The following is a 54,735-nucleotide window of genomic DNA, read 5'->3' as shown; positions in this document are numbered from 1 at the left end:
CGCCGTGCAGGAGAAGCTGCTGCGCGCGGTCGAATATGGCGAGATCGAGCGGGTCGGCGGGCGAACGGCCACGGTGGACGTGCGGGTGGTCGGCGCCACCAACGCCGACCTGCCGGCGCTGGCCGCCGCCGGGCGTTTCCGTGCCGACCTGCTGGACCGGCTCGCCTTCGACGTGGTGACGCTGCCTCCCCTGCGCGCCCGGCCGGAGGACATCCCGCCGCTGGCCGAACATTTCGCGCTCGGCATGGTGCGGGAACTGGACCGACCGCTGTTTCCAGGCTTCACCGCAGCGGCGCTGGAACGCCTGCGCACCCACGACTGGCCCGGCAACGTGCGCGAGCTGCGCAACGCGGTCGAGCGTTCGGTCGCCGCCGCCGACCCGGAGGATCCGCTCGACCGCATCATCCTCGACCCCTTCGCGTCGCCCTGGCGCCCGGCAGCCATGGGGATGCCTTCCGCGATGTCCCCGCCATTCAAAGCGGTGACCCCGTCCTCTGCCCCGCCCGCCCCCGACGGCAGCCTCATCGACGCGGTGCGCGCCTTCGAAGCGGCAAGGCTGCGCGAGGCGCTGGAGCAGAACCGCTTCAACCAGCGCCAGACCGCCGAAGCCCTCGGTCTCGGCTATCATCAGCTCCGCGGCATGCTGAAGAAGCACAGGCTGCTCCCCTCATCGGCCCGGGAAGAGGGATAGGACGGACTGCCGCGACGATGTCCAGCCCTGCGGCCCGCTGCGACGTTCGGCCGTCCCCGGAGCCGGGGCGGACCGTGCTATACCGGTCCATTCACTGCCGCAGATCAACCGCCGCAGATCAACCGCCGAAGAGCGGTTCGCGCCAATATGGGAAGGGGAGCAGCGCAATGGCCACCGAGCTATCCGGCCTTCAGGTCCTTGGTCCGCTCAAGCCGGGCTTCGAGGAGATCCTGACGCCCGAGGCACTCGCCTTCCTGGCGGAACTGGAGGGGCGGTTCGGCGGCGAGCGGTTGCGGCTGCTGGACGTGCGGGCCAAGCGCCAGGCCCTGCTGGACCAGGGGCACAGGCCCGATTTCCTGCCGGAAACCCGCGCCATCCGCGAGGCGGACTGGACCATCGCGCCGCTGCCCGTCGACCTGATGGACCGCCGGGTGGAGATCACCGGGCCGGTGGACCGCAAGATGGTCATCAACGCGATGAACAGCGGCGCCAAGGTCTTCATGGCCGACTACGAGGACGCGACCTGCCCGACCTGGACCAACCTGATCGAGGGGCAGATCAACATCCGCGACGCCGTGCGCCGGACGATCTCCCATGAGGACCCGGCCAGCGGCCGCAAATACCGCCTGAGCGACCGGACCGCCGTGCTGAAGGTCCGCCCCCGCGGCTGGCACCTGGACGAGCGCCATGTGCTGCTGGACGGCGAGCCGATCTCCGGCGCCCTGTTCGACTTCGGGCTGCATGCCTTCCACAACGCCAAGGAACTGCTGGCGCGCGGCAGCGGGCCCTATTTCTACCTGCCGAAGCTGGAAAGCCATTTCGAGGCCCGGCTGTGGCGCGAGGTCTTCCTGGTGGCGGAGGAGTACCTGCACCTGCCCCACGGCTCGATCAAGGCGACGGTGCTGATCGAGACGATCCCCGCCGCCTTCGAGATGGACGAGATCCTCTATGAGCTGCGCGAGCACTCCGCCGGCCTGAACTGCGGGCGCTGGGACTATATCTTCAGCTTCATCAAGAAGTTCCGCAAGGATCCGGCCGCCGTCATGCCCGATCGGGCGGAGGTGACGATGGCCACGCCCTTCCTGTCGGCCTACAGCCAGCTTGCCGTCAGGACCTGCCACCGCCGCGGCGCGCCGGCCATCGGCGGCATGGCCGCCTTCATCCCGGTCAAGGACGACCCGGCGGCCAACGAAGCGGTCTTCTCCCGCGTGCGCGCCGACAAGGAGCGCGAGGCGTCCAACGGCCATGACGGCACCTGGGTCGCCCACCCCGGGCTGGTGCCGGTGGCACGCGAGGTGTTCGACGCCTACATGCCCGCCGCCAACCAGATCGCCCGCAAGCGCGCCGAGGTTGCCGTCACCGCCGCCGACCTGCTGGCGGTGCCGCCCGGCCCCAGGACCGAGGCGGGGTTGCGCAACAACACCGCCGTCGGCATCGGCTACATCGAGGCATGGCTGCGCGGGATCGGCTGCGTGCCGCTGTTCAACCTGATGGAGGACGCCGCCACCGCGGAGATCAGCCGCACCCAGGTCTGGCAGTGGCTTCACACCGGCACCGCGCTCGACGACGGCCGCCCGGTGACGATGGAACTCGTCGACCGGGTGATCGCCGAGGAGCTGGCGGCCTGGAAGGAGCGCGTCGGCGCCGATGCCTATGCCGCCGGCCGCTACCCCGACGCTGCCGCCCTGTTCCGCGACCTCGTGGCGCGCGAGGAGTTCACCGACTTCCTGACGCTTCCCGCCTATGAGCGGCTGGTGGCGGAGGGGGCGTAGGCAAGCCAATCGCCCCACCCACCCCAAGGCGCCATTTCCCTCCCCCGCCCAGCGGGGGAGGGTCAGGGTGGGGGAAAGGCCTGCACCGTCCGCCCCTCCTACCCCACCCGCCCGAGCCTGACCGTCAGCGGCCAGCGAATGGTGCGTTCGCGTTCGGGCGCCCCCCACAGCGGCGCGATTTCCGCGGCGAACGCCTCCAGCGGATTGCGGCCCAGCGCCTCTGTCGCCGCCTTCACCCCCGACCAGGTGCTCATGTAGCCGAGAAGGCGCGGCAGCGGCCACACCGCCTCCATCGCCAGCGGCGGCACCGGCAGCGCCGGGAAAGGGAAATCCAGGCCGCGGTAGCCGTCGACCACCTTCCAGCGGTCGGCCGGCCAGTAGGGACCGATCGTGCCGTTGTGGAAACGCTCCACCGCCGCGTCCAGGGCGGGCTCGCCCAGTTGCTGCAACCCGTAGCAGACCAGTGCTGCGGCCGCCCCCGGCCTCGCCACCCGCCGCACCTCGGCATAGAAGCGGGCGAGGTCGAACCAGTGGGCCGCCTGCGCCGCGACGACCAGGTCGCAGCAACCGTCGGGCAGGCCGCTGTCCTCGGCGGAAGCGGCGGCGTAGCGGACTCGGGGGTGCGGTTCCGCCCGCGCGATCTGCTCGGCGCTGGCGTCGGTGGCATGGACGGCGGCGAACCGGCCGGCCAGCATGGTGGAGAGCTGGCCGTTGCCGCAACCGGCGTCCCAGGCCAGCTCCGTCGCCGGGGATGCCCCGGCCAGCAGGTCGGCCAGTCCCTCGGGATAGCTAGGCCGGAAGGCGCGATAGTCGCCGGCATGGCCGGAGAAATGGTCCTTGAAGGGATGCATCGGGCGCGATTGGTTCTGGAATCCGGGGACGGTTGAGGATAAACCCTTCGAGTTCGTCGCGGAACCCCCGGCCCCGTCCGGGGGTATCCCGCATTCTTCCGCTGTGGCGTGAGCGCGCCGGGCGTGCTAACCAAGCCCGCGCCCAAATCCGTGCGCCTCGCCAACCACCCGTGTCCGGCATGCAGACCTTCCTGGAATTCGAAAAGCCGATCGCCGAGCTTGAAGGCAAGATCGAGGAATTGCGGCACCTGACCAACGCCGGCGACATCAACATCGCCGACGAGGTCGCAAAGCTGCAGGCCAAGGTCGACAAGCTCCTGCGGCAGACCTACGCCAAGCTCACGCCCGCGCAGAAGGTTCAGGTGGCCCGCCACCCCAATCGTCCGCACTGCCTGGACTATGTGAACGGCCTGATCGAGGACTTCACGCCGCTGGCCGGCGACCGCCATTTCGCGGAGGACCGTGCGGTCATCGGCGGGTTGGGGCGGTTCCGCGGCCGCTCGGTGGTGGTCATCGGCCAGGAGAAGGGCAACGACACCGAATCGCGCGTCCGCCACAATTTCGGCATGGCGAAGCCGGAAGGCTACCGCAAGGCCCAGCGCCTGATGGATCTGGCCGACCGCTTCAGCCTGCCCGTCGTCTCGCTGGTCGACACCGCCGGCGCCTTCCCCGGCGTCCAGGCGGAGGAGCGCGGCCAGGCCGAGGCCATCGCCAAGAGCATCGAGCGCTGCCTGCGGCTGAACGTGCCGATGGTCGCCTCGGTGATCGGCGAAGGCGGGTCCGGCGGCGCCATCGCCATCGCCACCGCCGACCGCGTCCTGATGCTGGAACACGCGATCTATTCGGTGATCTCGCCGGAAGGCTGCGCCTCGATCCTGTGGCGCAGCTCGGACATGGCCGGCGAGGCGGCGATCGCGCTGCGGCTGATCAGCCAGGACCTGAAGGAGCTGGGCGTCATCGACCGCGTGGTGAGCGAGCCGATCGGCGGCGCCCATCGCGATCCGGCCGAGACGATCAGGCAGCTCGGCGACTGCATCGAGGAATCGCTGGGCGAGATGGACGGCCTTGACGGCACCACGCTGCGCGCCAAGCGCCGCGAGAAGTTCCTGGAGATGGGGCAGAAGGGGCTGGGCTGACGCCTGCGCTTCCGTGCCGCGGCCTTTCCCGCAAGGGCTATGCCCTTGGCGGGCTTTGCATGATGCCCCGACTGTGATTCCCTCGTCCGGGGCCGATCCGGGTCCGACCACGAGGGAGCAGCCTTGCCTACGCTGAAACGCGGCCTGACGCTGGCGGCCACGGTGGCCGCCACCCTGCTGGGCCTGCTGCTGGTCACCTTCCTGATCGGGCGCGTCGTGCCGGTCGATCCGGTGCTCTCGGCGCTGGGCGACCGCGCCAGCGCCGAAAGCTATGCGCAGATGCGCAGCCAGCTCGGCCTCGACCTGCCGCTGTGGCAGCAGTTCCTGCGCTATGTCGGCGACGTCCTTCAGGGCGACCTCGGCACGTCGGTGCTCACTTCCCGCCCGGTGCTGGAGGATGTGCTCCGCGTCTTCCCGGCGACGCTGGAACTCGCCACCGTCGCCGTCGTCATCGGCACCATTCTCGGCGTGCCGGCCGGGGTCATCGCCGCCACCCATCGCGGACGCTGGCCCGACCATGCCATCCGCCTGCTCGGGCTGGTGGGCCATTCGGTGCCGATCTTCTGGCTCGGGCTGATGGCGCTGCTGCTGTTCTATGCCCGGCTGGACTGGGTGCCGGGGCCTGGCCGCGTCGACGTCTTCTACGAGGGGATGGTCGACGCGGTGACCGGCGTCGCCAGCATCGACGCGCTGCTCGCCGGCGAAACCGACATCTTCTGGAACGCCCTGCACCATCTCGTTCTGCCGGCCGCCATCCTCGGCCTCTACAGCGTCGCCTACATCGCGCGGATGACGCGCGGCTTCATGCTCGACCAGCTCCGCCAGGAATACATCACCACCGCCCGGGTGAAGGGGATGTCGGAGACCCGCGTCGTCTGGCGCCATGCGCTGGGCAACATCACGGTGCCGCTGGTCACCGTCATCGCCCTGTCCTATGCCGGGCTGCTGGAGGGATCGGTGCTGACCGAGACGGTGTTCGCCTGGCCCGGCCTCGGCCTCTACATCACCAATTCGCTGCTCAGCGCCGACATGAACGCCGTGCTGGGCGGGACGCTGGTGGTCGGCACGGTCTTCATCGCGCTGAACCTGCTGTCCGACCTGCTCTACCGACTGCTGGATCCGCGGGCCCGATGAGCGTGCGAACAGACCTTCCCTCTCCCGGCTGGCGCGGCTGGCTGACCACCGACACGCCGCGGTCGCGGACCCAGGCCCGGCTGGGGCGGGCCTGGGCCGGATGGACCACCTTCCGCCGCAACCGGCTGGCCGTGGCCGGGCTGCTGATCGTCGCGGCGCTGGTCGCGGTGGCGGCGTTCGCCCCGCTGCTGGCGCCCTACCACCCCTACGCCCAGGATCTCGGCAGCCGGCTGGAGGCGCCGGGCGCCGCCCACTGGCTGGGCACCGACGCCTTCGGGCGCGACATCCTCTCGCGCCTGATCTTCGGCACGCGGCTCACCCTGATGATCGTGGTGCTGGTGGCCGCGACGGCGCCGCTGGCCGGGCTGGTGATCGGCACGGTCGCCGGCTATTTCGGCGGCTGGGTCGACACCGTGCTGATGCGCCTCACCGACATCGCGCTCGCCTTCCCCAAGCTGATCCTGGCGCTGGCCTTCGTCGCCGCACTCGGTCCCGGCATCGAGAACGCGGTGATCGCCATCGCCGTGACCTCCTGGCCGCCCTACGCCCGCATCGCCCGGGCGGAGACGCTGACCGTGCGCCGCGCCGACTTCATCAGCGCCGCCCGCCTGCAGGGCGCCTCCAGCCTGCGCATCATCCTCGGCCACATCATGCCGCTGTGCGTCGCCTCGCTGATCGTGCGGACGACGCTGGACATGGCCGGGGTGATCCTGACCGCCGCCGGCCTCGGCTTCCTCGGGCTGGGCGCCCAGCCGCCCTTGCCGGAATGGGGGGCGATGATCGCCAGCGGCCGGCAGTATGTGCTGGAGCAATGGTGGGTCGCCGCCATGCCCGGCCTCGCCATCTTCATCGTCAGCCTGGGCTTCAACCTGCTGGGCGACGGGCTGCGCGACGTGCTCGACCCGAAGGGGGATTGAACCATGACGGACGGCGCTCCCCTGCTCGAGGTCGCCAACCTCCGCGTCGGCTTTCCCACCCGCACCGGCATGACCGAGGCGGTGCGCGGCGTCTCCTTCACGCTGGGCCGGGAGAAGCTGGGCATCGTCGGCGAATCGGGCTCCGGCAAGTCGATGACCGGCCGGTCGATCCTGCGCCTCGTCCCGCCGCCGGGCCGGGTCGCCGCCGACCGGCTGGCCTTCAATGGCGAGGATCTGCTGGCGGCGTCCGAGCGGCGGATGCGCGACATCCGCGGCCGCCGCATCGCCATGGTGATGCAGGACCCGAAATACTCGCTCAACCCGGTGATGACCGTCGGCCGCCAGATCGCCGAGGCCTACCGCGTCCACAGCAGGGCCGGTGCGGCGGAAGCGAGGCGCCGGGCGCTGGAGATGCTGGCCGCCGTGCGCATCCGCGATCCGGAGCGGGTCTACGACCGCTACCCGCACGAGGTGTCGGGCGGCATGGGCCAGCGCATCATGATCGCGATGATGCTGATCCCCGACCCGGACCTGCTGATCGCGGACGAGCCGACCTCGGCGCTCGACGTCACGGTGCAGATGCAGGTGCTGGCGATCCTCGACGACCTCTGCAGCCGGCGCGGCATGGGCATGATCTTCGTCAGCCACGACCTCAACCTCGTCGCCTCCTTCTGTGACCGCATCCTGATCATGTATGCCGGGCGGGTGGTGGAGAGCTGCCGCGCCTCGGAGCTGCACGCGGCAAGGCATCCCTATACCCGCGGCCTGCTCGCCAGCTTGCCGCGGCTCGACGGGACGGGGGGCGACCTGCCGGTCCTGTCCCGCGATCCCGCCTGGGCGGCGAGCGGGCCGATGGATGGGGTGGACGGATGACCGCGATGATCGACATCCGCGACCTGCGCGTCACCTTCGGCCGGGGCGCCGACGCGGTGGCGGCCGTGGACGGCGTCACCCTCTCGGTGCGCGGCGGCGAGAGCTTCGGTCTGGTCGGCGAGTCGGGATCCGGCAAATCCACCGTGCTGCGGGCGGTCAGCGGGCTGAACGACGAGTGGACCGGCCGCATCGAGGTCGCCGGCGCGGAACAGGGCACCAAGCGGCCGAAAGGCTTCTTCAAGCAGTGCCAGATGGTGTTCCAGGACCCCTATGGCTCGCTGCACCCGCGCCACACCGTGGACCGCATCCTCGCCGAACCCATCGCCATCCACGCCATGGGCGACGCCGACGCGCGGATCGACCGCGTGCTGCGCGACGTCGGGCTCGGACCGGCCTTCCGCTTCCGTTACCCGCACCAGCTCTCCGGCGGCCAGCGCCAGCGCGTCGCCATCGCCCGCGCCCTGGTGCTGGAGCCGCGGGTCCTGCTGCTGGACGAGCCGACCTCGGCGCTCGACGTCTCCGTCCAGGCGGAAATCCTGAACCTGCTGCGCCGCCTGCGGGCCGAGCATGGGCTGACCCTGGTGCTGGTCACCCACAACCTCGCGGTCGTCGCCAACCTGTGCGACCGGCTGGCGGTGATGAACCGCGGCCGGTTGGTGGAGGAGATGACGGTGGAGGAACTGCGCCGGGAAACGGCGCGCGAGCCCTATACCCGCCAGCTCCTGCGCGCCAGCCAGGGCTACGACCGCGCGGTGGCGGAGAGTTTCCGGGACTATGCCTGAGAGGCTCCCGGTCTCAAGTGCCCACCCTCACCCCAGCCGCACCACGCACAACTTGTCTTCCGCCCCCTTGGCAGCGGCCTTGTGGTCGGCGATGGCTGCGTTGATGGCGTCGGGCGTCAAGCCATGGCTGCCGGGCGGGATCACCACGGCGACGCCGCTGGCCGCCAGCAGGGGGAAGCGCCGCATCGCGCCATAGCGGTCCTTGGCCAGGAAGCCGCCGGACACCCGCGTCTCGGCGTCATAGAGGCTTTCGGCATCGGACCGGAAGCGCGCCAGCAGGTCGGCAAGCCGCGCCAGCACATCGCCCTCCTCGCCGCCGCTGACGCCCAGGAAGAAGTCGTCGCCACCGATATGGCCGGCGAAGGCTTCCGCGTCGATGGCCGCGCCGGCGCTGCCGGTCCAGGCCTTCAGCCGCTCGCTGAACATCAGGATGGCGCGGTCGCCCTGGCGGAAGCCGAAATTGTCGTTGAAGGGCTTGAAGTTGTCGAAGTCCAGATAGGCCAGCACATGGCCACGCGACGGCTCGGCCAGCGCCCCCTCGATATGGCGGAGGATGGCGGCGTTGCCCGGCAGCCGGGTCAGCGGGTTCTGGTCGGCCGCCATGGCGAGGTTGCGCTCATGGACCAGCCGCAGCAGGCCGCCGCCCGACAGCAGGCCGGCATAGCAGCCGCCCTCCACGATCACGATGCCGTCGGCGGCGCTGTCGGCGGAGAAGGCTTCGATCACCCGGTCGAGCGGGGTGGAGATGTCGCAGACCGGCGAGCGGATGACCAGGTCGTCCAGGCGGTCGCCCAGGCCACGGTTGCGCAGCAGTTCCCCGCCGAAGCGCGAATAGACGTAGCGCTTGAGGTCGCGCTCGCGGATCAGCCCGAGCGGCCGGTCATGCTCGTCGACGATGGGGGCGACGGGAGCGCTGCCGTCGCGGCGGAAATAGTCGAGCAGGTCGGTCTTGCGCGAGTCGACCCGCAGCGGCGGCAGCCGTTCGATCACCTCCGACAGACGGCGGTGCGCCTCGGTCGGCTGGCGGCGGTCGCGGCGGTTCAGCTCCTCGATGACCGGATAGCGGCCGGGCAGCGCCATCAGGTCCAGGCGTGGCCGGGCGATCAGGAAGCCCTGGGCCAGGTCGCAGCCGAGGTCGCGGCAGGTGTAGAACTCGGTCGCGGTCTCGATCCCCTCGGCGACGATCTGGATGCCCAGCGCATGGGCATGCCCGGCGAAAGCCGCCACCAGGGCCCGCTTGCGGGCGTCGCCGTCGATGCCGGCGATGAAGAAGCGGTCGATCTTCACATAGTCCGGGCGGGCCTCGTACAGCGTCCGCAGGCCGGAATAGCCGACGCCGAAATCGTCGATGGCGATCCCGGCCCCGCTCTGGCGGTAGCGGTCGACGGCCGCATCCAGCGCCACCCCGTCGCCGACCGGACGGCTTTCCGACAGCTCCAGCACGATGCCGGTCTTGCTCGGACCCGCCGGGCCTCGGGAGAGCCAGGGCGAGTCCGGCCGGCCGACCAGCCGGGCGTCCATGTTCAGGAACAGCTTGGCCTCGGTCCAGCCGGACAGGGCACGGTAGGCGGCCACCGCCTTGGCATGCAGAGCGTTCTCCACCGTCGCCAGCTCGCCGGCCGACTCGGCCGCGTCGAGCAGGGCGCCGGCATTGGCGAAGCCGGTGCGCTCGAACCCGCGCAGCAGCGCCTCGTACCCATGGCAGCGGCCGGTCCGCAACTGCACAATGGGCTGGAAGGCGTAAGACAGGGCGGCCACCACCGACGCCCAGTCGAAGGCCGTGGCATCACGTTCCGGCCGCCCGGCCATGGTCGTCGTCAGCACAGTCATCGGTCAGCCCGCCACGCACCGGTCCCGCAGGGGATCAGTCACAGATCCCGCAAGGGATCAGTCCTTGCTTGTAACAGAGCTTGTTTGCGGTTTCATGACCGCCCCGCCACAGCTTCGCGGAAAGCCCGCCGACCTCCCCGGCGGTTCGAGCGCGGGCGGTGCCGTCGCCGCGTGACCCTGTCGCTTGGCCGTGTCGCGAATCGAATCCTCGTATCGCCCTGCCCGCCTGCGCTATAGGAAGGCCCCGATTTTCGGGGCGGAGCGGGAGGCGAGCGGGATGAAGGTCGGCATCGACATGGGGGCGACGAACGCGGGCGGCTCCGCGACGCTGGACCTGGAGGAGCTGCTGGCGACCCGCCTCCTGGTGCAGGGCAATTCCGGTTCCGGCAAGTCGCACCTGTTGCGCCGGCTGATCGAGCAGAGCGCCCAATGGGTGCAGCAGGCGGTGATCGACCCGGAGGGCGATTTCGTAACCCTGGCCGAACGCTACGGCCATGTGGTGGTCGAGGCCGACGAGCACAGCGAGGCGGCCCTCCAGTCGGTCGCCGCCCGCGTGCGCCAGCACCGCGTCTCGGTCGTCCTGAACCTGGAGGGGCTGGACGCCGAGATGCAGATGCGCCACGCCGCCGCCTTCCTCGGCGGGCTGTTCGACGCCGACCGCGACTTCTGGTACCCGATGCTGGTGGTGGTCGACGAGGCGCAGCTCTTCGCGCCGTCGGCCGCCGGCGAGGTGTCGGACGAGGCGCGCAAGGTCTCGCTGGGGGCGATGACCAACCTGATGTGCCGCGGGCGCAAGCGCGGGCTGGCCGGGGTGATCGCCACCCAGCGCCTGGCCAAGCTGGCGAAGAACGTTGCCGCCGAAGCCTCCAACTTCCTGATGGGCCGCACCTTCCTCGACATCGACATGGCGCGCGCCGCCGACCTGCTGGGCATGGAGCGCCGCCAGGCGGAGATGTTCCGCGACCTGGAGCGCGGGCATTTCATCGCGCTCGGCCCCGCCCTTTCACGCCGGCCCCTGCCCTTGCGCATCGGCGCCGTCGAAACCCAGGGCCGCACCGGCAGCCCGACGCTGATGCCGCCGCCCGCCACCCCGGTGGAGGACGCCCGCGACCTGATCTTCACCACCACCGGGCCGGAGCCGCCGCGCTATCCGGTGCGCCGCCCCTCCACCTCGGCCAGCGCCGACCTGATGGCGCAGCTCGCCCGTGGCCGGCCTGCCGTCGCGCCGCCATCGGACCAGGAGCCGGCGGACGCGCCGGCGCTGCCGCCGGCCGAACCGGAGGAGACGCCGGAGCAGGCGGCCGAGCGCGAGGCGCAGTACGCCCAGGTCCTGGACGAGGTGCTGGCGGACCCGGAGGCGCCCTACCGTTCGCTGGCGGTGCTGTACCAGGATTTCCTGGTGCGCTGCCGCGGCCGCGGGGTGGACGGCGACAAGCTGGCCCTGCCCGCCTTCCGCCGCCGCCTGGCCACTGCCCGCGCCGGCGCGGGAAGCGGCGACGACCCCGCCTGGCAGCGCGCCACCGAGGTCGCCGCGACGCTGGCCGAGGACATCCAGCCGGTCTTCCTGCTGCTGGCCCGCGCGGCGCTCGACCACGCCCCCTGCCCATCGGACGCCGACGTGGCGCGGGCCTGCGGCAGCCGCTCGCGGGGACGCGGCCGCCGGCTGCTGACCTACATGGAACAGCGCGGCTTCATCACCAGCCGCAGCGGCCTCGGCAACACCCGCGCGATCGGCTTGCCGGCGCTGGGGTGGGAAACCGCGCTGGGCGACCCGAACGCGGACGACGCGGGTGACGCACCGGAGGACGGCGGGCTGTTCGCGGCGGGGTAACCGGTCAAGCCGCCAGCATCTTCTGCAGGAAAAGCAGGTCGAGCCAGCGGCCGAACTTGCGGCCGACCTGACGCAGGCGGCCGGCCTCCTCGAATCCGAAGGCGGCGTGCAGGCGGATCGACGCGGTGTTTTCGGCATCGATCCCGGCCACCATCACGTGCTTGCCGTTGCGCCCGGCGTCCTCCAGGAGGGCGGCCAGCAACGCGCGGCCGATTCCCCGCCCACGCATGCCGGCATCGACATAGATCGAATGCTCGACACTGTGCTTATACCCTTCCCACGGCCGAAACTCGCCGTAGGAGGCAAAGCCGCGGACGCAGCCGCCAAGGTCGGCGACCAGAACCGGCATGCCTTTCGCCTGCCTCTCCATCATCCAGGCCCGGCGTGCGTCGAGCGTCGTCGGCTCAAGGCTCCAAACCGCCGTGGTGTTGAGGATGGCCTCGTTGAGGATGGCGACGATGTCTGGAAGATCGACGTCGGTTGCCGCCCGGATGTGGAGGGTCATGGAGGATTGCTCCTGCTCTGGCGCCGCCGGTCAGCATCGCCGGCCGCCCATGAATCCACCATCATGGAAACAAGTCCAGGAAATTACCCTGGCACAGCGCGCGCTGTTCCGCACGTCGTGCGAAGGGCCGCCTGTCCGGCGGCTCCCCGGCGCGGCATGCGCCTCCCTGCACCCCTTTCCGCCGTTCAGCTCCCGGCCGTCGGCGCGCTGACCGGCTTGCCGGACTGTCCCCAACTCGCCACGAAGTCGCGCACGCCGGGGACCGCCATCATGTGGGAGTCCTTGACGTAGACGAAGCGCTTGGGACCGAGGGCATATTCGGTCAGCGTGATCCCCTTGTCCCGGCAGCGCTTGTACTCGGTGGCGGTGATCGCGCGGTCGGCGGCGACCATGTCGGGATGCTCCAGCCCCACCCCGGCGCAGAAGGCGCGGAAGCCCGGTGCGGTGCCGCCGGCCTCCAGATGCGGCCTGGCGTCGGGACCGCCGTCGAACTTGGCGGCGGCCTGCTCGATCGGGCCGCGCAGGGCCGGGCTGCCGACGATCCAGATGCCGCGGGCTGCGGGCGGCGGCTTGGGCACGGCCGGCGGCGGGAGCGAAGCGGTCTGGCTCGGCGGCGCTTCGAAGCCCGGCATCTGGCAGCCGGCAAGGAGAGCCGCGGCGGAAATCGCGATGGCCAGACTGCGGGCCGGCGCGTGGAAACGGATCATCGGGCGTCTCTCTCCAGAAAATCATCCAGTGTCCGGGCTACAGGTCCCGGAAGGCTGACAATGAGAACGCCACCGCTCCCATTCAATTGCCCGGCCGACGCTCATACCGCGCCCACGCTCGCCATCCATGACGGAGCAAGATAGGATGAAGCACACCGATCATCGTCTTGAATGGGTTGCCATGTCCCTACCCGACCTGGAGATCGACGCGCTGCGGGCCTTCGTCACCGTGGCGGAAGCCGGCGGCTTCACCGCGGCGGCCGACCGGCTGGGCCGTACCCAGTCGGCGGTCAGCGTCAAGATCAAGAAGCTGGAGGAGGTGCTGGGACGCCGCGTGTTCGAGCGGACCAGCCGCTCGCTGGCGCTGACCCATGACGGCGAACTGCTGCTGGGCTATGCCCGGCGCCTGCTCGACCTGAACGACGAGACGGTGCGCCGCTTCGCGGAGCCGGCCGCGGAGGGCGAACTGCGGCTCGGCGTCGCCGAATATTTCCTCTCCGACCATCTTCCCCATGTGCTCGGCCGCTTCGCCAAGCTGCATCCGCGCCTGCACATCGACGTCCGTGTCGGCATGTGCAGCGACCTGGTGACGGCGCTGGACACCGGGGACCTCGACCTCGTCATCTCGCGCCGCGACGTCGGCGACAGTCGCGGCCGTGGCATCTGGACCGAGCCGATGCGCTGGGTCGCCGCCCCCGGGCTGGAAATTCCGCAGGACGGCCCGTTGCCCTTCTGCGCCCTGCCGGCCCCGTGCGTCTTCCGCAACCGCGGGCTGGCGGCGCTGGGCGCTGCCGGACGGGCTTGGCGGGTGGTCTACACCAGCGGCAGCGTCATGGGGGTGCAGGCGGCGGTGCGCGCCGGGCTGGGGGTGGCGGTGCTCAGCGAATCGTCAATCCCCGACGGCGTGCGGCGGCTGGGGCCGGAGGACGGGCTGCCCGAGCTGGGCGAAGTCGAGATGGCGATCTTCGGCGAGACCCCGCGCAACCGGCGTCTCGCCGAACCGCTGGTCGGCTTCATCCTGGACAGCCTGGCGGCGCTGCGCCCGGCCCGTCCGCAATTGGCGCTGGCGAGCCGGGACGCCGCCTGAGGCGGATCAGAAGCCTTCCAGCGCGATCCGGCCGCGCGCCGTGCCCGCTTCGATCACTCCGCGGGCCTTGCGCAGGGTCGCGGCGTCGATGCGGCCGGGTTCGACGTCGAGCAGCGACTCGGGGCCGGTGACGGACAGGCTCTTGCGGTATCCGATGGCTTTCATGGCCGGAGCGCCTTCAAGCGGTGGTGAGGTGGTGCCGCAGGAGGACGATGCCTGGCCGGATTTTGGAATTCATCGTGGTTGTTTCATCCATCCGGAATCCCGGGGATGGCCCTGGCCATGGGCGCCAAAGGGCTATGGAATAGCCGGGTGGGCTGGGTTGTTCATCCAGATGACCGCTTCGGCAGTCCGCTGCCATCCTCCAGGGATCATCAGGCCATGAGCAAGTCGGGTTCCACGTGTCTTTCCGCGCTGCTGCTGGCAGCGGTCGGCGCCCTGGCCTCGGGCTGCGTCGCCTATGATCCCTATTATCCCGCCTATGGGGAAACCGTGGTGGTTCCTTCGCCGCCACCGGTCTACGCCGTCCCACCGCCGGTGGTGGTCCAGCCCGGCTATTGGCACCGGCCCGGTTGGGGCGGTCCCGGCGGCTGGGGCGGGTATCCCCGTCATTATGGCGGCCCGCACGGCTGGGGACGGCCGGGTGGCTGGGGACGGCCGGGCGGCTGGCGCTGACGGCTCGGAAGGACGGGCCGCAGCCGGAGGGGTGCGGTCAGGCGTCCGCCGCCGGTGCCGGCGACAGGTTGCGCAGCACCAGAACGGCATGGTCGTCGTCGCAGACCACGCCGTCGCGCAGCAGGACCAGCGCCGCCAGCGTCGGCTCGACCCCATGCAGGTCGCGCCGGAGGAACAGCGCCGGCAGGCGGGCGCAGCATCCCGTATGGAGGACGACATGGTCGCCCGGCCCCCACAGCAGGTGGACCGAGGCGGGCGCCAGCGGATTGAAGCCCACCATGTTCCAGCGGGCGCTGAGAGAGATGATCTCCTGTCGGCGCACCACGGCCCCGGCAACGGTGCCGAGCGCCGTGTAATCCACCGACCCGGCATCGAAGCGCAGCACCGCCACCGCGCTGCGGCCGCGCCCGACGAGCTCCCGGTCCGGTGCCAGCCCGAACCCGGCCCGGCCGGCGAGGTCACGGCGGATGGCATTGACGACCATGGGGGCGGGCAAGCCTGGAACCGTGGCTGCGGCCACCCGTTCGATCTGCCGGACCACCGCCGGCGTCACCCGGCAGGCGGCCTTCCGCTCCCCGCCGGCTGTCCTGCCATGCTGGCCGGCCTCCTGCGTGGTCGCGGTATCGCCGTCGATCACCACGGCAAGTCCGCAAGGCGGCTCCGGACCGGTTTGCGGATCGCAGCGCACGAACCAGTGATCGATGAAGGTCTCCTCACCGCCCCGTTCGTCCCGTGCGACCATCACCCCGCCGGCCTGTGCCACCGCGCCGGCCGGCGGCTGCTCCGTCGAACCGGACCGCATCACGCGGGCGAGCAGCGCCATGCCGATGCCCGGGGTGACGTGGGTATGCACGCGGTCCGCCCATGCCGCCACCTCATCGAGGTCCGGAACGGGCCTGTCCGGCGTTGCGGGATCGCGGTCGTAAGCCAAGCAGTCGATGCCGGTGCCATGAGACATGCGCCCGATCAGCAGCGTACCGCCGGGCCTGCCGCACAATCGCGCGCCCAGCGCCGCGACCAGACCGTCCAACCTTGCGGCCTCGTCCGCCCCGAGCAGACCGTCTGCGCGCTCCGCCGCGATCCGCCGCGCCGCGGCGATATCGCCGGCGGACGCCACGGCGATGCGGCGGTGACCATGGTCGGGGAACATCTGACCACTCCTGTTGGTGCTCTGGTTGCATCTTCCAGGAGATCTGCACCCCTGACCAGCGGAAGTCTCAAGAAAGAGGCAGGAACCGCCGGAAGTCGGCGAGCCCGCCGGGAACCCCGAACCGGCGGTCGCGAGCCGCCGCCGGGCGCGGATCAGGGGGCAGCAATCCCCATCATGGCGGCATGGGGCAGCGGCAGCGGCCGGGGCAGTTCGCGAGCCCGCAGCATCTCGGCCGATTCCCACAGGCGGCCGAGACCGACGATCGACCGGCTGCCGGTCTTCTCCATGATGCGGGCGCGGTGGACCTCGACCGTCTTGATGCTGATCCCGAGCTCCCAGGCGATGGTCTTGCTCTGCTTGCCGTCGACGATCAGCTCCAGCACCTCGGTTTCGCGGCGGCTCAGCAGGCCGAGCCGGCGGATCGCGTCGCGACCGCGGTCGCGCTGTTCGGCATGGGGGTTGCCGGTCGCCATGCAGGCGCGCAGCCGCTCCAGGAAAGCCGGAATTCCGAAGGTGCGGGCGATGCAGTCGGCCGCGCCGGCCTTCATCGCCGCCACCGCGGCGTCGACGTCGCCTTCCTCGGTGACGACCAGCACCGGCAGGTCATGCCCCTGAAGCGAGGCCTCGGCCATGAAGTCGCAGGCGGTCATGTCCGGCAGGTCGCTGCGCAGGACGATGCAGGAGGACGCCGTGCCGAGGACGCTGAGCGCGTCGGCACCGGAGCTGTGGACGCGGCAGGCGATCCCGACCGCGCCGAGCGCGCGGGCCAGGGTGCTGCGCGACAGGAGGTCACCATCGACGACATGGACGAGGCAGGCGGATTGCAGCGACACGGACATTTGTTGGGCCATCAGAGAACCTCCACCACAACGGACCGGCGAACAGCGCCGGCTTCCGGCGGCGCCCGATCCGCTTCGAGATCGATCCGCCTCATGACCCTCATTTTAGCGGCTTACCCCTATTGACCGCCGCTTGCGCGAAGGATAGTGGCCATGTCTAAAAGGATATCGGGGATAGTATCCACGCGAACGGCTGCGCGGATTTTCTAATCCACAGGGTACATCCGGACACCTCTCCGGACCAAACGGCGAGCCGGAGAAGTAAATACGCATAGTTGGCGCCGGTCGGTCCAATCGAGCCGAAGACACAAGGCGGTCTTGGCCGTTCATTCCGCGATGGGTTCGGCTCAGGACAATCCCATGCGATCGGGCAGCATGAAAACACTTGGCCGCCGAAATCTTGTTTCCGGATGGCTTCATCATTCCGCCGGCGGCATCCGACGCCGGGTCGCGAGCACGATGCCGGCGGCGATCAGGGCGATGCCGGCCCCATGATACAGGTGCGGCTGCTCGCCCAGGAACAGGATGGCCAGCAAGCTGCCGAACACCGGCACCAGATGGATGGCGAGGCCGGCGGTGTTGGGGCCGAGCAGCTCAACGGCCCGGTTGAAGCAGAGATAGGCGGCGATGGACGGGAACAGCACGGTGTAGCCGACCGCCAGGACGGTGATCCCGGTGGCGTGGACCGGCTGGCCGCTCAGCGTTTCCCAAACATAGAAGGGCAGCAGTTCCACCGCGCCGATGGCGAAGGTGACCACCACGAAGCTCAGTCCATGGATCGCCGGACGGCGACGCAGCAGCGTGGTGTAGGCGGCGTAGATCGCCACCGCGGCCAGCATCCACACGTCGCCGGCGTTCAGTTCGAGCCCCAGCAGCGATTCCGGATCGCCATGCGAGATCAGCGTCACCGCGCCGGCCAGCGATACGACGATGCCCACCCCCTGCAGCACGCCGACCCTGTCGCGGAACAGGATGACGCTCATCAGGACGATCATCACCGGCATCGACGACTGCAGCATCACGCAGTTCAAGGCGGTCGTGGTGTTGAGCGCGATGTACTGGAAGGTGTTGTAGATGCCGATTCCCAGCGTGCCGAGCAGCAGCACCGACTTCCAGCGGCCCAGGATCGGCATCAGGTCATGACGCAGGTGCGGCCATGCGAAGGGCAGAACGACCAGCACCCCCAGGCACCAGCGCCAGAAGGCAAGGCCGATGGGAGGCACGGCACCGGCGACCGCGCGCCCCATGACGGCGTTGCCCGCCCAGAACAAAGGCGGCAGCATCATCAGCAGCCATGCCTGATCGGCGAGGCGGTAGCCCTTGGCGGAAACGACGCGGTCGACCATGTCGCGCTTTTTCCTCAGCTACGTCGGCGCGGCGAGGAGAAGATACCGGCAGCGGCCGCACTGGCGCTGCGCTCGCCATCGTCGGCGCGGAAGACGCTGGGGCGGGATTCGCGGCGCGGCGGACGCGGGGAGTCCTCACGGTTCTCGCGAGGCGGCTTGGCCGGCTGGCGCAGTTCGGCATCGAGCTCGGCGATGCGCTTGACCAGAGCCTCACGGATGGCGGGGGCCGCGTGGGACTTCAGCATCGCCAGTTGCTCCTTGAGCTGCACCAACTGGCGCTGCTTCTGCTCGCGGGTGCGCTTGATGGCGACGTTGTCGGAATGCTGGCCCTCGAAGGAGCGCATGGAACAGGCCCTCGTCTGAAAACACGGAAGATGCAGCCGGCGCTCCGCGCTGGAGCGCCCGGCAAGAGGGGCGGATTATTGGGAGGCGTCCGCTGCAAAGCAAGGCGGAGTTCGGCTTGACATTTCGGGATGGCGCGCGCTCCGGCACCCGCACCGCCTCCGGGATGGAGGCCAAAAAAAGGGGGGCGCCCCCTTGCGGGAGCGCCCCCCTTTCCGAACCGTGAACCGACGGAACGGACGGGCTTATCAGAAGCCCATGTCGTCCATGCCGCCCATGCCGCCCGGCATGCCGGCCGGAGCAGCCTTCTTCTCCGGCTTCTCGGCGATCATCGCCTCGGTGGTGATCAGCAGGCCGGCGATCGAGGCCGCATCCTGCAGGGCGGTGCGGACCACCTTCACCGGATCGATGATGCCGGCGGCCACCAGGTTGGTGAACTCGCCCTTCTGGGCATCGTAGCCGTAGTTGGCGTCGTCCTGCTCCAGCAGCTTGCCGACGACGATGGAACCGTCGGTGCCCGCGTTGAAGGCGATCTGACGGACCGGGGCCTGCAGGGCGCGGCGGATGATGTCGATGCCGACGCGCTGCTCGTCGTTGACCGGGGTCAGCTTGTCGAGAGCCTTGGCGGCATACAGCAGGGCGGTGCCGCCGCCGGCGACGATGCCCTCTTCCACCGCGGCGCGGGTGGCGTGCATGGCGTCGTCAACGCGGTCCTTGCGCTCCTTCACCTCGACCTCGGTGGCGCCGCCGACGCGGATGACGGCAACGCCGCCAGCCAGCTTCGCCAGACGCTCCTGCAGCTTCTCGCGGTCGTAGTCCGAGGTGGTCTCCTCGACCTGCGCGCGGATCTGGCCGCAACGGGCCTCGATGTCGGCCTTCTCGCCGGCGCCGTCGACGATCGTGGTGGTCTCCTTGGAGATCACGACCTTCTTGGCGGTGCCCAGCATGTCGATGGTGACGTTCTCGAGCTTGATGCCGAGGTCTTCGGAGATGACCTGGCCGCCGGTCAGGATGGCCATGTCCTCCAGCATCGCCTTGCGGCGGTCGCCGAAGCCCGGGGCCTTGACGGCGGCGATCTTCAGGCCGCCGCGCAGCTTGTTGACGACGAGCGTGGCCAGGGCCTCGCCCTCGACGTCCTCGGCGACGATCAGCAGCGGACGGGAGGACTGGACGACGGCCTCCAGAACCGGCAGCAGCGACTGCAGGCCCGACAGCTTCTTCTCATGCAGCAGGATGTACGGATTCTCGAGATCCGCGATCATCTTGTCGGCATTGGTGATGAAGTACGGCGACAGGTAGCCGCGGTCGAACTGCATGCCCTCGACGACGTCCAGCTCGGTGTCCAGGCTCTTGGCCTCTTCCACCGTGATGACGCCTTCGTTGCCGACCTTCTCCATCGCCTGGGCGATCATCTTGCCGATCTCGGCTTCGCCGTTGGCGGAGATGGTGCCGACCTGGGCGATCTCGTCGTTGGTGGTGACCTTCTTGGCGCGGCTCTGGATGTCGGCGACGACGGCCTCGACGGCCACGTCGATGCCGCGCTTCAGATCCATCGGGTTCAGGCCGGCGGCGACCTTGGTCACGCCTTCGCGGACGATGGCCTGGGCCAGGACGGTGGCGGTGGTGGTGCCGTCACCGGCCAGATCGTTGGTCTTCGAGGCGACCTCGCGGACCATCTGGGCGCCCATGTTCTCGAACTTGTCCGACAGTTCGATTTCCTTGGCGACCGACACGCCGTCCTTGGTGATGCGCGGAGCGCCGAAGGACTTCTCGATCACGACGTTGCGGCCCTTCGGGCCCAGCGTGACCTTGACGGCGTCGGCCAGGATGTCGACGCCACGCAGCAGCTTCTCGCGCGCGGTGGGGCCGAACTTGACGTCTTTGGCAGCCATGTCTCGATTCCTTGTAATAGCGAAATGTAGAAGGAAAAGCCGGGCGGAGGACTTAGGCCTCGATCACGCCCATAATGTCGGATTCCTTCATGATCAGGAAATCCTGGCCTTCGATCTTCACTTCGGTGCCCGACCACTTGCCGAACAGGATGCGGTCGCCGGCCTTGACATCCAGCGCCACGATCTTGCCCGACTCGTCACGGGCGCCCGGGCCGACGGCGATGACTTCGCCTTCCTGCGGCTTTTCCTTGGCCGTGTCGGGGATGATGATCCCGCCCTTGGTCTTGGTGTCGGACTCCAGACGCTTGACGACGACGCGGTCGTGCAGCGGACGGAACTTCATGGGAATGCCTCCTTGGATCAAGGCTTGGTTCTGACAGATGAGGTTGGCACGGGTCGGCTGCTACTAGCACTCCCCCCCGGCGAGTGCCAGACAGCTAATCCAAGCCATTTTGGGATTCAAGAGCCTCGTTTCGGAATTTGTCGAAAATGTCCGCGGCAATCGGTGGGAGTGCCGGACAAGCCATTGGAACATTTATGACTTTTCACCTGGAGCGGATGGAACTCCCCGGCGAGATTTCTTCAAACGGTCACGAAGGCCAGACGGTTCGATGGCAGCCGCGCGGCAGGCTGTACGTGATCATTGCCCATCCGCCCCCCGGGGCCTCCGGCCTTCGCCGGCATCCGCCGCCCGACCGCCAAGGCGGCAGCGGAGCGGCGGGCGTCACATGGCTCCGGCCACCGTCGCGACGGCGAAGCCGCCAGCGGTTGATCCATGCCAAAAATTCCCGCAATGCGGGTCTTTCGTGTAAGCTCTGGCTGAGAAAGCAGAAAACTCTGACGCTGCGATCGCACGACGGGAGCCTTCTTCGATGACCACAAAGCCGGTCTGCCAAGCCGCGGTCGATCTCGTGAAGCATTTCGAAGGCTTGTACCTGCAAGCCTACCGCTGCCCCGCCGGGGTGGCGACCATCGGCTACGGCCACACAACGGGCGTGGAGATGGGGCAATCCATCATCCTGCAACAGGCCGACGCCTTCCTGGCCGACGATCTGACCGATGCCGCCGCCCATGTCGACGGACTGGTCAAGGTGCCGATGAACGACGACCAGCGGGGAGCGCTGGCCTCCTTCGTCTTCAATCTCGGTGCCGGCAGCTTGGCAAGCTCGACCCTGCTTCGGATGCTGAACGCCGGCGACGCCACGGGGGCCGCCGGCCAGTTCGGGCGCTGGGTCTATGCCGTCGTCGATGGCAGGAAGACGCAACTGCCGGGCCTGGTCGCCCGGCGGGCGGCGGAGGCCGCCCTGTTCGCCGGACAGACCGCCCAGGCCCATGGCGGCGTGACCACCGAGGACGGCAGCACCTGACCCCGGCGCGCCAGTCCGCCCGCCGCCACCGGCTGCCGTCGCCGGCGATGTTTGACGCGACAGGATGTCCGCCCCACATTGGCGGACATCCCGCCGCCGTACCCCGGCCGCCGTACCTCCGGAATGCCGCCGTGACCGCCTACGCGACCGACCGTCCCGCCATCCACCCCCGTTCCACCCCGAACCGGGCCATTGCCGCCTGGCTGCTGGTCTGCGCCGCGATGGTGCTGGCCATGGCCGTGATCGGCGCCATCACCCGGTTGACCGAGTCCGGCCTGTCGATGGTGGAATGGAAACCGCTGATCGGCATCCTGCCGCCCCTGTCGGAGGCGGAGTGGATCCGGGTGTTCGACCTCTACAAGGGCACGCCGGAGTTCCGCATCTATAACAGCCACATGGATCTGGCCGGCTTCCAGTCGATCTTCTGGTGGGAGTGGTTCCACCGGCTGTGGGGCCAGCTGATCGGCTTCGTCTTCCTGATCCCCTTCCTGCGCTTCTGGATGCAGGGACGCATCGCTCCCGATCTGTGGCCGAAGCTGGCCGGGCTGTTCCTGCTCGGCGGGCTTCAAGGCGGCATCGGCTGGTTCATGGTGAAGAGCGGGCTGGTTGACCGCCCCAGTGTCAGCCATTACCGGCTGGCCCTGCATCTCTGCACCGCCATCCTGATCTACGGTCTTCTGCTGCGCACGGCGCTGGGGCTGCTCGACCCCATCCCGCAGGCGGGCTGGCGCGCCGAGGCGGCATCGCTGCGGCGGCATGGACGCTGGGCGCTGGCGCTGGTCGGTGCCACCATCGTCTGGGGGGCCTTCGTCGCCGGATCGGATGCCGGCTTCGCCTACAACACCTTCCCGCTGATGGCCGGCCATTGGGTCCCGCCGGAGGTCGCCACCCTGACGCCGTGGTGGCTGAACCCGTTCGAGAACACCGCGGCGATCCAGCTGATCCACCGGGTGCTGGCGATCCTGTCCGGTCTCGTCGTGATGATCCTGTCGGCGCGCGTCCTGCAAGCGCGCCTGCCGGGCCGGGCCGGGCGCGCGGCCGTCGCCGCCGGCGCGATGGTGCTCCTGCAGATCGCGCTCGGCATCACGACGCTGCTGACGGTCGTCTGGATCCCGGTCGCCGCCGCCCATCAGGCGGGCGCCATCCTGGTGGTGTCGATGCTGGTCTGGCTGCTGTTCGAGCTGCGGCCGGTCGAGCGGGCGTAGAAATGCCGGAAGCCCCGGCCGTCATCGGCCGGGGCTTCGCGAAGACTGTGGTCGATGCCGGACCGGACCGCGCGTGTCCGATGCGGGGCCGGAAACGGGTGCCGCTTAGCGGCTCAGGCCCCCTCGGCCAGATCGTACATGGCGTCCAGGTCGGCGATCAGCACCTTGTTGCCTTCCTGGAGCGAGATCACGCCCGCCGTCTTCAATTGGGTAAAGGTGCGGCTGACGGTTTCGGTGGTCAGGCCGAGATAATCCGCGATGTCGGCGCGGCTCATCGGCACGAAGACCGGATTCTCCTTGTGGCCGCGCCGCGCCGCGCGCTGCGACAGCATCAGCAGGAAGGAACAGATCTTCTCCTTCGCCGTCTTGCGGCCGAGCAGAAGCATCTGGTCCTGCGCGGCGGCCAGCTCGTTCGACGCCATCGAGAAGAGGCGCCGCTGCATCTTGGGAAACTCTTCCAGCAGCGCATCGATCTTCTTGCGCGGGAATCGGCAGAGCGACGAGCTGGTGACGGTTTCCGCCGTATAGGCGTAGCTGTCGTTCACCGCCAGCCCAAGGAAGTCCCCGGTCACGAGGAAGCCCGTGATCTGGCGGCGCCCGTCGGGCAGAAGCTTGTAGAGCTTCACGGTGCCGGACGTGACGTTGTACAGCGCGTCGGCCGAATCGCCCTCCGCGAACAAGGTATGCCCGGAATCGACCCTGACATTCTGGAGAATGTCGGCCAAGCGGCGAAGCTCCTCCGGATCCAGCGCCGCACACACCGTCAGGCTGCGCACGGGACAGGCTCCGCAGGGATTCATCTCCGCCGAAGCGCTCTTCTCACGAGTCCGGGCCATATCAAAAGGTGGCATGGATGATCCCAGCCGTTCATTCCGCATAGGACCATATTGGTGGCAATCGCAGAGAATCGCAACCACACACGCGTACAACCTTTCCTTTGTCCATATTCCGATTGGCACTATTCTTGCTGCACGCCCTCCTTGGGCGCGGCGGAGCGCCGTGCGGACGCAGGGGACGGGGGCGGCAGGTCGTCGTCGAACAGCACGCGGTGGGCCGCGCCGTCCAGATCGTCAAACTGGCCGGATTTCAGCGCCCACAGAAAGGCTCCCAGCCCCAACCCGCCCAGGCTGAGGGCGATCGCGATCAGATAGAGAAGCTCGTCCATCACCTGTTTCCTTAAGCGGCAGATCCATGACCAGCGCGCCGCGGGCAAGCCGCAACGCATTCAGAATGACTACCAGCGACGACGACGACATGGCGAGCGCGGCCAGCAGCGGCGTCAGCATGCCGCCCATCGCCAACGGGACCGCGCAGAGATTGTAGACCAGCGCAATGGCGAAATTCTGCCTCACCAGCCGGCCGGAGCGGCGGGCGACCTCGATCGCCTCGACGATCGGACGCAGCAGCCGGCCCTGGAACACCACGTCGGCCACCGTCTGGCTGACGTCCACGGCGGTCGACGGCGACATCGACACCGCGGCGGCGGCCAGGGCGGGCGCATCGTTCAGCCCGTCGCCGACCATCAGGACCCTCCGGCCCTGCGCCGCCAGGTCCGCCAGGGCCGCGGTCTTGTCGGCCGGCGTCTGCTCGGCGCGCCAGTCGGCGATGCCCAGACGCTCGGCCACCGCCGCCACCGCGCCGCGCCGGTCGCCCGACAGCAGCCTGACCTGCAACCCCCGCGCCGTCAGGGCCGCCACCACGGCGGCGGCGTCGGGACGCGGCGCGTCGAGGAACAGGATGCGGCACGGCTCCTCTCCGGGACGGGCGAGCCACAGTTCCGGCCCGGCGGCATCGGCGGCATCGGCCGGAGCGCCGGTGAAGCGCCGGCTGCCCAGCCGCACCTCGCCGTCCGGCGTCTCCAGCAGCAGGCCTGCGCCGGGAACCTCGCGCACGCCGGCGGCCACCGGCACGCCCGGCGCCGCCGCGGCCAGCGCCCGGGCCAGCGGGTGGCGGCTGGCGCCGGCCAGCGAGGCGGCGAGCACCAGATCCTCCCCGGCAAGCCCGTCGAGCTGCGGCACCGGGCGGCCTTCGGTCAGGGTGCCGGTCTTGTCGAACACCACCGTGTCGATCTCGGCCAGGCGCTCCAGTGCGGTCGGGCTCTTCAACAGGGTGCCCTGGCGCATCAGGCGGCCGCTGGCGATGACCTGCACCACCGGCACCGCCAGCGCCAGCGCGCAGGGGCAGGTGATGATCAGCACGGCGATGGCGTTCATCAGCGCGTCCTGCCACACCGCCCCGCCGAGAAGCATCCAGGCGGCGAAGGTGGACAGCGCGGCCAGATGCACGACCGGGGCGTACAGCCGCGACACCCGGTCGGCGACGGCGACGTACCGGGCGCGGCCCTGTTCCGCCACCTCCATCAGCCGGACGATCTCGGCCAGCAGCGTTCCCTCTCCCACGGCGCCGACGGTCAGCCGCAGCGGGGCGGTCAGGTTGAGCATGCCGGCGAAGACCTGGTCGCCGGGCCGCGCGGTGCCCGGCACCGTCTCGCCGGTGATCAGGCCGGTGTCGAGGTCGGACACGCCGTCGGACACCCGGCCGTCGACCGGGATGCGCTCGCCGGCCGCGACCAGCACGGTCTGGCCCGGCACCACCTGCTCCGGTGCCAGGACCGCGCTGGTGCCGTCGTCGCGCAGGATGGTGACGGCGTTGGCGCGCAGGCCCAGAAGCTGTTCGGCCGCCGAGCGTGCCCGGCCGCGCGCCCGCTGGTCGAGGTAGCGCCCGACCAGCAGGAAGAACAGCAGCATCACCGCGCCGTCGAAATAGGCGTGCTCGCCGCTGTGGATCGTCTCGAACAGGCTCATCCCGGTGGCGAGCAGGACGCCGATGGTGATCGGCACGTCCATGTTGGTGCGGCCGTGCCGGAGCGCGCCGATCGCCGAACGCGCGAAGGGACGCAGCGCATAGGCGACGGCCGGCATGCAGATCAGGGCCGAGACCCAGTGCATCAGGTCGCGGGTGGCCACCCCCATGCCCTGGCTGTGGCCGGCCCAGACCGACACCGACAGCAGCATGACGTTGCCCATGGCGAAGCCGGCCACCGCCATGGCGCGCAGCAGCTCCTTCTCGCCCTTAGCCTGGGCGCCGCCCAGCCGCTCCGGGTCGAAGGGCACGGCGCGGTAGCCGAGCTGGGCGATGGTGCCGGCCACCGCGTTGGCATCGGTCGCCTGCGGGTCCCAGCGCACGGTCAGCCGGCGGGTGGTCATGTTCATCCGGGCCTGCGCCACGCCGGCCTGGCGGTTGAGGGCGGATTCGATCAGCCAGACGCAGGCGGCGCACTGCATGCCGTCCACCATCAGGTGCAGGCAGCGCGAGCCGTCCGCCTCCGCGCGCGCGTGCGGCTCGTAATCGACGGCCGGCCCGTCGTCGGGGCGCAGCGGACGGGCGGTGGGATCGACGCTGCGCCGCTCGTAATAGCGCTCCAGCCCAAGCCCGCGCACGAGGTCGTAGGCGGCGGCGCAGCCGGTGCAGCAGAAGGGGTCTGCCCCGTCGGTCGAGGCCAGGGCATGTGCGGCCTCGCCGCCGATGCCCGCGCCCAGCTCCTGCCCGCAATGGAGGCAGACGGTCATGTCACATCACCCGGAAAGTCTCGAACCAACCCGCCCTGCCCGTCACTGCACCCAGACGCGCTTCTGGTCCTGGTAGTCGCCGCTGGCGTGGGTCACGACCAGCCGCAGGTCCCACTGCCCTTCGAGGTCCAGTTCGACCGGGGCGGCATAGCGGCCTTCTCCGAGATAGGGCAGCGACAGCGTCTTGTCGTGCCCCTCGCTCGTCGGCCGGATCAGGGTGACGCTGACGGCGGCGTCCTTCAGGACCCCGCCGTCCTTGTCGTGGACGGTGATCGCCACCACCGCCTTGCGCGGCTCGGTGCTGGTGAAGTCGGTCTGCACCTTCCAGCCGCGCTCGGCCTGCGCACGGGCGCCGGCGAGATCCCGGTTGTAGCTGATTCCCTTGACGAAGTGGTCCTGGGTTTCCACCCCGGTCCAGGTCGACATCGCGAAATGGACCATGACCATGTTGACCGCCAGGACGACCATGAACAAGCCGACGAAGATCCAGGGAATGTACCAGCCCTTCTGCCGGGCCGTCTTGGCTCCGGACGAGCGGGGCGGGATGGTGGTGTTTCCGGTAACGCTGCTCGTGGTCATGGTCTGCGTCTGCCCTTTGGCTGGTCGGCACCGGAACGACCGCGGCCCGGTCGTGCGCCCCGGCACCGGGACGGGGGAACGGCAAGCGGATGCGGGGTGGCCTGCCAAGCGCTGGCGGGAGCGCTGGCGGGAGCATCCGCCGGTCTGTCAGCGGCGCCGATCATGGCGACCGATTGCCGCAGGCACATTGCGATGGATCAAATGACAGAAACTTCACGATCCACGCCGGCCGGGGGGCCGGCCGCGCAAAAAAGAAGGGCGCCGGGGATGGTCCCCGGCGCCCCTTACCAAGCGTCCGAATCCGGCCGGCTTACTTGCCGCCGCCCAGATTGTGGACGTAGACGGCCAGCGACTTCATCGTCGCGTCGTCCAGGCGCTTCGACCAGGCCGGCATGACGCCGGCGCGGCCGTTGGTCACCGTTTCGACCAGCGCGGCCTTGTCGCCGCCATACAGCCAGTTGGCCTGCTTCAGCGGCGGTGCGCCAACGCCGTCGACGCCGGCGGCAACCGCACCCTGTGCCTGGTCGCCGTGGCAGGCGGCGCAGTTCTCGTCATAGACGGTCTTGCCGGCCGCGACCTTGGTGGCGTCGGTCGACTTGCCGTTCAGCGACAGGACGTAGTCGGTCACCTGGTCGATCTGCTCGCGGGTGAGGATGCCGTCCTTGCCGAAGGCGGTCATGCCGACGTTGGGCGTGCCGCGGGTATCCCCGTCGTCCGACCGGATGCCGTGCTGGATCGTCCGGTAGATGTCGGAGGCCGAGCCGCCCCACAGCCACACGTCGTCGGCCAGCGTCGGGAAGCCCTTGGCCCCCTGGCCGCCGGCGCCGTGGCAGGCCGCGCAGTTCTCGTTGAAGTAGGAACGCCCGCCGGCCATCGCGAAGCCCAGCAGGTCCTTGTCCTTCTGGATCTCGTCGACCGACTTGGCGGCGATGGCGGTCAGGTACTTGGCCTGGCCGGCCTTGGCCGCCGCCATCTTGGTGTCCAGCTCCTCGCGCTGCGAATAGCCGAGGATGCCCTTCGTGTAGGTCTTGCCCAGCGGCCAGGCCGGGTAGAGCACGTAGTACACCAGCGACCAAGCGATGCAGACGTAGAAGAGATAGAGCCACCATTTGGGCAGCGGGTTGTTCAGCTCGCGCAGCCCATCCCACTCGTGGCCGGTGGTCTCGACGCCGGACAGCTCGTCCTTGTAATTCTGTGCCATGGTCTAAAGCTCCTGACCATCATCCTTGAGCGGGATCTGGGCGGCGTCGTCGAAGGTGCGGCGGTTGCCGGGCCACATGGCGTAAACCAGGATGCCCGTCAGCAGCAGCATCAACCAAACCGTCCAGAACGACCGAAGCATCACCGTGATCGAATCCAAGTCCATGGATTCCTCCCCCGATTACTGCTGGAGCTGCTTCGGCGACTGGTACTTGGTGAAGTCCACCATGGTGCCCAGCACCTGCAGGTAGGCCACGAGAGCGTCCATTTCGGTGACGGTCTTGTTGCCGGTGAAGTTCGCGACGACGGCCTTCGGGTAGCGCTTCGCCAGGCCGGCGGTGTCGCCGTCCGGGTTCTTCTGCGCTTCCAGGTCGGCCTTGGCGTTGGCGATCTGCTCGTCGGTGTAGGGAACGCCGACGACCCGCAGGGTCTTCAGATGGTCGGCGATGTCGCCATAGCTCAGCGGACGGTCCTTCATCCAGCCGTAGGTCGGCATGATCGATTCCGGAACGACCGCGCGCGGGTTCACCAGGTGGGCGACCTGCCAGTCGTTGGAGTACTTGCCGCCGACGCGGGCCAGATCCGGGCCGGTGCGCTTGGAGCCCCACTGGAACGGATGGTCGTACATCGACTCCGCGGCCAGCGAATAATGGCCGTAGCGCTCGACCTCGTCACGGAACGGACGGATCTGCTGGCTGTGGCAGTTGTAGCAGCCTTCGCGGTAGTAGATGTTCTGGCCGGCCAGTTCGAGCGGGGAGTAGGGACGCACCCCCTCCACCTTCTCGATGGTCGACTCGATGGTGAAGAGCGGAACGATCTGAACCAGACCGCCGATCGACACGGTGATCAGCACGAGCACGATGAGCAGAAGCGTGTTCCGCTCGATCAGGTCGTGGCTGAAGCCTTTCTTTTCCTGAGCCATTTCTCGCATCCTTCCCTAGCGTCAGGCCGCGCCGACCGCCGCTTTATGCGGGGTGGTGACATAGGGCTTCTCGATGCGGACATCGCCCCGCGCCGTGCGCCACAGGTTGTAGACCATGATGAGGGCACCGGCGACGAACAGGACGCCACCCATCGCACGGATCACGTAGAACGGGTGCATCGCCGCCACCGTCTCGACGAAGGAGTACTGGAGGAAGCCCAGGTTGTCGTAGGCGCGCCACATCAGGCCCTGCATGATGCCCGACACCCACATGGCGGTGATGTAGAGCACGATGCCGATGGTGGCGGTCCAGAAGTGGTAGCTGACCAGACGCAGGCTGTAGAGCTGCGAGCGCTTCCACAGCACCGGGACCAGGAAGTAGATCGCGCCGAAGGAGATGAAGGCGACCCAGCCGAGCGCGCCGGAGTGCACGTGGCCGACGGTCCAGTCGGTGTAGTGCGACAGGGCGTTGACCGGCTTGACCGACATCAGCGGCCCTTCGAAGGTCGACATGCCGTAGAAGGCGACCGAGGTGACCAGGAAGCGGAGCACGGGGTCGGTGCGCAGCTTATCCCAGGCCCCGGACAGGGTCATGATGCCGTTGATCATGCCGCCCCAGGAGGGCATCCACAGCATGACCGAGAAGGTCATGCCCAGCGTCTGCGCCCAGTCCGGCAGGGAGGTGTAGTGCAGGTGGTGCGGGCCGGCCCAGATGTAGAGGAAGATCAGGGTCCAGAAGTGGACGATCGACAGGCGGTAGGAATAGACCGGCCGCTCGGCGCGCTTGGGCACGAAGTAATACATGATGCCCAGGAAGCCGGCGGTCAGGAAGAAGCCCACCGCGTTGTGCCCGTACCACCACTGCACCATCGCGCTCTGCACGCCCGCCACGAAGCTGTAGGACTTCATGCCGGTCAGCGAAACCGGCAGGTTGACGTTGTTGCCGATGTGCAGGATGGCGACGGTCAGGATGAACGCCATGAAGAACCAGTTCGCCACGTAGATGTGCGACTCGCGCCGCGTCATCACCGTGCCGATGAACTGGACGGCGTACAGCACCCAGATGACGGTCAGGTAGAGATCGAGGATCCATTCGGGCTCGGCGTATTCCTTGCCCTGGGTGTAGCCCAGGACATAGCTCAGCGCCGCGAGCACGATGAAGACGTTGTAGTTCCAGAAGATGAACTTCGCCAGTCCTTCACCCCCGAAGAGGAACTGGCGGCAGGTCCGCTGCACGGTGTACAGCGAGGTGGCGAACAGCACGTTGCCGCCGAACGCGAAGATCACGGCCGAGGTGTGGACGGGGCGCAGGCGCCCGAAGCTCGTCCACTCCAGCCCGAGATTCAGCGCCGGAAAAGCCAACTGCAGAGCGATGAAGGTGCCGGCAAGGAAACCGACAACGCCCCAGAACACTGCAGCGATCACGAAGAGTCGGATGGCGTCTTCATTGTAACGCACTTCTTCCGACACCCGCTGGCTGCCCAGGGTGGCCCCTGAAGTCAGAGTCGCTGATGTCATACAATCTCTCCCGTTTGCCCCGGGCGGCCACCGGCCGCGCCTTCTGGGTCGCACCACCACTGGGTACTTGCTGTTAAGGAGCGGGACAGGTTGCACCCGGAAGCACCGGGATGGGGGGAATGCCAAAACGGACGCCGGGCGCGCCTGTCTCCAATGCGGCCACTATGTGTACGGGTGGCCGCAGCAACATTGATCTACGTCAACGACCCTTTCCCGCGCCCGCTGCCATCGTTCAGCGTCCTTGCAATCGGCCGGACTGAAATGGACGACGATTTTATCGTAAAACCCCTTGGTCGACGCCAGATCGACCAGGCCTATCCGCTGGTCTGCGCCATCCTGCCCGGATTGGCTGTGGATCAATGGCGCGCTTTTGCCGCAGTGCTGCTCGACGACACGAACGCCGCGGCGTCCCGCACCGGCATCATGACCGTGCAGACCGCGCACGGGTACCTGCACGGGCTGTTCACCTATGCGGTCGAACCGCAACTGCAACACGGCCGCGTGCTCAGCGTGGACAACTTCGTGGTGCTCGACCTGTTCGACGTGGCCGGGGTCGCGGGCACCCTGCTGCAGGCGATGGAGGGGCTGGCGCGCGGGCTCGGCTGCGCCGCCATCCACACCACGCTGCCGGAACGATACATCCCGGCGGACTCCCGCCGGAACCCGATTCCCGACTGCTTCCGCGTCGAAGGGCATCGCCAGGAAACAATCCGGTTCTGCAAGCATCTTCCCGTGGTGAACGACAACCACCCGGCGGAGCCGGCCGGACGGCGCGAGGCGGAATAGCCGCCCGCTCTCCCATTGCGCGGCGGCGATTTGCCGCTAGGATGCGGGTCCATGAGCGACACCGGCACCAAACCCGTCAAGAAATACCCGGCGATCCACCTGCAGGCCGGCCGCCAGCGGCGCGTCATGCATGGGCATCCCTGGGTCTATTCCAACGAAGTCCAGATGGACAACACCGCCAAGGCGGTGCCGCCCGGCAGCCCGGTGCGGTTGCTGGACCCCGGCGGGACGCCGCTGGGCATCTACACCTTCAATCCGCACACGCTGATCGCCGCCCGGCACCTGTCGGGCGATCCGGCGACCGTGGTGGACCATGCCTTCATCGCCGGCCGGCTTCGCCGCGCGGTGGAGCTGCGCGACCGCCTGTTCTCCCGTCCCTTCTACCGCGTCGTCCATGCCGAGGCCGACGGGCTGCCCGGCCTGATCGTCGACCGCTTCGACGACGTGGTGACGGTGCAGGCCAACTCCGTCTTCATGGACCGCCGGATCGACGACATCCTGGCGGCCATCGACGAGGTGATGGCGCCGCGCGCGGTCATCCTGCGCAACGACAGCACCCAGCGCGCGCTGGAAGGGCTGACGGAGGAAACCCGGCTGGCCAAGGGTGAGATCGACGGCCCGATCCGGCTGGAAGAGAACGGCGTGACCTTCTTCGCCAACCCGCTGGACGGCCAGAAGACCGGCTGGTTCTACGACCAGCGCGACAACCGCGCCTTCATCGCCTCGCTCGCCAAGGGTGGCCGGGCCATCGACTTCTTCAGCTACAATGGCGGCTTCGGCATCCAGTGCGCGGTGGCCGGCGCCACCCAGGTGATCGCCGTCGACCGTTCCGCCCTGGCCCTGGAGAACGCCACCCGCGCCGCCGAGGCGAACGGCGTCGCCGACCGCTTCGAGGCCCGCAAGGCCGACGCCTTCCAGGAGCTGGAGCGGCTGAACGCCGCCGGCGAAACCTTCCAGGTGGTGGTCGCCGACCCGCCGGCCTTCGTGAAGTCGAAGAAGGATCTCGCCGTCGGCTGCCGCGCGTACCGCAAGATGGCGCGTCTGGCGGCGAAGATCACCGCCCCCGGCGGCTATCTGCTCTGCGGCTCCTGCAGCCACAACGTCGACCCGCCGACCTTCGCCGAGCAGGTCGCCCGCGGCCTGACGGACGCCGGCCGCAGCGGGCGCATCCTGCGCAGCGCCGGCGCCGGCCCCGACCACCCGGTCCACCCGCACCTGCCGGAGTCCGCCTACCTGAAGGCCATCGTCCTGCAGCTCGACTGAGCGCCGGCCAACCTCATCCACCCGGCCTCATCCAGCTCGCCTCACCGCTCGAACAGGCCGACCAGTTCCACATGGGCCGACCATAGGAACTGGTCGACCGGCCAGACCTTCACGAGGCGGAAGCCGCCGTCGGCCAACACCCGCGCGTCGCGGGCGAAGCTGGCCGGGTTGCAGGAGACGCCGACCACCCGCGGCACCCTGCTGCCTGCCAGCGCGGCGGCCTGGGCGGCCGCACCGGCCCGCGGCGGGTCGAAGACCACGGCGTCGTACCGGTTGAGTTCCTTGACCGTCAGCGGGTTCTCGAACAGGTCGCGCCGTTCCACCGTCAGCCGCAAGCCCTGCACCGCGCGCGCCAGCGCCGTCACCGCGGCGTCGTCACCTTCCACGGCATGGACGGCGGCCCGTTGCGCAAGCGGAACGGAAAAGGTGCCGATGCCTGCGAACAGGTCGGCGATGCGGCCGGCCTCCCCCACCCCCTCGCGCACCGCAGCGACCAGGGCCGCCTCGCCGTCGGCACTGGCCTGAAGGAAGGCACCGGACGGCGGCTGGATCGGAACGCCTGCGAAACGAACAAAGGCGGGCCGTCGGTTGGCAACCGGTTCGGCCGTCGCGCGGTCGGTGGGCTGCCACGCGATGCGGGCGACACGCTCCGGCTCGAAGCTGACCAGGGCCTCGCGCGCCGCCAGGTCGAGGCTGCGCGGCCCGACCAGCAGCAGGTCGGCGCCTCCCTCCAGGTCCGTCAGCACCAGATCGGCGCCACCGCCGTCGGGCAGCAGCGCCGTCAGCAGGCGGCGCAAAGGGTCCACCAGGGCGAAGAGCCGCGGCGACAGGACCGGGCATTCCTCCAGGTCGACCAGCCGGTGGCTCTGCCGTTCATTGAAGCCGAACCAGACCCGCCCGCCACGCTTGAGGGCGGCGAAGCGGGCACGGCGCCGTGCCCCCGGCGGCGTCCGCGACAGCGGTTCCAACGGCACGCCGCTCAACCCGGCCCGCTCAAGCACACCGCGCACCAGCCCGACATTCCAGGCGGCGTACGTCGCCTCGTCCATGTGCTGGAGCGTACAGCCGCCGCACCGCCCGAAATGACGGCAGGGCGGGGTCCGGCGTCCGGGACCCGGCGCCAGGATTTCGACCACGTCGGCCCGTACGCCCCCCTCCCCCTTCTCCGCGCCGGCGGCCACGCGTACACGGACATGGTCGCCGGTGACGGTGTAGGGAACGAACAGACGCAGCCCGTCCGCCTGGGCGATGCCGTCGCCGCGGGCGCCGACATCGGTGACGACGACATCGACCTCCCGCGCCTCGGCGGATGCTCGGGACGGCTGGCGCCGGTTCGGGACGGAGCGCTTGGCGGGGCGCGTCATGGCAGGGGTCCGGTTGGTGCGTGGCGAAATCCGCGCTCCCTTTACGCCGCCGCGAGCCTGGCGCGCAACGGTTCCGGGATCGGGGTCGGCCGGTGGGCGACCTTGTCGACGATCACCACCACCGCCTCCTGCGTGGCGATGCAGCGATTGCCCAGGAAGATGGCGCAGCCGAGCGTCAGTGAACTGGTGCCCAGCCGCAGGACGCGCGTACCGATGCGCACGGTGTTGGGATAGAGCAGTTCCGCCTTGTAGTCGATCACGCTGCGGGCAAGCACGGCCGTCCATGCGCTGTCGTCGCGGAAGCCGCCGCAATCATGCAGCATGGCGACCCGCGCCTGTTCGAAATAGACGCCGATGGCGTTGTTGTTGACGTGCCCCACCGCGTCGAGATCGGCGAAGCGCACGCGCTCCTCCCACCAGATGCGATAGCCCTCGGGATTGGCGAGATCGGGTTGGTGCGGATCGGGCGTTCCGGTCATGTCGATCACCTGCCGTGTGGGTCGTCTGGGGCCCGTACTGTGGCGTACGGAAACCGGGGGCGCAAGTCCGCCCCAAATTGCTGCCTTCCTCGCGAATTCCCGCGCCAACCGCCGATGGAGCGTGTTATTGGAGTCGGACCAACCCTCCGCAACGGACCGGACGATGAGCAAGGACACCAACCAGACGGCCGAAGCGCTGTTCGAGAAGGCGCTGTCGGTCGCCGAGAAGCACCTGGACGAGGCGATCAAGGAAGGCGGCCCGCTCGGCCCCTACATCGCCGTCGCCATGATCGAGGCTGCCGTGAACGCCGCCGTGGACGAGACCAGCCACGAGGACGTCATCGACATGCTGCGTGATCTTGCCGCCCAGATCGAGGCGGATGCCGACGAGTCCGACGAGGACTAAACGGTCGCCGCTGCGGATCCTGCCTGCCGGCGCTCGTCGCGCCGGCGCAGGATCTCGTAGACGACCGCGCCGAGCACGGTCAGCACGATCAGCACCAGCGACAGCGCATTGACCGCCGGGGTCAGGCCGGTACGGACCTTGGTCGCGATGTAGATGGTCAAGGTGGTGTCCAGCCCGCGCACGAACAGCGTGGTGTTGTAGTTCTCGAAGCTCTGCAGGAAGGCCAGCAGGGCCGCCGACAGGATGGCCGGGCTCAGGTAGGGCAGCGTGATGCGCCGGAAGACCTGCCCATGCGTGGCGCCGAGGTCGAGCGCCGCCTCTTCCAGGGCGGGATCGAAGCGCTCCAGCCGCGCCGCGAACATCAGCATGGCATAGGCGGCGATGAAGCTGGACTGGGCGACGACCGTCAGGAACAGCCCGCCGGTCACCCCGAACCATTCCCGCCAGAACACCAGCGTGGAAATGCCGACGATCACCCCCGGCGTCAGCAGCGGCGATACCATCAGGGCGTAGAGGAAGGTCTTGGCCCGGCTGTGCAGCCGGTCGAGCAGCAACGCCGCCGCCAACCCCAGCGGCACTGCCACCAGGATCACCCCCGCCCCGACCAGCAGGCTGGTGCCGAGCGCCGACCACATGCGGTCGTCCTGCCACAAGGCCTGGAACCAGCCGAGCGTGAAGCCCATCCACGGGGTCACCGTCGGGAAGCGGCTGCTGTTGAAGGTCGCCGCCGCCATCACGGCCAGCGGCAGGAACAGATAGGCGAAGAACAGCACCAGATAGGCGCCGGTCACGGCACGGCGGAAGCGGTCGGCGCTCATGGTTCGCGGTCCGTCATGCGGCAATCCTCATTTCGCCCTCTCACTTCGCGATATCGGCCAGCCCGACCCGGAACAGCTTCATCGCGGCCAGGATGAAGGCGATGCACAGCACCAGCAGGATGAAGGCATAGGCCGCGCCCTGGTTCCAGTTCCCGCCCTCGAAGAACCAGTTGTAGATGATCTCGGTGAACCAGCGGCTGTTCGGCCCGCCCAGGAGCGCCGGCACGGCGTAGCTGCCGGCCGCCAGCATGAAGGTCATGATGCAGCCCACCGCGATGCCGGGCTTGGCATGGGGCAGCACGATGCGGCGGTGGATGCGCAGCCAGCCGGCCCCGAGGTCCCGCGCCGCCTCGATCTGGTTGCGGTCGAGCGATTCGATGGCATTGTAGAGCGGGAACACCATGAACAGGATGTAGACGTAGACCATGCCGACGATCACACCGCCGTCGCCGCCTAGGAAGCGCTGCGGTTCGTCGATGATCCCCAGCCCCAGCAGCAGCGCGTTCAGCGGCCCGTTGAAGGCGAGGATGATGTACCAGGCGAAGGTCCGCAGCAGTTCGTTGATCCAGAAGGGGATCACCAGCATCAGGACCAGGATCGGCAACCGCCGCTTCGACGCCACCTGCGCCAGGTAGAAGGCCACCGGATAGCACACCGCCAACGTCGCCAGGGTGACCAGCGCGCTGGCCCAGATCGTCTTCAGGAAGATCGTCAGATGGATCTGGTTGGTCCAAAGCGTCAGGTAGTTCCTGATCGTGAACACGTCCTCCGGCCCGCCGATCCTCGATGGCGGCAGCGACGGCCGGAAGGAAAAGCCGATCATCATCACCTGCGGCAGGACCACCAGCAGGGCCAGCCACACCGCGACCGCCAGCAGGATCAGCCCGGTCAGCACCGGGCCGTAGCGGCGAAGGACTTCCGTCATGCGGGCGCTGCTCCAGCCTGTTGACCGGCCCGACGCCTAACATGGCGCTTCCCGGCAGCGCAAGCGCGGCTATGTGACGATGACGTTCAGCCAAGCCTTGTCCGGCCGCACCCTTCTCAGCCGAGCCCGTCTCAGCCGAGATTATGCCTGGCCACCACGGCCGCGAAGTCGTCGCCGAAATGCCCGCCGACGCGGATGACGGAGACGCCGTGCGGAATTTCCTTCAGCGACGGATGGTCGAGGTCGAGCGAGGTCAGCAGGGCCATCGGCACATGGTGGGTGACGCTCATGGCGCGCAGGCCGCGGATCAGGTCGAGCCCGGACAACCCGTCCATCACCATCGACGCGATGACCATGTCCGGCGGCACGCGCACGGCAAGGCTGATCGATTCGATCGGATCGGTCACCGTCATGGTGCGGAAGCCGCAGGCCGCCAGCTCCGTGCCCAGCTTCTTGGCGACGACCTTGGACGGGGTCACCAGCATGATCTCGACGTTGCGGACCTCGACGTCGGTGACCTGGAACTCGTAACGGACCGGCAGCGCCCGGATGATCCGGTTGGTTTCGGCCAGCAGCGGCTGCTCGGCACGGTCGACCAGTTCGGAGATGCGGTCGATGAAAATCTGTGCGTCGGTGATCTGCCTCTCGTCCAGCCGCTTCAGCCCGCTGAGATAATCCTCCAGGCGGTGCGCGACGAGGCTGACGGTTGGATAGCCGAAGCTGGTGCCCATGCCCTTGAAGTTGTGGGCTTCCAGGCGCAGCACGCCGATGGCGTCGGCATCGGTGCGCAGGCCTTTGACCCGGTCGGCCAGGGTCACGTTCATCAGGTCGAGCCGGTCGCGCGCATCGTCCACGAACTCCATGCGCAGGCGGTCTTCGAGGTCGTCGGTCGACAGGTGCGAGGCCATGGAGCGGCATCCGGATGGTGAAGGGGTACCACGAAAGTACACCAGATCCGGTCATCAAGACAAATGCGGCGCACCCTGGGTCAGGAGCGCGCCGCATTGGGAAAAAGGAACCGCCGGACGCGTGACGCCGCGTGGACGCCACGTGGAGATCGATGTTCAGAGCCGCGACAGCAGCGCCTGGAACCAGTCGAGCCGCTCCTCGGCCTGGGCGATGTCCTGGTCGAGCCAGGCGTCGAAATGGCCGGTGCTGCCCGCGCTGGTGCGCTTCAGGTCGCCCAGGCGGGCCAGTTCGGTCTCGCAGAGCGCCACGAGATTGTCGATCTGCTCACGCTGCGAGTCGACGTCCAGCAGGTGCAGGAAGCGCAGCTTCAGTGCGATGACCAGCTTGTTCAGCCCGTCGGCCGAAGGTGCGCGGACATTGGCGCGCATCAGCGTCTCGAATTCGGTCCGGCCGGCGGCAGTCGGCCCGAGCAGGGCGTTGTCCTCCATGCCGCTGCCGTCGAGCGCCTCGATCAGCCCCTCGTAGCGCAGCATCTCCAGCGACGTGCCCATCAGGTCCAGCGACGGACCCATGATGCGGTCGAGGAAATGGCGCACGGTGCCCGCCAGATCGGCATAGCGCAGGGGACCGCCCTGGATCAGCGTCCCCAGAACGACGAGGCGCACCGCCTCTTTCGGCATCAGCGAGTTGTCACGGTACATGGCGGACCCCTTGGCGAACCCCCTGGTGAACCCCCGAGCGATTCCCTGGACAGGACGGGACGGACGGTGCGGTCGGGCCCGGTCCACAGCGATGACGCTGCGAACCGGTCGCAACCCTGCACTCAACGTAGGGGGCCGCACCCCATCTGTCCAGAGGGCAAAAAGCCCCCATCGCCAAAAGGGTTCCTCGGGGATCCGCAAGGGACCGGGCGGTGACGCCGTCCGCCGTCAGGCCGCGAGCCGCAGGTCGAGGCGTCCCCACACGTCCAGCAGCGCCTCGACCAGCATGGCCATCTGCGCGTCGGTGTGCAGAGGGGTGGGCGTGAAGCGCAGCCGCTCCGTCCCCCGCGGGACGGTGGGATAGTTGATGGGCTGGACGTAGATGTTGTGACGCTCCATCAGCTCGTCCGACGCACGCTTGCAACGGTGGGCATCGCCGACCATCAACGGCACGATGTGGCTCATCGACGGCATCACCGGCAGCCCCGCCTCGGCGAACAGGCGCTTCAGCGTCGCCGCCCGCTCCTGGTGGTGCGCGCGTTCGCTCTGGCTGTGCTTCAGATGGCGTATCGAGGCCAGTGCCCCCGCCGCCAGCACGGGCGACAAGGACGTGGAGAAGATGAAGCCGGCGGCGAAGCTGCGGACGCAGTCGACCAGCGCCGTCGATCCGGTGATGTAGCCGCCCTGTACGCCAAAGGCCTTGCCGAGGGTGCCTTCGACGATGGTCAGGCGGTCCTGGGCGCCGTCACGCTCGGCCACGCCGGCGCCACGGTCGCCATACATGCCGACCGCATGCACCTCGTCGAGGTAGGTCATGGCGCCGTGCTTCTCGGCGACATCGCAGAGGTCGTGGATGGGGGCGATGTCGCCGTCCATCGAGTAGACGCTCTCGAAGGCCACCACCTTCGGCCGGCCCGGCGCGATGCCGGACAGCAGTTCGTCCAGATGCTTGGGGTCGTTGTGACGGAAGATATGCTTTTCCGCACCCGAATTGCGGATGCCGGTGATCATCGAATTGTGGTTCAGCGCGTCCGACAGGATCACGCAGTTCGGCAGGATCTTGCCGAGCGTGGTCAGCGTCGCGTCGTTCGAGACGTAGCCCGACGTGAAGAGCAGCGCCGCTTCCTTGCGGTGCAGGTCCGACAGCTCGCGCTCCAGCAGCACATGGTAGTGGTTCGTGCCGGAGATGTTCCGGGTGCCGCCGGCGCCGGCGCCGACCTGGTCGAGCGCGTCGTGCATGGCCTTCAGCACGCTCGGATGCTGGCCCATGCCCAGATAGTCGTTGGAGCACCAGACCGTGACCGGCCGTTCGCGCCCGGAGGCATCGCGGAAGGTCGCCGTCGGGAAATTGCCCGCGTGCCGTTCCAGATTGGCGAAAACCCGGTAACGGCCATCCTGCTTGAGGGTGGCGATCTGGTTGCGGAAGAAGGTTTCGTAATCCATCGCGCAGTTCCGTTCGCGGTCATCCAGACGGTCGGTTGCGCCAGTCTAAGGACATAAGCAGTAGGCCAATGGGCGGCGCAACGTGAGGATGGCATGATACTTATCGGCATTCCAGCCGCCATTGATCGAAATCAAGCGGCCTTCTCCCGGACTTTTGCACAAGAGGCGAAATCCGGCCCATGCGCATCCGGCAGGTCGGCATCCCATGACGCCGAATGCCGGGAAGCGAGGATTTGCCGGTTTCCGGAATGACAATGCCATTGTTGCCGGCAAAACCATGATCTCGGCAGGGAAATACAGGAAGAGGACGCATGGCCGACATGCGGCTGCCTGCAAGACTGCTTTCTCGATTTCCGGACGGTCGCATGCCGGGGCGGTTCTTCCCGCGCCCGGCTGTCCTGCGGCCGTCCTTACTTGGTGCCGAACATGCGGTCGCCGGCATCTCCCAGCCCCGGGACGATGTAGGCATGTTCGTCCAGATGGCTGTCGAGCGCTGCGGTGAAGACCTTCACATCGGGGTGGGTCTGGTGGAAGCGGCGGACGCCTTCGGGTGCCGCGACCAGCGCCATGAACCGGATGTTCTGGTCGTCGACGCCATGGCGGTTCAGCACGTCGCAGGCATGGGACGCGGAGTTGCCGGTCGCCAGCATCGGGTCGACGACGATGAACAGCCGCCCGTCGGCCGGCGGCAGCTTGACCAGATATTCGTGGGGCTGCTTGGTCTCGTGGTCGCGGTAAAGCCCGATGTGCCCTTCGCGGGCGGACGGAACGAGCTCCAGCAGGCCGGCGGACATGCCGAGACCGGCGCGCAGCACCGGCACCACCGCCAGCTTCTTGCCCAGGATCACCGGCGCGTCCATCGGCTGCAGCGGCGTCTCGATCCGCTCGGTGGTCAGCGGGATGTCCCGCGTCAGCTCATACCCCATCAGCAGCGAGATCTCGCGCAGCAGGGTGCGGAACCCGCCGGTCGACCGCTCCTTGTTCCGCATGTGGGTCAGCTTGTGCTGGATCAGCGGGTGGTCGAGGATGAACAGGTTGGGAAATTCGGGCTGGGTGCGCATGGAATCCGGGTCGAGGCTGACGGTAAAGATGCCCGATCCTACCCCGCCCGGGGGGCCGGGGCCAAGCCGCGCATGCGCGGGATCGCCATGCGGCCGTCCAGCCGAAAATAGAAAGGCCCGGAAAGAGAAAGCCCCGAAAAGAGAAAGGCCGCATCCCAAGCGGGACGCGGCCTTTCTCTTACCCTTCCGGGAGATCGCCGGCTCCACCCCCACGCGCGGCGGACCGAAGTCCGTCCGGGGCGGGGGGAGAGCCGTCAGACGATCACTCGTCGTTCTGCTGCTTGCGCTTCAGAGCGGCGCCCAGGATGTCGCCCAGCGACGCACCCGAGTCGGACGAGCCGAACTCGGCCATCGCCTGCTTCTCTTCCTCCATCTCGCGAGCCTTGATGGACAGCGAGATGCGGCGGGAAGCGCGGTCGATCTGGGTGACCTTGGCGTCGACCTTCTCGCCGACGGCGAAGCGGTCCGGACGCTGCTCCGAACGGTCGCGGGACAGGTCCGACTTGCGGATGAAGCCGGTGTAGCCCTCGCCGACGGACACCTCGATGCCGCCGTCCGTCACCTGCGTCACGGTGCAGGTCACGACCTCGTTCTTCTTCAGGCCGGCAGTGGCGGCTTCGAACGGATCGTTCGCGAGCTGCTTGATGCCGAGGCTGATGCGCTCCTTCTCGACGTCGACGTCGAGGACCTTGACCTTGACGCGGTCGCCCTTCTTGTACTCGGCGATCGCCTCTTCACCCGACTTGTTCCAGTCGAGGTCGGACATGTGGACCATGCCGTCGATGTCGCCCGGCAGGCCGACGAACAGACCGAACTCGGTGATGTTCTTGACCTCGCCTTCCAGCTCGGTGCCCGGGCCGAACTTCTCCGTGAAGGTCTCCCACGGGTTGTCCAGGCACTGCTTCAGGCCGAGGCTGATGCGGCGCTTCTGCGGATCGACGTCCAGGACCATGACCTCGACTTCCTGCGAAGTCGACACGATCTTGCCCGGATGGACGTTCTTCTTGGTCCAGGACATTTCCGAGACGTGGACCAGGCCCTCGATCCCCGGCTCCAGCTCCACGAAGGCGCCGTAGTCGGTGATGTTGGTGACGCGGCCCTTGAACTTGGCGCCCACCGGATACTTCGCCTCGACGCCTTCCCACGGGTCGGCCTCGAGCTGCTTCATGCCCAGGCTGATGCGCTGGGTTTCCGGGTTGAAGCGGATGACCTGGACCGTGACGGTCTGGCCGATCTGCAGCGCTTCCGACGGATGGTTGATGCGGCGCCACGCGATGTCGGTGACGTGCAGCAGGCCGTCCACGCCGCCCAGGTCGACGAACGCACCGTAGTCGGTGATGTTCTTGACGACGCCCTGGAGGATCTGGCCTTCCTTGAGGTTGGCCACCAGCTCCGAACGGGCCTCCGCACGGCTCTCTTCGAGCACGGCGCGGCGCGACACGACGATGTTGCCGCGCGAGCGGTCCATCTTCAGGATCTGGAACGGCTGCGGGGTGCCCAGCAGCGGGGAGATGTCGCGGACCGGACGGATGTCGACCTGCGAGCCGGGCAGGAAGGCCACGGCGCCCGACAGGTCGACCGTGAAGCCGCCCTTGACGCGGCCGAAGATGACGCCGGTGACGCGGGTCTGGTCCTGGAAGGACTTCTCCAGCAGGGCCCAGGCCTCTTCGCGCTTCGCCTTCTCACGGCTCAGCATCGCCTCGCCGTTCTTGTCTTCCATCCGCTCGAGGTAGACCTCGACGGTGTCGCCCGCCTTCAGCTCGGGCGGCTGGCCGGCAACGGCGAATTCCTTCAGCGCGACGCGGCCTTCCGACTTCAGACCGACGTCGATGGTGACCATGTCGTTCTCGACGGCGACGACGCGTCCCTTGACGACGGTGCCTTCGAGCGACTCGGCCGCGCCCAGCGACTCTTCGAGCAGAGCCGCAAAGCTTTCCTTTTCGACCGTGCGGGCCATTGACTGTGCCATTGAAACTCCTAAAGGTGGCGCGAAAGCGGCCCCGTTCCGGACCCCGCCGCGGCAAAACGGCAGGGGCCTCGACCGAACCGCCGCGCCGGGCACCACGCCCGGCGACTTGGTTGATGGTTTTCCGTGGAGGGTGTCAGGCCCCGGGCTTGAGACCGGTCTTCGCACCGATGTGGTCGACCGCCATCGCAAACACCTGGTCGGCATCGAGAGCGGACGTATCAAGCACAAAAGCGTCGGCAGCCGGACGGAGCGGGGCTACCGCTCTCTGGCTGTCGCGCGCATCACGAGCCTTCATGTCCTCCAGGACATCGGAGGATATAGCCGGAATCCCCCGTCTCTGCAACTCCTTGAGTCGCCGTTCGGCCCGCACCTCCACCGAAGCGGTAACGAACAGCTTGGCGACGGCGTCGGGGCACACCACGGTGCCGATGTCGCGCCCGTCCAGCACGGCGCCCGGCGCCCCCTCGGGCGGGTGCGCGGCGAAGCGCCGCTGGAAATCGAGCAGCGCCGCCCGCACCTCCGGGACCGCCGCGACCTTGCTGGCCGCCTGCGCCGCCTCGTCGGTGCGCAGCGCCACCTCGCGCAGGATCGGGTGCTCGGGATGCAGCTCGTAGGCGGCCCGCGCCGCCGCCGCGTTGTCGGCGGGATCGCCGCCCGCCCGCAGCACCGCGACGCCGACCGCGCGGTACAGCACGCCGGTGTCGAGGTGGGCGAAGCCGAAGGCGTCGGCGATGCGCTGGGCGAGCGTGCCCTTACCGCTGGCGGCGGGGCCGTCGATGGCGACGACGACCGGAACGGAGTTCGACATGGCGGTTTCCTTACGCATCGGCGATCTTGGCGCCCAGCCCGTTCATCAACCCGGCGAAGCCGGGGAAGCTGGTTTCGATGAAGGCGCCGTCGTCGACCGACACCGGCTCCTCCGACGCCATGCCCAGCACCAGGAAGCTCATGGCGATGCGGTGGTCCATGGCGGTGGCGACGGTGGCGCCGCCCTTCGGCGGCCTGCCGGTGCCGTGCACGGTCAGGCTGTCGTCGGCGCCGACCTGCACGGACACGCCGCAGCGGGTCAGTCCCTCCGCCACCATGGCGAGGCGGTCGCTCTCCTTCACCCGCAGTTCCTTCAGGCCCAGCATCACGGTGTCGCCCTCGGCGCAGGCGGCGGCGGCGGCCAGCACCGGATATTCGTCGATCATGCTGGGGGCGCGGTCGGCCGGGACCACCACGCCCTTCAGCGGCCCATGCTTCACCCGCAGGTCGGCCACCGGCTCGCCCGCCTGGTCGCGGCGGTTCTCGAAGGCGATGTCGGCCCCCATTTCCACCAGCGTGTCGTAGAGACCGGTGCGGCGCGGGTTCATGCCGACGTCGTTCAGCAGCACCTCGGATCCCGGACGCAGCAGGGCGGCGACCGCCGGGAAGGCGGCGCTGCTGGGATCGGCCGGCACATGGATGGTCCGGCCGGTCAGCTCCGGCTGGCCGATGACGGTGACGGCCAGCGCGCCGTCCTCCAGCCGCTCGGTACGCACTTCGGCGCCGAAGTGGCGCAGCATCAGTTCGGTGTGGTCGCGCGTCGGCTCCGCCTCGATCACGGTGGTGGCACCGGCGGTGTTGAGGCCGGCCAGCAGGATCGCCGACTTCACCTGGGCCGAGGCCACCGGCAGGCGATAGGTGACCGGAACCAGCCCGTCGCTGCCGACCACGGTCAGCGGCAGCCGGCCGCCGGACCGGCCGACGAAGCGGGCGCCCATCTCCTCCAGCGGCTTGGTCACCCGCGCCATCGGCCGCTTGTTCAGCGAGGCGTCGCCGGTGAAGACGCAAGTGATTGGATGACCGGCGACCAGCCCGATCAGCAGCCGCGCCGCGGTGCCGCTGTTGCCCATGTCCAGCACCTGGGCCGGCTCGGCGAGGGCGCCGAGCCCGACGCCGCGCACATGCCAGACGCCGGCCTCGTCGCGCGTCGCCTGCGCGCCCAGCAGGCGCATCGCGGCGGCGGTGTGCAGCACGTCCTCGCCTTCTAGCAGGCCGTGGATCACCGTCTCGCCGATGGCGACGGCACCCAGCATCAGCGACCGGTGTGAGATCGACTTGTCGCCGGGCACGCGGATGGCGCCGGAAAGCGCACCGGTGGTGGAGGAGCGCAGCGGCTTGGCCTGCGGCATGGGACGGGTCCTCGGATCAGGGCGTGAAGCGGTTGTGGCCGCGTTCCTACCACAGCCCCCGCCGCGACGCGAGAGGCCCGGGCCGGGGTGCCCGCCCGCCCGTGCCGCATCGTCCGGACGCAAGCGCGGACATGGAAAAGGCCGCGCGAGGCCAGCCTCCGCCTAGGCATGAAAAAGGCCGCCCAAGGGCGGCCTGAGTTCAAGGAGGAAACCAAATGGAGGAGTTGCACGATGTGCATGCCCGTTCTAGCCAATTATGGTTAATGCGCGGTGAAGACAACCCCTCTTCGGATGGGATACCCCTTCCTTGCGGGACTGCCGGAGCTCCCCCTCCGCAATCTCCTCCGCCGCTTCGCATGTTTTTTTTGACAAGCGCCTCGGGGCATGGCAAAGGGCGCCTCTTGGGAACCCTTAGAGTTTTGTGACGGAGGACGTGGCGTGGCCAAACCCGAATGGGGCGTCAAGCGCATCTGCCCGAATTGTGGCGCTCGTTATTACGACATGCGCAAGGACCCGCCGGTCTGCCCGAGCTGCGGCGCACAGTTCGATCCCGAGGCCCTGCTGAAGTCGCGCAAGGCCCGCCCGGCCCCGGCCGACGACACCAAGAAGGCCGTCGTGACCGGGGACGAGGATCAGGAGAACGAGGCCGAGGAAAGCGAGACTCCGGAACTGGAGGACGCCGACGAGGACATGGCCGTCGAGGACATCGAGGAGACCGATGACGCCGGCGACGACGAGGACGATGTGCTGATCGAGGACACGTCCGAGCTGGGCGAGGACGATATGGACGAGGTCGTCGACGTCGAGGGCGAGGACGAGGAGGAGCGCTGACCCTCAGGCCGGAGGAGCGGGCCGGAGGAGCAGCCGGCGGCAGGCTCGGGCGGAGCAGAAAAAGCGCAAAACAGGTGATTTTCCGCTTGCAACGCTCCGCCACCTGACTATTATCCCGCTCCACCGAGGCCGGACGGAAACGGACGGCCACCCAGGGACAAAAGGGGCCATAGCTCAGCTGGGAGAGCGCTACAATGGCATTGTAGAGGTCAGGAGTTCGATCCTCCTTGGCTCCACCAAAAAACCGAAGGCCCGGCGATCGTTCGCCGGGCCTTCGGCGTTTCCAACACGGCCTTTTCCGGCGCGGTCGTCTCGTGTCCGGCCGTCTCGTGTCCGGCCGCTCCCCCGCCGCCGCGGGGGAGGCCGCATCGATCCCCTACTTCAGCCAGCGGTCGACCACCGCCTGATACTCGCCGGTGGCAACGGCGCGGTGCAGCCACTGGTCGACCCAGAGCTTCAGCACGATGTCGCGCGGCAGCAGGAACGCCTTCTCGGAGAAATCGAAGGGCTGGTCCGGATGGACGGCGCACAGTTCCGGGTGGAGCTTCTGCTGGAGCCGCGTCTCCACCGCATCCGTGATCATCAGGTCGGCCTTCCCGGCGATGATCTGGTCGAAGATGGTCACGTTGTCGGGATGCACCTCGATCTGCGCCGCGTGGATGTTGGCGCGGGCGAACTTCTCGTTGGTGCCGCCGGGATTGACGATCAGCCGGACACCGGCCTTGTCGATGTCGGCGACGGTCTGGAAGCGGTCCTTGTTCTGGCAGAGCGTGATCGGCGTCTTGCCGTCGCGCATCAACGGATCGGAGAACAGCGCCGCCTTCTGCCGTTCCAGCGTCACGGACACGCCACCCACCGCGATGTCGTACTTGCCGGCGAGCAGGTCGGGCAGCAGGGTGCCCCACGTCGTCTTCACGAACTCCACCTTCACGCCCAGCGCCTTGCCCATCGCCTGGGCCAGGTCGATGTCGATGCCCTCGAAAGCCTGCGTCTGCGGGTTCAGGTAGGTGAAGGGCTTGTAGTCGCCGGTGGTGCCGACGCGCAACGTGCCGGCGGACAGCACGGCATCCAGCCGCGACGCCCCGGTGGTCCCGGAGGAGGCGGCTGCGGAAGGGGCCGCTTCGGAAGAGGTTGCTGCGGACGGCGTGGCGGCTCCGCATGGAACGGCGCCGAAGAGGACCGTCCCCAGGAAGGCGGCGCCGAGGATGGAGGAAAGGCTCCGGCGGCTGCGGTGCCGGGTACGGAGGGACATCAGCTTTCTCCCGATTTATTGTTCATCGCGCGAACAGTATAGCCGCCGGCCTTTCCTGGCGAGAGGCTCCGTCCTCACACCGTCAGCTTGAGGCGGTAGGTGTAGGCGTCGCCACGGAACAGCCCCTCCACATATTCGATCATCCGATCGTCGGCGCTGTAGCTGCGCCGCTTGATCAGCAGGCAGGCCACCGGCTCCGAGAAGTCGAAGATCGCCGCCTCCTGCGGCAGCGGCAGGGTCGCCTCGATGGTCTGGTCGCAATGGGTCAGCGGCACCCCGCAGAGTTCGCCGAGACAGGCATAGACCGACCGCGACAGGTCGGCGGTGGCCAGAGCCGGCGCAGCGGCCAGGTTGTACCAGGCGGTCTCCCGCGACATCGGCACGCCGTCGCCACGGCGCACCCGCACCAGCTTCAGGAACTGCGCGGTCGACGGCAACCCGAAGATCGACGCGATGGAACGGTCGCAGACGACGCGCTGTTCCAGGATGTCGGAGGACGGCACCCGACCCAGTTCGCGCATTTCCTCGGTGAAGCCCTTCAGCCGGTCCATGCCCGGATGGATGCGCGGGCCGTCGCTGCGAACGATGAAGCCCAGCCGCCCCTGGGCGCTGACGAGCTTGCGGTGGCTCAGGCTCCGGTAGGCCCGCTGCACCGTCGCCCGGCTGACGCCGAGACTTTCGGCCAGTTGACGCTCCGCCGGCAGAGTCGTACCAGCAGGGACGCCCCCGCTCTCGATCAGCGCCGCAAGCTGGTCCTCGAGTTGCTGGTACAGGGGCTGCGCGGTGTCGCCGCTCAGCCGCAGGAGCGAGCGCAAGGGCGGGCGGACGGGCAGGCCCGCTCCCGGTTCTGGGGCTATGACGTCCCGTGGAGGCATGGTCCGGTTCAACACGGCGGAAAATCCTGACTGGAGGCCAGAATGATGGCGGCCGGCATGAATGAGAACATGTTTCTCTTCGTCCTGGGGAGCTTCGTGATCGCCTGCTCCGCCAAGGTCGACCGCTTCCCCCTGCCCGGCGAATCGCTGCGCGCCGGGGCATTCACGGTCGAGGCAGGCGGCAAGGGCCTGAATGTCGCCGTCGGTGCCCGGCGGCTGGGCGTCGCGGTCGACGGGCTGCTCGCCGTCGGCGACGACCTGTTCGGCGGTCTGGCCGAACCCACGCTCGACCGTGCCGGCCTCCCCCTCTCGATGATCCGCCGCCGCGCCGGCGGAACCGGCGCCGGAATCGGCTTCACCGATGCGCATGGCGAGAACTGCCTCGCGGTGTTTCCCGGTGCCAACCGCCTGCTGTCGGCAGCCGATGTCCGCACCGCCCCCGGCCTGACGCGCGCGGCCCTGGTGGCGGCCCAATTCGAGATCGACGACGCGCCGATCGCCGAAGCCTTCATGCTGGCCCGAGCCGCCGGCGTCCGCACCCTGCTGACCCCCTCCCCTTACCGCGAGCCGGCTGCCGGCCTGCTGTCGACTACCGACATCCTGGTGCTGAACGCCGTCGAGGCCGCCCAAATGGCCGGCTCGTCCCGTGCCGGCCAAGCCAGCTCCCCGGAGGACGCGGCGGCGCTCGGCGCCTCGCTGCTGGCGCGCGGCCCCGATCTGGTGGTCATCACGCTCGGCCCCCGGGGGGCCGTGGCCTGCCGGCGCGGCACCGCTCCCCTTCACCAGCCGGCTTTTCCCGTGACGGCCGTCGACAGCCTTGGCGCCGGCGACGCGTTCACCGCGGCCCTGGCCGCCGGCCTCGTCCAGGGCCGTCCGCTCACGGTCTGCCTGGAGCGTGCGGCCGCCTGCGGGGCGATCGTTGCCGGCAGGCTCGGCGTGTTCGATGCGCTCCCTTCCGCCGACCAACTGGACCGGTATCTCCGTCCCGCAGACTGAGGGCGGCGGATGGATCGCAGCAGGGCAAGCAGAGCGGAACGGCCCAACACGGCACTGCTCCGCTACCACCCTCGCCCATTTGGCTTTGGACTGTTTTTGGACCTACCATAAACATTCCAATTGTCCTGCTCCGCGACCGCAGCGGAAGGGAGGGGAGGTGCAGCATGACCGGTCCTGCCGCCCTTACGGCCGCGTCCCGGCCCCATCAGCCGACCGACCCGGGCGCTCCCGGAACGGCCACGGCGCTGGCCTGGCTGCTGGATCGGATCGGACAGGCGGTGCTGCTGGTCGATGCCGGTGCCTGCCTGCATTTCGCCAACCGGGTCGCCGTGGACATCCTGCATGCCGGCCACGGGCTGCGGCTGCGAAACGGGATCGTCGAGGCGACCAGCCTGGCGGAAACGCGGCTTCTGCACCAAGCGGTGGCATCCTGCGCCGCGGACGCCGTCCGCAAGGCTCCCGATCACGGCCTGCCGCTCGTCTGCGGCCGGGCAGGATCGGCCGAGCCGTCCCCCCTGCTGTCGGTCTGCGTGGTGCCCTTGCCGTCCGCCCTGCGCGGAACCGGTCACGGAGGGCCGGTTGCATCGCTGTTCATCGCCGATCCCGCGCGTACGGAACGGCCTTCGGTGGCGCAGTTGCAGGCTTCCTTCGGCTTGACGCTCGCCGAGTCGGCGTTGGCGCTGGAAATCCTGGCCGGTGACGGGCTGAGGGCCGTCGCCGGGCGGCTCGGCATCTCGCAGACGACGGCGCGCACCCATCTGGGGCATGTGTTCGAGAAGACCGGCACGAAGCGCCAAGCCGAACTGGTGCGCCTGCTGCTGGCCGTTCGCCTGCCCTGACGGTGCAGGCCCGCGCAACCGCGCCCGGCATACCGGACGGCGCGATGGAGGTAGGGCATCCTCCGGAAGGCCATGTCTCCTGCGTTCGCACGATGTCGGGCCGCCATTGCCCCGCGACCCTGGACCACAGCGGTGCCCCCGGCTGCTCCCCGGCGGGAGGCCGAGGGAGACGGGAGCGGCCACGGGCCGGCATTGACCATGGAGGCGGGTATGAACTGGAATGGCGCGGAGTTCCGGCGGCTGGCGGTGTCGATCACGGCGCCGTTGGCGGTGATGCTGTGGAACGCGGGACCGGCGGCGGGAGAGACGGTGACGGGAAGCATGGCGGCTCCGCAGACCGCAGCACTGCCAAACGCGGCGATGCCGGCCGGGGCGCCACGCGCCGTCGATCCGGAAAAGGATACGGTGGCGCTCGACACACGGCAGGGCGGCACTGCGGCTCAAGGTAGGGCCGCCAGCCCGGCCGGCGGCATGGTCCGCGTCGGCCAGGGGCTTCGGCCCGACGGCACGGAAATCGCCCCCAGCGAGGTGCCGCATCCCTGGCTGATCAGGCAATAGGATGGCCGCGCCGGGCACCGGGGCGGCTTGGCAAGGGACGCCGCCGGGCGAAGCCTCATCCCCAGAACGGGAGAAGGCCGCGAACCCGTTGAGGTTCGCGGCCTTCAGAATGGTGGGCGGTACTGGGATTGAACCAGTGACCCCTACGATGTCAACGTAGTGCTCTCCCGCTGAGCTAACCGCCCACTGTATCGGCCGGTGGAGGAGCGCTTGGCGTCGTTCCGTCCGGCGTGGGCGGGTGTATACCCACCCCCGGGCCGGCGCGCAAGCCCTTTGTTGAGGAATCTTCGCCGCCCCTGCTTTTTTCCGGCCGCCAGCGGCGGTTGGGCGGCCAGTCCAGTGACAGCGGGGCCTGCGTCCATTACATCATTGGCCTATGGATGCCTCCTTCGACGCGCAACGCGACGCCGGCGCCGGGTCCGATCCGGCAATCGACGCCCCGGCCTTCGAGATTCTGGCCCCGCCGTGCCGGAGGCTTCCGCTCGTGCTGGCCTCGCCGCACAGCGGAAACGCCTATTCCGCCGGCTTCCTGGCCTCCTCGCGGCTCGATGCGCAGGCACTGCGCAAGTCCGAGGATTGCTTCGTCGACCAAATCTTCGCCTTTTCCCCCGGGCTGGGCGCCCCGCTGATCCGCGCCCTGTTCCCGCGCGCCTATCTGGACGTCAACCGCGAGGCCTACGAACTGGATCCGGAAATGTTCGCCGATCCGCTCCCGGCCTACGTCAACAGCCGCTCCCCGCGCGTGGCGGCAGGGCTCGGCACCATCGCCCGGGTCGTCGCCAACGGCGAGGACATCTACAAGGGCAGGCTGCGTTTCGCCGAGGCGCTCGACCGCATCAACCGTTGCTACCTGCCCTACCATGCCGCCCTGCGCCGGCTGGTCGACGAGACGCGCGACGCCTTCGGCCACGCCCTGCTGGTCGACTGCCATTCCATGCCGTCGTCGGCGCCGAACACCGCCGCCGGCACCAAAGGCGGGCGCGGCGGCAGCCGCGGCAACCAGCCGGAGATCGTGCTCGGCGACTGCTTCGGCAACGCCTGCGCCCCGGCGATCATCGACGCCGCGGAGGATTTCCTGCGCGGGCTCGGCTACGCCGTCAGCCGCAACAATCCCTATGCCGGCGGCTACACCACGCGCCACTACGGCCGGCCACGCCAGGGCATCCACGCGCTGCAGATCGAGATCGCCCGCGACCTCTACATGGACGAGGCGACGTTGACCCGGCTGCCATACCTCGACGTGCTGTCACGCCACATGACCGCCCTGGTCGATACCCTGGGCCTGCTCCCCTCCGACGGGCTGGGTCCGCGCTGACCGGGTGGAGCCGCCGGGCCCCATGGCGGACTTGCGCCCCCGCCCGAGGATTGCCACGGGTCGCCGTCGCCGGAACCTGTGCCTTGGCTGTCCGCACGCCGCGGTTTGGACAAAAAAAGGGCCGCGGGCGAACCCGCGGCCTCAGTCTAGGGAGGAAACGCCCAAGAAGTGCGTTACGCCAACGACCATGCCGACAGCATGACCGTTGCCGCACTGCACAATATGAATGTGCCGCCGCCGGGCTTCAAGGAAAAAAGGATTTCTCAAAGGTTTCATTGAGTTAAGGCGAACCCACCTATCGCCAACCGGATAGTTCGCTCGGGAATCATGCTGCGCCGCACCATTACCTTTCATGGAGAACCCTGACCCAATGGTCATGAGGGCATGGTGCTTTGGACTGTATGGCCGGTCTTCGGAACCAAGCTCGCCGACGCTCGTTTCGCACTTGGCCCGCAGGCTGGAGCGATACCGGGGCACCCCCCGCCGCCCTGCCGATCCGAGGGCTGCGGAACGCCCTGCCGGCGGCCAATAAGGAGAAGAACATCGTGAGCAGGCTCGTCGTCGTTTCCAACCGGGTGGCCCTTGTGGAAGAGGGCAAGCAGGCCGCCGGCGGTCTTGCCGTCGCCATCCTGGCCGCGCTGAAGAAGACCGGGGGAATTTGGTTCGGGTGGAGCGGAAAGGTCGTCGACGGGGAGTCGCAGGCGGAACCGACCCGGACGGAGGCGGGCAAGCTGACCTACGCCACCCTGGATCTCGGCCGCCGCGACCACGAGGAATACTACAACGGCTTCGCCAACCAGACCTTATGGCCGCTGTTCCATTACCGGCTCGGGCTGATCTCGGTGAACCGGCGCACGCGCGAGGGGTACGAGCGGGTCAACGCCTACTTCGCCGACAAGCTGGAGCCGCTGCTGCGCGCCGACGACATGATCTGGGTGCACGACTACCACCTGATCCCCTTCGGCGACGAGCTGCGCCGCCGCGGCTGCTCGCAGCGCATGGGCTTCTTCCTGCACACGCCCTTCCCGCCACCGGAACTTCTGACCGCCCTGCCCAACCACCGCGACCTGGTGCGCGAGCTGTGCGCCTACGATCTGGTCGGCTTCCACACCGCCACCGACCTGCGCGGCTTCTGCGACTACATCCGCCGCGAGACCGACGGGCAGGTCGAGCAGCGCGGCGCCTACGGCAGCGCGATCATCCGCGCCTTCGGCCGCACCCTGCTGGCGAAGGTCTTCCCGATCAGCATCGACACCGAGGCGCTGGAAAGCCTGGCCCGCACCGCCGGCCGCTCGCGCCAGGCCGAGCGGCTGCGCGAAAGCCTGGTCGGCCGCCGCCTGATCATCGGCGTCGACCGGCTGGACTATTCCAAGGGGCTGCCGCAGCGCTTCGCCGCCTTCGAGCAGCTGCTGGAAAGCTATCCGGAGCATTGCAACCGCGTCACCTTCCTGCAGGTCGCCCCGCCGAGCCGCGAGGATGTGCCGGAATACATCGCCATCCGCCGCGAGCTGTCGGAGATGGCCGGCCGCATCAACGGCCGCTTCGCGGAATTCGACTGGCAGCCGATCCGCTACCTGAACCGCAGTTTCGGCCAGCGCGTGCTGGCCGGCTTCTACCGTCTGGCGAATGTCGGGCTGGTGACGCCGCTGCGCGACGGCATGAACCTGGTCGCCAAGGAATATGTCGCCTGCCAGGATGCCGAAGACCCGGGCGTGCTGGTCCTGTCGCAGTTCGCCGGCGCGGCGCAGGAACTGGGTGAGGCGCTGATCGTCAACCCCTTCGACATCGAGGGCGTCGGCGATGCGCTGCAGCGGGCGCTGACCATGCCGCTCGGCGAGCGCAAGGAACGTCACGCCGCGATGATGCGGACGCTGCGGTCGCACCACATCGGCTGGTGGCGTGAAAGCTATGTGGACGCGCTGACGCGCGCACCGTATGACTTTCCGGCCACCTGACGCTCCGTCCGGCCCACCAGCGACAGACCCGCAGCCATGACCGCCGATCACACCCCCATCGTTCCCGCCGCCGGCTCCCCCATTCTCGTCGCCGACATCGGCGGCACCAACGCGCGCTTCGGCCTGATCGACGGGCGCGTGGTCCGCGAGGTCCGCGTGCTGCGCTGCGCCAACTACGCGTCGATCGAGGATGCGGCGACCGCCTATCTCACGGCGGCCGGGCTGGCGGCGCACGGCACCCCGGGCCGGCCGCGGCGCGGCGCCTTCGCCGTCGCCGGGCCGGTGACCGGCGACCGCATCGCCATGACCAACCTCGTCTGGGAGTTCTCCGTCGGCCAGGTGCGCAACGCGCTGGGCCTGGAGGGGCTGAAGGTCATCAACGACTTCACGGCGGTCGCCCTGTCGGTTCCGCGGCTGGCGCCGGAGGACCTGCGGCAGGTCGGCGACGGCACCCCCCTGGCTGGAATGGTCGTCGGCGTCCTGGGGCCGGGCAGCGGCCTCGGCGTGTCGGGCCTCGTTCCCGCGGCCGGAGGACGCTGGACCGCGCTGTCGGGCGAGGGCGGCCATACAACCATGGCGCCGGTCAGCGACCGCGAGAGCAGCGTGCTCGCGCAGTTGCGCAAAAGCTTCGATCATGTCTCGGCCGAACGGGTGCTGTCGGGACCGGGACTGATCAACCTCTACCAGGCGCTGTCGATCATCGACGGCCGCGAGCCGGCCTCCCTCACCCCGGCCGAGATCACCGACCATGCGCTGGCCGGCACCGAACCCCATTGCACGGAAGCGGTGGAGATGTTCTGCGCCATGCTCGGCACCGTGGCCGGCAACCTGGCGCTGACGCTCGGCGCGCGCGGCGGCATCTACATCGCGGGCGGCATCGTGCCGAAGCTGGGCAACCTGTTCACCCACTCCCGCTTCCGCAAGCGCTTCGTCGAGAAAGGACGGATGCGCGACTTCCTGGCGCCGATCCCGACCTATGTCATCACCCATGACCTGCCGGCCTTCCTCGGCCTGGCCGAGGCGGCCGAGACCGACTGAGCCCTCCTGCGCCGTACGGGTACGGACGAGGCCCCGGGGACGGGAGCCAGCGGCACGGGACAGACTCTAGGCTTTT

54 protein-coding genes and 2 tRNA genes (1 of these 56 running past the window's edge) are annotated in these 54,735 nt (G+C 68.8%); 23 read left to right on the top strand and 33 right to left on the bottom strand.

The features are described from left to right. Both pspF and aceB read left to right on the top strand, forming a co-directional pair. Positions 1-691 carry the 3' portion of a phage shock protein operon transcriptional activator gene (gene pspF, locus J2850_RS21995; RefSeq protein ID WP_209986442.1) on the top strand. Its footprint begins 341 nt before the window's first position, so the window shows 691 of its 1,032 coding nt (coding positions 342-1,032); its start codon lies off the left edge, out of view; it ends in the stop codon at positions 689-691. Positions 692-858: 167 nt separating this feature from the next. Further along, positions 859-2,463, top strand: a complete 1,605-nt coding sequence (gene aceB, locus J2850_RS21990; RefSeq protein ID WP_209986334.1) for a malate synthase A — start codon at positions 859-861, stop codon at positions 2,461-2,463. Positions 2,464-2,561: 98 nt separating this feature from the next. Here aceB and J2850_RS21985 read toward each other — a convergent pair whose 3' ends face one another. Continuing rightward, on the bottom strand, positions 2,562-3,314 hold the full coding sequence (locus J2850_RS21985; RefSeq protein WP_209986332.1) for a class I SAM-dependent methyltransferase: 753 nt from the start codon (positions 3,312-3,314) through the stop codon (positions 2,562-2,564). 179 nt (positions 3,315-3,493) lie between these two features. Between J2850_RS21985 and J2850_RS21980 the strand changes: the two genes are divergently transcribed. The 5 genes from J2850_RS21980 to J2850_RS21960 all read left to right on the top strand — a co-directional run bounded on the left by J2850_RS21980 (position 3,494) and on the right by J2850_RS21960 (position 8,156). Further along, positions 3,494-4,450 (top strand): acetyl-CoA carboxylase carboxyltransferase subunit alpha, encoded by a 957-nt coding sequence (locus J2850_RS21980; RefSeq protein ID WP_209986329.1) that lies wholly within the window; start codon positions 3,494-3,496, stop codon positions 4,448-4,450. Between the two features lie 123 nt (positions 4,451-4,573). Next, complete coding sequence (locus J2850_RS21975; RefSeq protein WP_209986326.1) at positions 4,574-5,584, top strand: ABC transporter permease; 1,011 nt, start codon at positions 4,574-4,576, stop codon at positions 5,582-5,584. Then, positions 5,581-6,501: a nickel transporter permease gene (nikC, locus tag J2850_RS21970; protein WP_209986323.1), complete on the top strand. Its 921-nt coding sequence runs from the start codon at positions 5,581-5,583 to the stop codon at positions 6,499-6,501. The genes J2850_RS21975 and nikC overlap by 4 nt, the downstream gene beginning before the upstream one ends. A gap of 3 nt (positions 6,502-6,504) precedes the next feature. Further along, positions 6,505-7,374, top strand: coding sequence for an ABC transporter ATP-binding protein (locus J2850_RS21965; protein ID WP_209986320.1), 870 nt, complete (start codon positions 6,505-6,507; stop codon positions 7,372-7,374). Positions 7,375-7,379: 5 nt separating this feature from the next. After that, entirely contained in the window at positions 7,380-8,156 is a 777-nt protein-coding gene (locus J2850_RS21960; protein ID WP_209986439.1) for an ABC transporter ATP-binding protein, read from the top strand. Between the two features lie 27 nt (positions 8,157-8,183). Here J2850_RS21960 and J2850_RS21955 read toward each other — a convergent pair whose 3' ends face one another. Next, positions 8,184-9,986, bottom strand: a complete 1,803-nt coding sequence (locus J2850_RS21955; RefSeq protein ID WP_209986317.1) for a GGDEF domain-containing protein — start codon at positions 9,984-9,986, stop codon at positions 8,184-8,186. Between the two features lie 277 nt (positions 9,987-10,263). On the opposite strand from J2850_RS21955, the gene J2850_RS21950 reads away from it, so the two are divergent. Further along, a complete protein-coding gene (locus J2850_RS21950; RefSeq protein ID WP_209986314.1) occupies positions 10,264-11,817 on the top strand; it encodes a helicase HerA domain-containing protein in 1,554 nt (517 codons plus the stop codon). A gap of 4 nt (positions 11,818-11,821) precedes the next feature. Here the strand turns inward: J2850_RS21950 and J2850_RS21945 are convergent, their stop codons facing one another. Both J2850_RS21945 and J2850_RS21940 read right to left on the bottom strand, forming a co-directional pair. Further along, entirely contained in the window at positions 11,822-12,322 is a 501-nt protein-coding gene (locus J2850_RS21945; RefSeq protein WP_209986310.1) for a GNAT family N-acetyltransferase, read from the bottom strand. Between the two features lie 185 nt (positions 12,323-12,507). Then, complete coding sequence (locus J2850_RS21940; protein WP_209986306.1) at positions 12,508-13,029, bottom strand: type 2 periplasmic-binding domain-containing protein; 522 nt, start codon at positions 13,027-13,029, stop codon at positions 12,508-12,510. A 145-nt stretch (positions 13,030-13,174) separates the two neighbouring features. Between J2850_RS21940 and J2850_RS21935 the strand changes: the two genes are divergently transcribed. After that, positions 13,175-14,116 (top strand): LysR family transcriptional regulator, encoded by a 942-nt coding sequence (locus J2850_RS21935; protein ID WP_246513349.1) that lies wholly within the window; start codon positions 13,175-13,177, stop codon positions 14,114-14,116. Positions 14,117-14,122: 6 nt separating this feature from the next. Here J2850_RS21935 and J2850_RS21930 read toward each other — a convergent pair whose 3' ends face one another. Continuing rightward, on the bottom strand, positions 14,123-14,281 hold the full coding sequence (locus tag J2850_RS21930; protein WP_209986453.1) for a hypothetical protein: 159 nt from the start codon (positions 14,279-14,281) through the stop codon (positions 14,123-14,125). 216 nt (positions 14,282-14,497) lie between these two features. Between J2850_RS21930 and J2850_RS21925 the strand changes: the two genes are divergently transcribed. Next, positions 14,498-14,791 carry a hypothetical protein gene (locus J2850_RS21925; protein WP_209986303.1) on the top strand — a complete coding sequence of 98 codons (294 nt, stop codon included), beginning with the start codon at positions 14,498-14,500 and terminating at the stop codon, positions 14,789-14,791. Between the two features lie 37 nt (positions 14,792-14,828). On the opposite strand, the gene J2850_RS21920 is transcribed toward J2850_RS21925, so the two are convergent. From J2850_RS21920 to groES, 6 genes are all read right to left on the bottom strand, one after another. Further along, positions 14,829-15,941: a hypothetical protein gene (locus tag J2850_RS21920; protein WP_209986300.1), complete on the bottom strand. Its 1,113-nt coding sequence runs from the start codon at positions 15,939-15,941 to the stop codon at positions 14,829-14,831. A 152-nt stretch (positions 15,942-16,093) separates the two neighbouring features. Beyond that, entirely contained in the window at positions 16,094-16,792 is a 699-nt protein-coding gene (locus J2850_RS21915) for a response regulator transcription factor (protein WP_209986297.1), read from the bottom strand. A 407-nt stretch (positions 16,793-17,199) separates the two neighbouring features. Further along, a complete protein-coding gene (locus J2850_RS21910) occupies positions 17,200-18,126 on the bottom strand; it encodes a DMT family transporter (RefSeq protein WP_209986294.1) in 927 nt (308 codons plus the stop codon). A gap of 14 nt (positions 18,127-18,140) precedes the next feature. Beyond that, entirely contained in the window at positions 18,141-18,470 is a 330-nt protein-coding gene (locus J2850_RS21905) for a hypothetical protein (RefSeq protein WP_209986290.1), read from the bottom strand. A 246-nt stretch (positions 18,471-18,716) separates the two neighbouring features. Beyond that, on the bottom strand, positions 18,717-20,360 hold the full coding sequence (gene groL / locus J2850_RS21900; RefSeq protein WP_209986287.1) for a chaperonin GroEL: 1,644 nt from the start codon (positions 20,358-20,360) through the stop codon (positions 18,717-18,719). Between the two features lie 52 nt (positions 20,361-20,412). Then, complete coding sequence (gene groES, locus J2850_RS21895) at positions 20,413-20,703, bottom strand: co-chaperone GroES (protein WP_209986284.1); 291 nt, start codon at positions 20,701-20,703, stop codon at positions 20,413-20,415. A gap of 529 nt (positions 20,704-21,232) precedes the next feature. On the opposite strand from groES, the gene J2850_RS21890 reads away from it, so the two are divergent. Next, a complete protein-coding gene (locus J2850_RS21890) occupies positions 21,233-21,727 on the top strand; it encodes a lysozyme (protein WP_209986281.1) in 495 nt (164 codons plus the stop codon). 131 nt (positions 21,728-21,858) lie between these two features. Beyond that, positions 21,859-22,932 carry a COX15/CtaA family protein gene (locus tag J2850_RS21885; protein WP_307354508.1) on the top strand — a complete coding sequence of 358 codons (1,074 nt, stop codon included), beginning with the start codon at positions 21,859-21,861 and terminating at the stop codon, positions 22,930-22,932. Positions 22,933-23,045: 113 nt separating this feature from the next. Here J2850_RS21885 and J2850_RS21880 read toward each other — a convergent pair whose 3' ends face one another. The 8 genes from J2850_RS21880 to ccoN all read right to left on the bottom strand — a co-directional run bounded on the left by J2850_RS21880 (position 23,046) and on the right by ccoN (position 30,720). Next, positions 23,046-23,708 (bottom strand): Crp/Fnr family transcriptional regulator, encoded by a 663-nt coding sequence (locus J2850_RS21880; RefSeq protein ID WP_307354509.1) that lies wholly within the window; start codon positions 23,706-23,708, stop codon positions 23,046-23,048. A 182-nt stretch (positions 23,709-23,890) separates the two neighbouring features. Next, on the bottom strand, positions 23,891-24,097 hold the full coding sequence (gene ccoS, locus J2850_RS31845; protein WP_246513347.1) for a cbb3-type cytochrome oxidase assembly protein CcoS: 207 nt from the start codon (positions 24,095-24,097) through the stop codon (positions 23,891-23,893). Next, entirely contained in the window at positions 24,003-26,501 is a 2,499-nt protein-coding gene (locus J2850_RS21875; RefSeq protein WP_209986273.1) for a heavy metal translocating P-type ATPase, read from the bottom strand. The genes ccoS and J2850_RS21875 overlap by 95 nt, the downstream gene beginning before the upstream one ends. A 42-nt stretch (positions 26,502-26,543) precedes the next feature. Then, complete coding sequence (locus J2850_RS21870) at positions 26,544-27,080, bottom strand: FixH family protein (RefSeq protein WP_209986270.1); 537 nt, start codon at positions 27,078-27,080, stop codon at positions 26,544-26,546. A 310-nt stretch (positions 27,081-27,390) separates the two neighbouring features. Beyond that, positions 27,391-28,281: a cytochrome-c oxidase, cbb3-type subunit III gene (ccoP, locus tag J2850_RS21865; protein WP_209986267.1), complete on the bottom strand. Its 891-nt coding sequence runs from the start codon at positions 28,279-28,281 to the stop codon at positions 27,391-27,393. 3 nt (positions 28,282-28,284) lie between these two features. Continuing rightward, on the bottom strand, positions 28,285-28,446 hold the full coding sequence (locus J2850_RS21860) for a cbb3-type cytochrome c oxidase subunit 3 (protein ID WP_012972963.1): 162 nt from the start codon (positions 28,444-28,446) through the stop codon (positions 28,285-28,287). A gap of 15 nt (positions 28,447-28,461) precedes the next feature. Then, entirely contained in the window at positions 28,462-29,202 is a 741-nt protein-coding gene (gene ccoO / locus J2850_RS21855) for a cytochrome-c oxidase, cbb3-type subunit II (RefSeq protein WP_209986264.1), read from the bottom strand. Between the two features lie 21 nt (positions 29,203-29,223). Beyond that, positions 29,224-30,720, bottom strand: coding sequence for a cytochrome-c oxidase, cbb3-type subunit I (ccoN, locus tag J2850_RS21850; protein ID WP_209986261.1), 1,497 nt, complete (start codon positions 30,718-30,720; stop codon positions 29,224-29,226). Between the two features lie 189 nt (positions 30,721-30,909). Between ccoN and J2850_RS21845 the strand changes: the two genes are divergently transcribed. Together J2850_RS21845 and J2850_RS21840 are read left to right on the top strand one after the other, a co-directional pair. After that, a complete protein-coding gene (locus tag J2850_RS21845; protein WP_246513345.1) occupies positions 30,910-31,506 on the top strand; it encodes a hypothetical protein in 597 nt (198 codons plus the stop codon). 51 nt (positions 31,507-31,557) lie between these two features. Beyond that, positions 31,558-32,769 (top strand): class I SAM-dependent rRNA methyltransferase, encoded by a 1,212-nt coding sequence (locus J2850_RS21840; protein WP_209986258.1) that lies wholly within the window; start codon positions 31,558-31,560, stop codon positions 32,767-32,769. A gap of 41 nt (positions 32,770-32,810) precedes the next feature. Here the strand turns inward: J2850_RS21840 and J2850_RS21835 are convergent, their stop codons facing one another. Then, a complete protein-coding gene (locus J2850_RS21835) occupies positions 32,811-34,133 on the bottom strand; it encodes a class I SAM-dependent RNA methyltransferase (RefSeq protein WP_209986253.1) in 1,323 nt (440 codons plus the stop codon). Positions 34,134-34,174: 41 nt separating this feature from the next. Continuing rightward, positions 34,175-34,612 (bottom strand): acyl-CoA thioesterase, encoded by a 438-nt coding sequence (locus J2850_RS21830; protein ID WP_209986250.1) that lies wholly within the window; start codon positions 34,610-34,612, stop codon positions 34,175-34,177. 163 nt (positions 34,613-34,775) lie between these two features. On the opposite strand from J2850_RS21830, the gene J2850_RS21825 reads away from it, so the two are divergent. Next, positions 34,776-35,018 carry a hypothetical protein gene (locus J2850_RS21825; RefSeq protein WP_209986247.1) on the top strand — a complete coding sequence of 81 codons (243 nt, stop codon included), beginning with the start codon at positions 34,776-34,778 and terminating at the stop codon, positions 35,016-35,018. Here the strand turns inward: J2850_RS21825 and J2850_RS21820 are convergent. The 9 genes from J2850_RS21820 to aroA all read right to left on the bottom strand — a co-directional run bounded on the left by J2850_RS21820 (position 35,015) and on the right by aroA (position 45,000). Beyond that, positions 35,015-35,836 (bottom strand): ABC transporter permease, encoded by an 822-nt coding sequence (locus J2850_RS21820; protein ID WP_209986244.1) that lies wholly within the window; start codon positions 35,834-35,836, stop codon positions 35,015-35,017. The two genes, J2850_RS21825 and J2850_RS21820, sit on opposite strands and share 4 nt — an antisense overlap. A gap of 40 nt (positions 35,837-35,876) precedes the next feature. Then, positions 35,877-36,761 carry an ABC transporter permease gene (locus J2850_RS21815; protein WP_209986241.1) on the bottom strand — a complete coding sequence of 295 codons (885 nt, stop codon included), beginning with the start codon at positions 36,759-36,761 and terminating at the stop codon, positions 35,877-35,879. Positions 36,762-36,892: 131 nt separating this feature from the next. Next, positions 36,893-37,669: an Hpt domain-containing protein gene (locus J2850_RS21810; protein ID WP_209986238.1), complete on the bottom strand. Its 777-nt coding sequence runs from the start codon at positions 37,667-37,669 to the stop codon at positions 36,893-36,895. 156 nt (positions 37,670-37,825) lie between these two features. Next, complete coding sequence (locus tag J2850_RS21805; protein ID WP_209986236.1) at positions 37,826-38,371, bottom strand: hypothetical protein; 546 nt, start codon at positions 38,369-38,371, stop codon at positions 37,826-37,828. Positions 38,372-38,599: 228 nt separating this feature from the next. Beyond that, complete coding sequence (gene hemA, locus J2850_RS21800) at positions 38,600-39,814, bottom strand: 5-aminolevulinate synthase (protein WP_209986233.1); 1,215 nt, start codon at positions 39,812-39,814, stop codon at positions 38,600-38,602. A 410-nt stretch (positions 39,815-40,224) separates the two neighbouring features. After that, entirely contained in the window at positions 40,225-40,875 is a 651-nt protein-coding gene (gene upp / locus J2850_RS21795) for a uracil phosphoribosyltransferase (protein WP_209986229.1), read from the bottom strand. Between the two features lie 262 nt (positions 40,876-41,137). After that, positions 41,138-42,844 (bottom strand): 30S ribosomal protein S1, encoded by a 1,707-nt coding sequence (gene rpsA, locus J2850_RS21790; protein WP_209986226.1) that lies wholly within the window; start codon positions 42,842-42,844, stop codon positions 41,138-41,140. 133 nt (positions 42,845-42,977) lie between these two features. Beyond that, positions 42,978-43,652 carry a (d)CMP kinase gene (gene cmk, locus J2850_RS21785; protein WP_209986223.1) on the bottom strand — a complete coding sequence of 225 codons (675 nt, stop codon included), beginning with the start codon at positions 43,650-43,652 and terminating at the stop codon, positions 42,978-42,980. Positions 43,653-43,662: 10 nt separating this feature from the next. Continuing rightward, positions 43,663-45,000, bottom strand: coding sequence for a 3-phosphoshikimate 1-carboxyvinyltransferase (gene aroA / locus J2850_RS21780; protein WP_209986220.1), 1,338 nt, complete (start codon positions 44,998-45,000; stop codon positions 43,663-43,665). Positions 45,001-45,438: 438 nt separating this feature from the next. Here aroA and J2850_RS21775 point away from each other — a divergent pair, with 438 nt between their 5' ends. Continuing rightward, on the top strand, positions 45,439-45,831 hold the full coding sequence (locus J2850_RS21775) for a TIGR02300 family protein (protein ID WP_209986215.1): 393 nt from the start codon (positions 45,439-45,441) through the stop codon (positions 45,829-45,831). A 163-nt stretch (positions 45,832-45,994) separates the two neighbouring features. After that, positions 45,995-46,070: transfer RNA gene (locus J2850_RS21770), tRNA-Ala, on the top strand. 137 nt (positions 46,071-46,207) lie between these two features. Here J2850_RS21770 and J2850_RS21765 read toward each other — a convergent pair. Both J2850_RS21765 and J2850_RS21760 read right to left on the bottom strand, forming a co-directional pair. Next, complete coding sequence (locus tag J2850_RS21765) at positions 46,208-47,083, bottom strand: transporter substrate-binding domain-containing protein (protein WP_209986212.1); 876 nt, start codon at positions 47,081-47,083, stop codon at positions 46,208-46,210. Positions 47,084-47,157: 74 nt separating this feature from the next. Next, the gene (locus tag J2850_RS21760) at positions 47,158-47,898 is read right to left on the bottom strand and encodes a GntR family transcriptional regulator (RefSeq protein WP_246513343.1); all 741 of its coding nucleotides are present in this window, start codon (positions 47,896-47,898) and stop codon (positions 47,158-47,160) included. A gap of 129 nt (positions 47,899-48,027) precedes the next feature. On the opposite strand from J2850_RS21760, the gene J2850_RS21755 reads away from it, so the two are divergent. The 3 genes from J2850_RS21755 (at position 48,028) to J2850_RS21745 (ending at position 50,351) form a co-directional block, all read left to right on the top strand. Continuing rightward, complete coding sequence (locus J2850_RS21755) at positions 48,028-48,954, top strand: ribokinase (RefSeq protein WP_246513341.1); 927 nt, start codon at positions 48,028-48,030, stop codon at positions 48,952-48,954. A 164-nt stretch (positions 48,955-49,118) separates the two neighbouring features. Next, complete coding sequence (locus J2850_RS21750; RefSeq protein ID WP_209986207.1) at positions 49,119-49,793, top strand: helix-turn-helix transcriptional regulator; 675 nt, start codon at positions 49,119-49,121, stop codon at positions 49,791-49,793. Between the two features lie 210 nt (positions 49,794-50,003). Continuing rightward, a complete protein-coding gene (locus J2850_RS21745; protein ID WP_209986204.1) occupies positions 50,004-50,351 on the top strand; it encodes a hypothetical protein in 348 nt (115 codons plus the stop codon). A 110-nt stretch (positions 50,352-50,461) separates the two neighbouring features. Here the strand turns inward: J2850_RS21745 and J2850_RS21740 are convergent. After that, positions 50,462-50,536, bottom strand: a tRNA-Val gene (locus J2850_RS21740). A 191-nt stretch (positions 50,537-50,727) separates the two neighbouring features. Between J2850_RS21740 and J2850_RS21735 the strand changes: the two genes are divergently transcribed. From J2850_RS21735 to J2850_RS21725, 3 genes are all read left to right on the top strand, one after another. After that, positions 50,728-51,666 (top strand): N-formylglutamate amidohydrolase, encoded by a 939-nt coding sequence (locus J2850_RS21735; protein WP_209986202.1) that lies wholly within the window; start codon positions 50,728-50,730, stop codon positions 51,664-51,666. A gap of 545 nt (positions 51,667-52,211) precedes the next feature. Further along, positions 52,212-53,621: an alpha,alpha-trehalose-phosphate synthase (UDP-forming) gene (otsA, locus tag J2850_RS21730; RefSeq protein WP_209986199.1), complete on the top strand. Its 1,410-nt coding sequence runs from the start codon at positions 52,212-52,214 to the stop codon at positions 53,619-53,621. 36 nt (positions 53,622-53,657) lie between these two features. Beyond that, positions 53,658-54,659, top strand: coding sequence for a glucokinase (locus J2850_RS21725; protein ID WP_209986196.1), 1,002 nt, complete (start codon positions 53,658-53,660; stop codon positions 54,657-54,659). The last annotated feature ends 76 nt before the right edge of the window (positions 54,660-54,735 follow it).

It is taken from the genome of Azospirillum picis (assembly GCF_017876115.1).
In the GTDB taxonomy this organism is placed as follows: Bacteria; Pseudomonadota; Alphaproteobacteria; order Azospirillales; family Azospirillaceae; genus Azospirillum; species Azospirillum picis.
Note: the sequence above shows the minus strand (reverse complement) of the source record. Positions and strands in the feature narration are given on the sequence as shown.

Excerpts from the sequence above, each read along its gene's own strand:
- J2850_RS21820 (WP_209986244.1), bottom strand. The coding sequence starts at position 35,836 with ATGAGCGCCGACCGCTTCCGCCGTGCCGTGACCGGCGCCTATCTGGTG.
- J2850_RS21830 (WP_209986250.1), bottom strand. The coding sequence starts at position 34,612 with ATGACCGGAACGCCCGATCCGCACCAACCCGATCTCGCCAATCCCGAG.
- ccoP (WP_209986267.1), bottom strand. The coding sequence starts at position 28,281 with ATGGCACAGAATTACAAGGACGAGCTGTCCGGCGTCGAGACCACCGGC.
- J2850_RS21955 (WP_209986317.1), bottom strand. The coding sequence starts at position 9,986 with ATGACTGTGCTGACGACGACCATGGCCGGGCGGCCGGAACGTGATGCC.
- J2850_RS21815 (WP_209986241.1), bottom strand. The coding sequence starts at position 36,761 with ATGACGGAAGTCCTTCGCCGCTACGGCCCGGTGCTGACCGGGCTGATC.
- J2850_RS21860 (WP_012972963.1), bottom strand. The coding sequence starts at position 28,446 with ATGGACTTGGATTCGATCACGGTGATGCTTCGGTCGTTCTGGACGGTT.
- J2850_RS21875 (WP_209986273.1), bottom strand. The coding sequence starts at position 26,501 with ATGACCGTCTGCCTCCATTGCGGGCAGGAGCTGGGCGCGGGCATCGGC.
- J2850_RS21825 (WP_209986247.1), top strand. The coding sequence starts at position 34,776 with ATGAGCAAGGACACCAACCAGACGGCCGAAGCGCTGTTCGAGAAGGCG.
- hemA (WP_209986233.1), bottom strand. The coding sequence starts at position 39,814 with ATGGATTACGAAACCTTCTTCCGCAACCAGATCGCCACCCTCAAGCAG.
- groL (WP_209986287.1), bottom strand. The coding sequence starts at position 20,360 with ATGGCTGCCAAAGACGTCAAGTTCGGCCCCACCGCGCGCGAGAAGCTG.
- ccoO (WP_209986264.1), bottom strand. The coding sequence starts at position 29,202 with ATGGCTCAGGAAAAGAAAGGCTTCAGCCACGACCTGATCGAGCGGAAC.
- J2850_RS21980 (WP_209986329.1), top strand. The coding sequence starts at position 3,494 with ATGCAGACCTTCCTGGAATTCGAAAAGCCGATCGCCGAGCTTGAAGGC.
- J2850_RS21840 (WP_209986258.1), top strand. The coding sequence starts at position 31,558 with ATGAGCGACACCGGCACCAAACCCGTCAAGAAATACCCGGCGATCCAC.
- J2850_RS21870 (WP_209986270.1), bottom strand. The coding sequence starts at position 27,080 with ATGACCACGAGCAGCGTTACCGGAAACACCACCATCCCGCCCCGCTCG.
- groES (WP_209986284.1), bottom strand. The coding sequence starts at position 20,703 with ATGAAGTTCCGTCCGCTGCACGACCGCGTCGTCGTCAAGCGTCTGGAG.
- J2850_RS21935 (WP_246513349.1), top strand. The coding sequence starts at position 13,175 with ATGAAGCACACCGATCATCGTCTTGAATGGGTTGCCATGTCCCTACCC.
- nikC (WP_209986323.1), top strand. The coding sequence starts at position 5,581 with ATGAGCGTGCGAACAGACCTTCCCTCTCCCGGCTGGCGCGGCTGGCTG.
- J2850_RS21745 (WP_209986204.1), top strand. The coding sequence starts at position 50,004 with ATGAACTGGAATGGCGCGGAGTTCCGGCGGCTGGCGGTGTCGATCACG.
- J2850_RS21920 (WP_209986300.1), bottom strand. The coding sequence starts at position 15,941 with ATGTTCCCCGACCATGGTCACCGCCGCATCGCCGTGGCGTCCGCCGGC.
- rpsA (WP_209986226.1), bottom strand. The coding sequence starts at position 42,844 with ATGGCACAGTCAATGGCCCGCACGGTCGAAAAGGAAAGCTTTGCGGCT.
- J2850_RS21960 (WP_209986439.1), top strand. The coding sequence starts at position 7,380 with ATGATCGACATCCGCGACCTGCGCGTCACCTTCGGCCGGGGCGCCGAC.
- J2850_RS21735 (WP_209986202.1), top strand. The coding sequence starts at position 50,728 with ATGGATGCCTCCTTCGACGCGCAACGCGACGCCGGCGCCGGGTCCGAT.
- J2850_RS21810 (WP_209986238.1), bottom strand. The coding sequence starts at position 37,669 with ATGGCCTCGCACCTGTCGACCGACGACCTCGAAGACCGCCTGCGCATG.
- ccoN (WP_209986261.1), bottom strand. The coding sequence starts at position 30,720 with ATGACATCAGCGACTCTGACTTCAGGGGCCACCCTGGGCAGCCAGCGG.
- J2850_RS21750 (WP_209986207.1), top strand. The coding sequence starts at position 49,119 with ATGACCGGTCCTGCCGCCCTTACGGCCGCGTCCCGGCCCCATCAGCCG.
- J2850_RS21965 (WP_209986320.1), top strand. The coding sequence starts at position 6,505 with ATGACGGACGGCGCTCCCCTGCTCGAGGTCGCCAACCTCCGCGTCGGC.
- J2850_RS21910 (WP_209986294.1), bottom strand. The coding sequence starts at position 18,126 with ATGGTCGACCGCGTCGTTTCCGCCAAGGGCTACCGCCTCGCCGATCAG.
- J2850_RS21805 (WP_209986236.1), bottom strand. The coding sequence starts at position 38,371 with ATGTACCGTGACAACTCGCTGATGCCGAAAGAGGCGGTGCGCCTCGTC.
- aroA (WP_209986220.1), bottom strand. The coding sequence starts at position 45,000 with ATGCCGCAGGCCAAGCCGCTGCGCTCCTCCACCACCGGTGCGCTTTCC.
- J2850_RS21755 (WP_246513341.1), top strand. The coding sequence starts at position 48,028 with ATGTTTCTCTTCGTCCTGGGGAGCTTCGTGATCGCCTGCTCCGCCAAG.
- J2850_RS21905 (WP_209986290.1), bottom strand. The coding sequence starts at position 18,470 with ATGCGCTCCTTCGAGGGCCAGCATTCCGACAACGTCGCCATCAAGCGC.
- J2850_RS21835 (WP_209986253.1), bottom strand. The coding sequence starts at position 34,133 with ATGACGCGCCCCGCCAAGCGCTCCGTCCCGAACCGGCGCCAGCCGTCC.
- J2850_RS21915 (WP_209986297.1), bottom strand. The coding sequence starts at position 16,792 with ATGGCCCAACAAATGTCCGTGTCGCTGCAATCCGCCTGCCTCGTCCAT.
- J2850_RS21940 (WP_209986306.1), bottom strand. The coding sequence starts at position 13,029 with ATGATCCGTTTCCACGCGCCGGCCCGCAGTCTGGCCATCGCGATTTCC.
- J2850_RS21945 (WP_209986310.1), bottom strand. The coding sequence starts at position 12,322 with ATGACCCTCCACATCCGGGCGGCAACCGACGTCGATCTTCCAGACATC.
- cmk (WP_209986223.1), bottom strand. The coding sequence starts at position 43,652 with ATGTCGAACTCCGTTCCGGTCGTCGTCGCCATCGACGGCCCCGCCGCC.
- ccoS (WP_246513347.1), bottom strand. The coding sequence starts at position 24,097 with ATGGACGAGCTTCTCTATCTGATCGCGATCGCCCTCAGCCTGGGCGGG.
- J2850_RS21985 (WP_209986332.1), bottom strand. The coding sequence starts at position 3,314 with ATGCATCCCTTCAAGGACCATTTCTCCGGCCATGCCGGCGACTATCGC.
- aceB (WP_209986334.1), top strand. The coding sequence starts at position 859 with ATGGCCACCGAGCTATCCGGCCTTCAGGTCCTTGGTCCGCTCAAGCCG.
- J2850_RS21950 (WP_209986314.1), top strand. The coding sequence starts at position 10,264 with ATGAAGGTCGGCATCGACATGGGGGCGACGAACGCGGGCGGCTCCGCG.
- J2850_RS21725 (WP_209986196.1), top strand. The coding sequence starts at position 53,658 with ATGACCGCCGATCACACCCCCATCGTTCCCGCCGCCGGCTCCCCCATT.
- J2850_RS21890 (WP_209986281.1), top strand. The coding sequence starts at position 21,233 with ATGACCACAAAGCCGGTCTGCCAAGCCGCGGTCGATCTCGTGAAGCAT.
- J2850_RS21930 (WP_209986453.1), bottom strand. The coding sequence starts at position 14,281 with ATGAAAGCCATCGGATACCGCAAGAGCCTGTCCGTCACCGGCCCCGAG.
- upp (WP_209986229.1), bottom strand. The coding sequence starts at position 40,875 with ATGCGCACCCAGCCCGAATTTCCCAACCTGTTCATCCTCGACCACCCG.
- J2850_RS21925 (WP_209986303.1), top strand. The coding sequence starts at position 14,498 with ATGAGCAAGTCGGGTTCCACGTGTCTTTCCGCGCTGCTGCTGGCAGCG.
- J2850_RS21765 (WP_209986212.1), bottom strand. The coding sequence starts at position 47,083 with ATGTCCCTCCGTACCCGGCACCGCAGCCGCCGGAGCCTTTCCTCCATC.